Source organism: Streptomyces sp. HPF1205 (assembly GCF_020400825.1).
GTDB lineage: Bacteria > Actinomycetota > Actinomycetes > Streptomycetales > Streptomycetaceae > Actinacidiphila.
The window spans coordinates 1-56404 of record NZ_JAINVH010000040.1; the positions used below are offsets into that span (position 1 = coordinate 1).

A 56404-nucleotide genomic window follows, 5' to 3' on the forward strand; every position below is an offset into this window, starting at 1 on the left:
GCCGTGGGTCGGCGCCACGAGCATGAACGCCGCTGTGAGGAGGGTGGCCGCCGCGGCGGCGAACCGGCCGCGCTTGGGCGTCGCCTTCCTCGGACTTGCTGGACTCGCCGGACTTGCCGAACTCGTCGGACTGCTCGAATGCATCGAATCTCCTGGTGTCGGCGCCGTCGGCGTCGGCACCAGGCGGCGCCGGCGCAGAGGCGGTGCGATGCGGGCGGGGAGGTCCGCCGCCCGCCGGCGCGTCGGTGGGGGGAGCAGGTGAAGCGATGACGCCCCGTACGGTCCGCACGGGCGGGCACCGGACGGGACGGGCCCGCCCGGTGCGTTCCGCGGTGCCGTACCGGCAGACGTGCAGGGATGTGCGGGGAGGCACAGGTGCAAAGGACGTGCGGGAAACGCGGGCAGGGGCATTCGGTTGTCGAACCGATTCGCCAATGCCCGCCCCGGATCGTACGTTCTGCCGCGGCAGGCGTCAATGAATTCGGCACATACGCCTGCCCGCCCGCAGGTTGAGGAGCCGGAGGGGTGAGCAGCCTCAAGATCGAATCGATTCCGCACCGCGCGGGGGGCAGCCCGAGCCCGCCTCCCGGCCCGCTCCCGTCTCGGCTTCGCCCCCGGGCTCAGCCCCGCCCCGACGCGGCCCCGTTCCTGCGGCCGTGGTCGTCGGCCAGCAGCAGGTAGGCGCTCGCCGTCCAGGTGTACGCGCGGTCGCGCAGGCCCTCCCCGCTGAGCGCGTCGAAGTTCTCCGCGAAGCCGGATTTCTCGCACAGCGACCGGAAGCGGTGGCTGATCTCGTCGGCCAGGCCCGTGTGGCCGGCGCGGCGCAGGCCGTCCTCGACGAGCACGGTGGACGGGGCCCAGATGGGGCCCCGCCAGTAGCCGTCGGCCTCGTAGTGGGGCGAGTCGGGATGCTCGGTGGCCAGGCCGTACGGCGTGAGGTGGGAGGCGATGCGTTCGGCGAGGGCGTCGCCGATCTCGCGCGGCAGCCGCTCGCCGAGCACGATGGGCATCAGGTCCAGCAGGCTGCGGCCGGTGGCAGGCGCGCCGTCGTCCGGTGAGCCGCCGCGGAAGCGGGTACCGGACCACAACTGGTCGATGAGGGCCTCCTGCAGCGAGTCCGCGGCGCGCGCCCATTCCCCGGCCTCCTCGTGCTCGCCCAGCGACCGGGCGAGTTCGGCCAGTTCGGTGAGCTGGAGTACGAGGAAGGCGCTCAGGTCCGCGGTCACGGTGACGCGGTGGGCGTCGAAGGTGGTGGCGTTGTCCCAGCCGCTGTCGTTGCCGTGCTGGTAATGGGGCAGCCGTCGGCCGGGCGCGGTGCGGGCGGTCAGCCAGAAATCGGTCCACCGCCTCAACTGGTCGTAGCTTTGGCTCAGTTGGGCGTGCGTCGGCGGGTGCGCGAGGCGTTCGCGCATCCGCCGCAGAGCCCAGCCGTGCACCGGCGGCTTGACGAAGTTGTAGAGCACCTCGGAGTGGGTGACCGAGTCCGGCAGGGCCCCGGTCTCGTCCTGGTGGTCGAAGGGCAGCCGGAACTGGTGCCAGGCCAGTTCGGGCAGTGCCGGGGCCAGGGCGAGGGCGTTGAAGCAGTGGTCCCAGCTCCAGACCTTGTCCATCCAGTGCTTGGACATCAGGACGGCGGGGCGGCGTACGAGACCGGCGGGCCGTACGGTGGCCGACCACAGGACGTACGCGGCCAGTTCGGCGGCCGGTGCCATGCCGGCCGGCCCGGCGGCGACCGCGTCGGCGAAGCCGCGGAAGGCCTCCTGGCTCCGCGCGGTGACGGCGGCGAAGTCGTCGCCGGCCGCGTACGGCCGCCGGGCGCTGTCGATCTCCTCGACGGCGGCCTCCCACTCGTCGGACCCGTCGGCGCCGGACAGGGTGACGCTGCGGTCCGCGCCGCCCAGCGCCTCCGCACCCTCGGCCACCGCGTCGCCCCGCAGGGGGGTGACGCGGTAACGGCGGCCCGTCTCGTAGGAGGTGAACTGGTAGGAGCCGTCGACGGGGTCACGGTAGAAGTAGGTGCCGCTGAACGGCGTCAGCTCGGTCGCGGCGGCGGATATCCGCATGTCCAGTCCCCGGCCGCGCAGCCGTACGGTGTCGGCGCCCTCGTAGACCAGGTCGACCACCCCGCCGTCCGCCCGCCAGGTCAGGCAGGTGGGCGTGGCGTGCCAGGTGGCATGGGCGCGGGCGCCTGATCCCGGGTGGGCCGGCGTGAGGCGCAGCACCGGGTGCATGCCGTTCTGGTGCGAGACCAGATGCAGGTCGGGGGCCTGCGTGTGCTGGGCGATGACCGGTGAGATGCCGAACCAGGACCCGTAGTGGCTGAACGGGATCTCCTGGACGCTGAAGGCGGGGCCGTTGGGGGTGACGGTCATCGACGGGGACTCGATCCTTCGGAAGACGGTGAGGGGCGCGAGCCGCCCGGAGAGCGGCCGGCCCCCGCGGGGCGGGTGGTGCGGAAGGCGGCAGCGGGTGGCCGCGGTCGTGCGGTTCAGTCCTTGACCGCACCGGCCGCGACACCGGCCGCGACGTAGCGCTGGGCGAGGACGAGGATGGCGGCCGCGGGCAGCGAGGCCACGACGGCGGTGGCCATGATCGCGTTCCACTCCTGGTTGTTGTTGCCGATGTAGCGGTAGATGCCCAGCGTGATGGGCTCGTGCGCGCCCCCGCCGTCCAGGGTGCTGGCGAAGATGAAGTCCGACCAGGACCACAGGAAGGCGAACAGCGACACGGTCACCACGGCGTTGCGGCTCATCGGCAGGACGATCGACCAGAAGGTGCGCAGCGTCCCGGCGCCGTCCGTCCTGGCCGCCTGGAGGAGCTCGCCGGGGATGCCGGACATGAAGGCGGTGAAGATCAGGACGGCGAAGGGCACCGCCAGGGTCGAGTCGGCGACGATCAGGCCGGGCACGGACTGCAGGAAGCCCAGGCTGAGATAGATGGCGTAGAAGCCCATCGCCATGATGATCCCGGGGATCATCTGGGCCACCAGCATCAGGAAGCTGACCAGACCCGCGCCGCGCGGCCGCAGCTTGGCCAGGGCGAAGCCGGCCGGGGCGGCGAGCGCGACCGTGACCGCGACCGTGCCCAGGCCGATGACCAGGCTCGTTCCGAGGTAGGGGAGCTGCTGGTCGAGCACCTGCCGGTAGCCCTGGAGGGTGCCGTGCCGCGGGAAGAGGTACGGAGGGGACTTGCGCATGTCCTGGTCGCGGGTGAAGGAGACGTTCACCATCCAGTACACGGGGAAGAGCATCACGGCGGTGAACAGCAGCGCCAGCGCCGTCTTCCACCAGGTCCGGCGCCCCCGCCTTCGCGGTGCCGGGGGATACGGCCGGGCGGCCAGGTCGGCGGGAGCGCTCATGGGTTCGTCTGCTTTCGCTGGGTGCGGATGTACACCAGTCCGAAGACCAGGGCGATCACCACCAGCAGGTTGGCGACCGCCGCGCCCGGGCCGAACTCCGGCAGGAGGTTGCCGAAGCCGAGCCGGTAGGACCAGGTGGCCAGGGTCGTGGACGAAGTGCTGGGGCCGCCCCTGGTCATGATCCAGATGATGTCGAAGACCTTCAGCGTGTAGACCAGCCCCAGCAGCAGGGTGATCGCCGAGACCGGCCGCAGCAGCGGGAAGGTCACCCGCCAGAACCGCTGCCAGGCGTTGGCCCCGTCGAGCGCGGCCGCCTCGTACAGCGAGTCGGGGATCGTCTGCAGGCCGCTGTAGAGCACGACCAGGTTGAACGGGATCCCGATCCAGATGTTGGCGATGATCACCGAGGCCAGCGACCACGTGGGCGAGGTCAGCCAGTCCACCGGCCCGATGCCGAGCCCGCCGAGGGCGGTGTTGACGATGCCCGACTCGCTGTTGAGCATCCACGACCAGGTGGACGCCGACACGATCAGCGGCAGCAGCCACGGGATCAGGAACAGCGCCCGCAGCGTCGCCGACAGCCGGAAGTTCTGCGCGAAGAACACCGCCAGGGCCAGCCCGAGGGTGTACTGGAAGAACAGCGACACCGCCGTGAAGACCACGGTGTGCTCCAGCGCCGGCATGAAGGTCGGGTCGTCGAAGACCTGGCGGTAGTTCGCCAGGCCCGTGAACGGCGCCCCGCCCTGGACGAAGGAGCGGACCGTGTAGTGGCGCAGGGACAGGTCGATGTTGCGGTACAGCGGATAGGCGTAGAAGACGCCCAGGTAGATCACGACCGGGGCCAGGAAGCCCCAGGCGGCCCACGCCTGCGAGGACGGCCCGCGGCTGCGCCGCCCGGCGGTGGCGCCGGGCGGCGGGACGGCCCGGGCCGTCCCGGGCCGGCCGGGCGCCGCGGAGGCGTCCGGGGTCTGTGCGGTGGTGTTCATCGGTGCTCTGGTCCTTCGGTGGACGGGCCCCGCCGGCCCGGCGGCGGGGCCCGGCGGCGGCCTTGGTCGGGCGCGGGCGCTACTTGACGGCGGACTGCGCCGCGGACATGGCGTCCTGCGGCGACTTGGACCCGGTCAGCGCCGCCTGCACCGCGCCCCACAACTGCTCGGAGATCTTCGGGTACTTCGTACCGAGGTTGTCGCTGGTACGCCCCTTGGCCGCCTGCACGGCCTGCACCCACACCTTCAGCTCCGGGGTGGCGGCGACCTGCTGCTGCTGGACTTCTTGCGTCGGTGCGACGTACGACAGCGTCGTGTCGGTGTTCAGCAGGTTCGTGGGACTGGTCAGGCAGGACACGATCTTGTCCGAGACGGCGTAGCGGCCGGTGTCCTTCTGCACGGGTACGGTGACGAACTCGCCGCCGGTCGGGGCGGGCGCGGTGCCGCCGGAGGCGGCGGGGATGGCGATGGTGCCGTAGCCGAAGCCGGTCTTCTTGGCGTTGGCCAGTTGCCAGGTGCCGTTCTCGGCGAAGGCGTACTGGCCGGCGGCGAACTCCTGCCAGCTCGTGGTCTGGGTGTTGTTCAGCACCGAGTTGGGCGCGTAGCCCTTCTTCAGCCAGTCCTTCCACAGCGACACGGCCGCCACGGCCTTGTCCGAGCTCAGGTCGGTGAGCTGCGCTCCGGCCCCCCAGAACCAGGGCAGGAACTGGAAACTGCCCTCCTCCGTACCGATCGCGGAGAACGTGATGCCCTTCTTGCCCGCCGCCTTCACCTTGGCCAGGGCCGCGTTCAGCGACGCCCAGTCCTTGACCGAGGCCGGGTCGACGCCGGCGGCCTTCAGGACGTCCTTGTTGTAGTACAGCGCCAGGGTGTTCGCCCCGATCGGCGTCCCGTAGGTCTTGCCGCCGCTCTGGCCGGCGGCCAGCAGGTTCGGCTCCACCCGCGAGGTGTCGACCTTGTTCTCGTCGGTGGTGGTCAGGACGCCCGCGTCGGCGAGGGTGGAGACCACCGGGTTGTCGACGATCAGCACATCGGGGGTGTTCCCCTGCTGGGCGGCCAGCAGGGTCTTGTTGGTCAGGTCGCTCGTGTCGAATCCCGTGCGCTTGACCTTCACACCCGCCTGGGTCCCGCACGCGCTGAGCAGTTTCGCCCAGGCCGAACCGCCGTCGAACTGCGGGTACGGGTCCCATATGGTGTAGGTGCCCCCGGACGCCGACGAACCCGACGAACCCGACGACCCGCCCGACGACGACCCGCAGCCGGTTGCGGCGGCGGCCACCGCCACCACGGCCAGTGACGCGACGACGGCCCGCCGCCTTGCGGTTGTGTTCATGCCACCTGTCCCTTTCGCCACGTGCCTGCCCCGCGACAGGGAGCACCGGCACGACCGCCGCTTCGGCCGCGGCGGCCTCCCGCACCGACCACGCGAATCGGTTCGACCGTGAACGTAGGCCCACGGGCGCGGCCCGTCAAGACCTCGCGGCGCCCTCTTGTTCCATCGGCGGCGAACCGATTCGCCAGCGGTATCATTGCGCCCTGCAGGTGCTACTGAGGAGTCGCATGAACATCGGGGAGATCGCGCGGCGGGCGGGTGTGTCGCGCAGTACGGTGTCGTACGCCCTCAGCGGCAAGCGTCCCGTGGCGCCGGCCACGCGCAAGCGCATCCAGGATGTGATCGACGAGCTGGGCTACCGGCCGAACGCGACCGCCAGGGCGCTCAAGGAGGGCAGGACCCGCACCATCGGCCTGGTCATCCCGCCCGCGGGCAACCGGCTGACCCATATGCAACTGGACTTCGTCGGCAGCGTGGTCGACGCCGCCGCCCGCGCCGACCTGGACGTCCTGCTGTCCCCCTCCGGCGGCGACCACGACCGGTCCTTCGAACGCCTGGTCTCGGAAAGCCGGGTCGACGGGGTCATCCTGATGGAGATCCGGCTCCAGGACGCCCGCGTGGGCAGACTCCAGCAGGCCCGCCTGCCGTTCGTCGGCATCGGCCACACCGCGGGCGACCAGCAGATGTGCTGGATCGACATCGACTACGCCGGCCTGATCCAGCACACCGTCCGCCACCTGGCCGACCTCGGGCACCGCACGGTGGCCCTGGTCAACCGCTCGCCCGAGCTCGTCGCCGCCGGCTACGGCCCGGCCCACCGGGCCCGCGAAGGCTTCGACGCCGCCATCGCCGAGCGCTCGCTGCAGGGCGTCGAGGTCCCCTGCGGCGACGACGCCCGCTCCGGGCAGGAATGCCTGGAGACGCTCCTGCACGCCCACCCGGACCTGACCGCCGTCACCACGATCAACGAAGCCGCGCTGCCCGGCATCCAGCGCGCCCTGGACGACGCGGGCCTGGCCGTGCCCCACGACTTCTCCGTCACCGGCGTCGCCGCCCTGCCCTGGGCCGAGGACTTCCGGCCCCCGCTGACCGCCGCCGACGTCCCCGCCCTCGACATGGGTGACAAGGCCGTGTCCCTGCTGATCGAACGCATCGCCGCCCCCCACACCCCGCCCCGCCACATCCTTCTCGCCCCGCCCATCTCCCTGCGCTCCAGCACCGGCGCCGCATCCGCCCACCGCCAGGCCCGGACGGCCGTCCCGGCGCGCCGTACGGCGACCGCCTCCCGGGACTGACCCGCCCCGCCGCGCTCCCACCGACGTCGCGCAATCGATTCGACTGCGATGGCCGCGCACAGTGGCGGCCCGGGGCGGGCCACCGTCCACGCCTCCAGCGGTCCTCATGCCCACGGGGACCACGGGGACCACGGGCTGAGTCGACCCGGACCCACGTGACCGTGTACCGAACGTCGGTCGGTGACGGCCGTGCGGTCCGGGGCGGCGGCCGGGATCCGCACCGGATCCCGGCCGCCCTTCCCGTAACGTGTCCTCCATGGCGACCGCGACCGTCCGTGAGTGGCACGACGAGGAAGGCTGGGGCGTGCTCGACTGCGCGCAGACCCCGGGAGGCTGCTGGGCCGGGTTCGCGGCCGTCGAGATGGACGGCTACCGCGCGCTGGTGCCGGGCCGGCAGGTCACTCTGGCGGAGTGGGAAGGTCCAGGGGCCGATCAGGACGGCTACGACTACGTGGCGGTGCGCGTCATCCCCTGAGCCGTACCGCCGCCCCGGCCGCCCCGGGCCGCGGGGGCCGCGGGTTCAGGGTCCGGTGGTACGCGTCGTGAGGTCCTCGTCCGTGATGGGCCGCAGTACCCGGCACGGAGTCCCCACCGCGACCGTCATGGGGGGAATGTCGCGGCTGACGACGCTGCCTGCGCCGATGACCGACCCGTAGCCGATGCGGACGCCCGGCAGCACGACCGCGTTGCTGCCGATCCAGACCTTGTCCTCGATGACGATCGGTTCGGAGAACCGCCCGAAGTCCGCCCGCCGCGAGGGGTGCACCGGGTGTCCGGTGGTGGTCAGCGTCACGCTGGGGGCGATCATGACACCGTCGCCTATGCGGATCTCGACGTCGTCGACGAACGTGAGGTTCACGTTCCCGAAGAAGTCGTCACCGATGTGGACGTTGCTCCCGAACCCGGCGTGGAACGGCGGCAGGAGCACCGTGCGCTCCCCGACCGAGCCGAAGATCGCCAGGAGCAGCGCCCGGCGCCTGTCCGTGTCGCCCGGTGGCGTGTGGTTGTACGCGAAGATCTCCTCGGTGCGGCGCCGGGGAGCCTGGAAGGCCGCTTCGGACTCCGTGTAGACAAGTCCCCCGCGGATCCTGGCCAGGACTTCTTCCTCATCGGTCTGCGACACAGAACACCCCGTTCCTCGGTCCGACGCCTATGCCTACGCCTACGACGCCCACGACGCCTACGACGCCTACGACGCCCACGAGGCTACGTGCGAGGGGCGTGCGCTCACCGGCGGGGTCGGCCGGCGCACAGGGCGTGGTCGATGAGGGCGTTGGTGGCCCTGTTGAGGGTCGGCAGGTCCGCCGGCGCGGACGTGGTGGTGATGGAGACCGTCACGGCGCGCCGCCCGTCGGCGGTGACGGCGGGGCGGGTGTAGACGCCCACGCCGTCACCCTCGTGCGCGTAGTACGAACCCCCGCACGAGAGCGGTATCGCCCGCAGCCCGAGACCGTAGTCGCCCAGCGGCTGTTCCCTGACGTCCTCCGGGTCGTCGGTCCGCCGGACGGTCCGCCGCATCTCGTTCCACTGGGCGGCCGGCAGCAGCCTGCCCTCGGCCAGTGCCCGGAAGAAGGTGTCGAGGTCCGCGGTGGTGCTGACGACGCCCGAATCGGCGGTGTGCTGGAAGCTGTTGTCGGTGAGGTCCAGCCGTGAGCCGTCGGCGGTGGTGAGCGTCACCCGCGCGTGCGGTTCGGGGAGGAAGGGGTTCGCGCCCGGAATCGACGTGTGGCGCAGGCCGAGCGGCGCGATGACGCGGTGTTCGACCAGCTCGCGCCAGGTGGTCCCGCCGGCCTTCTCCGCGACCATCGCCGCCAGCAGGTAGTTGGTGTTGGAGTACGCCCAGCGCGGACCGCCGCCGGGGATCGGGGTGAACAGCGGCGGGTGCCTCATCGCGATCGCGACGAGGTCGGCGGGCGGGGTGTCGTTGTACCGGTTGGCGTCGGGGTCCCGCAGGAGTCCCTGGACGGACGGATCGTCGGTGTAGTTGTACAGCCCGCTGGTCTGCCGCAGCAGGTCCCGCACGGTGATCCGCCGTCCGTCGTTGCCGTGGCCCGCCACGACGCCGGGCAGCCAGTGCTCGACGGTGTCGTCCAGCGACAGCCGCTTCTCGGCGGCGAGTTGGAGCACGACGACGGCCACGAAGGTCTTGGTCGTACTGGCGATCCGGAACTCGGCGCCCCACGGCACCGGGGCCGCGGACCCCGCGCCCGCCGTACCCGCGCGGGCCTGGATTGGACCGTCCGGCGTGTCCACCCGGGCCACCACGCCGACGTCCCCGCCGCCCGCCAGCCGCACCCGGGCCACGTCCCGCCGCAAGGATGCGGCCGAGTAGCGGGAGTGCCCGGCCGTGTGGGGCCGGGGCGCCGCGCCGGGCACGCCGGCCACGGCCGCCGTCGGGCCCACGGCCAGCAGGGCCCCTGCCAGAACGGCCCCCTTCAGCGTCCTCGTCCGCACCGTCATGAAGCTCCCTCTCCCTCGTCGCCGCCACCGGGCACCAGTCAAGCGGGCCGGGGACGTACGCCGACATGGAGCAGGCCACCGGCCCCACCGGGGGCAAACCCCCGGCAGAGCCCACCGGCCGTCCCCTCGGCCCGAGCGGAGCCCCCGAACGGCTGCCCCCGCGCTCGGCGGGGCGGCCCCGGCCCGCCCCGGGCCGGGGCGGGAGCGGGTGCGGGGCGGCTCATGCGGAGGCGCCGGTCCGGGCTGTTTACACGCTGCTGAGGGACTGTTATGTTCGCAACAATATGGGAGCGCTCCCATGTTGATTGTTCCCCCCACCACGCCCCGGGGACCCGGCTTCGGTGGCCCATGGCCCCGGGACGCTGCCGGAAAGGTCACCCACCTTGAAGAGGCGAAGTACACTCTCGCTCCTCACCGGGCTCGCCACGCTGCTCGCGGCCATAGGCGTGGTCGTCCTCAGCCAGGGCTCCGCCCAGGCCCACGGCGTCGCGATGATGCCCGGTTCCCGTACGTACCTGTGCTACGAGGACGCTGTCACGTCCACGGGCGCGCTCAACCCCACCAACCCGGCCTGCGCCGCCGCGGTCGCGCAGAGCGGTACGACTCCGCTGTACAACTGGTTCGCCGTGCTCGACTCCAACGCGGGCGGCCGCGGCGAGGGTTACGTGCCCGACGGGACCATCTGCAGCGCGGGCAACAAGGCCCCGTACGACTTCTCCGCCTACAACGCGGCCCGCGACGACTGGCCGCGCACGCACCTGACGTCGGGTTCGACGATCCAGGTGTCGTACAGCGACTGGGCGCTGCACCCGGGCACCTTCCGGGTGTACGTCACCAAGCAGGGCTGGTCGCCGACCACTCCGCTGGCGTGGGCCGACCTGCAGCAGATCGGCAGCGTCACCGACCCGCCCCGCCAGGGCGGCCCGGGCACCATCGACGGCCACTACTACTGGGACCAGGCGCTTCCCTCCGGCCGCTCCGGTGACGCCATGCTCTTCATCCAGTGGGTCCGCTCGGACAGCAACGAGAACTTCTTCTCCTGCTCCGACATCGCCTTCGACGGCGGCAACGGCGAGGTCACCGGCATCCACCTCGGCGGCGGGACCACCACCGGCGGGACCACGTCCGGCACGACGTCCGGCACCACGAGCGGTTCGACGTCCGGGACCACGGCCGGCACCACGTCCGGTACGACGTCCGGTTCGACGTCCGGCACCACGTCCGGTACGACGTCCGGTTCGACGTCCGGTACGACGGCCGGGACCACGTCCGGTTCGACGTCCGGCAGCACGACCGGCGGCACCGGTGACGGCTCGTGCATGGCCATGTACACGGTGAACAGCGCCTGGAGCGGCGGTTTCCAGGGCCAGATCGAGGTCATGAACCACGGGACCTCGCCGTCGAGTCACTGGACGGTCAACTGGACGCTGAGCGACGGGACGAAGATCTCCCAACTGTGGAACGGCAACCTGACCACCAGTGGGAACTCCGTGACCGTGACCAACGCCGCCTACAACGGCACGATCGCGCCGGACGGCAACACCACGTTCGGCTTCACGGCCACCTCGGCAGGTGTCAACACGCCCAACGGGCCGATCACCTGCTCCTTCTCGTGACCGTCTGAACCGGCCCGGGTGGCGGGGCGCGACCGCGCCCCGCCACCCGGCCCCCGGGGAACGCCCCCCGTGGGACGGGCGGGACAATGCACGGCATGTCGCTGCGCGGAACGGACGCCTACCGGGACGGCGACGTCCTGCCCGCGCTGGTCCGGCGGGCCGTCGCGGTCTCGCGCGCGCACGGTTTCGCGTACTCCTGCAGGCCCGAACAGGGGCGCCTGCTCCAGGTCCTGGCCGCCGGAGCGGCCCACCGCATCGCCGAGACCGGGACGGGCTGCGGAGTCGGCCTCGCCTGGCTCGCCTCGGGCGCGCCTTCGGGCGCGCGGCTGATCAGCGTCGAGCGCGATCCGGAGCGGGCCCGCGCCGCGGCGGACATCTTCCGGGACGACGACCGCGTCGAGGTCGTCCAGGGCGACTGGCGGCGCATCGAGGAGCAAGGCCCGTACGACCTGCTCGTGCTCGACGGCGGTGGCCAGGGCAAGGGCGACGGCGCCGCGGACCCCGCCCGGCTGCTCGCCGCCGGCGGTACGGTCGTGATCGACGACTTCACCCCGGCCACCACCTGGCCGCCCCGCTTCGGCGGCGCCCCCGACCTGCCGCGGCTCCACTGGCTCGAACACCCCGCGCTCAAAGCCACGCAACTGCGCCTGGCACCCGACCTCGCCGTGATCGTCGGCACCCGGCTTCCCGCCGGCTGACACCCGGCAGCACCCGGCGCCACCCGGCGCCCACGCGAGAAACCCTCACCGTCGCCGGCCCCGCCGCGGCCGTCAACCGCCCTGTGCGGGCCACTGCCTGACGTCGCCCCGGACCGCGGGCGACCTGCCGCCGGGTCGTCGTCCGACCACCCCCGCCGATCCCCGGTCCCCCCGCGGGCTCCGGCGCGCCCCTCCTCGCGGTCCGACCCGCCGAGCGGACGGGTGAGCGACGTCACTCGAAGCGGCGCCGGCAAAGTGCCGCGCGTTACAGGCGCTTGGGGAATCCCGAAGTAAGGTGCATGAACGGCTAAATGGAACACATCCCGGTAATCACCCGCATGTGATCCATTTCGCAGCTCTCAGCGGGTCGGAGAAGGGAACGGGCCGTGGTCGCCTATGTGTGTCCGCCTGCCGTCGTGCAGGGGGAGCATGCCGTGCACACCGAGCAGATCCTGGCGCAGGTGCGGGACCGGCACCCGCGGGCGCCGTGGCTGCCGCGGATCGACGGCATCGCCGCGAGCATCGGGATCACCTCCCGCGGCTGGATGCTTCCGCTGGAAGCGGCCGTCGCGCCGGGCCGGGGCGGCCTCCTCGGCACTTCCGCGGCCGAGGCCCGGGCGGCGCTGGCGGGCGGCGGCCTCACCGACGAGGCCGTGGCGCGCGCCGTCGCCGCGCTGGAGGGGGTGCCGGCCCCGCAGACCGTCCAGGAGCGCACCGCCCCGGCGTGGGCGGCGGTCCAGGACTACGGCGAGCGCGCCGCACGCGAAGCCCTGGGCATCGCCGGTCTGGCGCCGGGCGACGTGGACTGCCTGATCACGAGCCACTCCACGACCCCCGCCCTGCCGGGCCTGGACGTGGCGCTGCTCAACCGGCTGCCGCTGCGCGACGACGTCCTGATGCTGCCGGCCACCCAGTGGGCCTGCATAGCCGGGACCCGCTCGCTGGCACTGGCCGCCGACCTGGTCGCCGCCGACCCGGACAGGGTCGTGCTGGTCGTCATATCGGAGGCGCTGAGCACCACGTACCACAGCGCGGACGACACGCTGGAGTCGCTGATCGTGCGGCTGCTGTTCGCCGACACCGCCGTGGCGGCCGTGGTCACCGGCCGCCGGCGCGCCGAGTCGGTGCTGCGGGTGGACGCGGCCTGGCACCACAGCCTGCCCGGCACCGCCGACCTGCACCGGCTGGAGACCCGCGCCGACGGCACGCACTTCGTGATGGACCGCCGGGGCCCGCGGGCCGTGCAGGAGACGGTCGCCGCGATGTGGCGGTGGCTGCGCGACCGGCACGGGGACGACCGGCCCGGATGGCACCCCGGCCTGCTGCTGGCGCATCCCGGCGGCACGCGCGTGCTGGAGTACATGGAGCAGACGATGCCCGCCGGGTGGCCCGCGGGACTGCTCGCCCACAGCCGGGACAGCTACACCGGCGGGAACCGCGGCGGGGCAGCGGTGCTGGACATCATGCGACGCGCCTGCGACGCCGGCCCCGAGCCCGGGGAGGCGACCGTCCTGTACGCGGCGGCGCCGGGGCTGACCGCCACGGCCCTGGACGGGGAGTGGCTCCGAGGCGGCACACCGGCCCGCCGGTCCTGACCGGCCGGCTCACGGCCCCCGGTCCGTGCGAGCCGGCCCCGGCCGGGCGAGGGCCGGGTCAGCGGTCCAGTTCGGCCCAGACCGTCTTGCCCGTCGCGGTCCACCGCACGCCCCAGCCGGTGGTGAGTTTGTGGACGACCAGGAGGCCGCGGCCGGTGTCGTCCAGGACGTCGCCGCGGTGCAGGCGGGGGCGGCCGTTCCCGCTGTCCGTGACCTCGCACAACAGGCGCCGTCCCGCCCGCACCAGCCGCAGCGCGACCGGCCCGGCGCCGAACCGTACGGCGTTGGTGACCAGTTCGCTGACCACCAGCAGCATGTCGTCGCGGGCCCGGGTCCCGATGTGCCAGCGCCTGAGCTGCGTCGACGCCAGGGCCCGGGCCCTGGCGGGGCTCCGGGGCGTGGGCGGCAGGTGCCAGGTGGCCGTGTCGCGCTCGCGACGGCCGGACACGCGGGCGAGCATCAAGGTCACGTCGTCGCGGCGGGGATCCCGCGGGGCCAGCGCGGTGACGATGCGGCGTGCGGCCTGCCGCAGGTCGTCCCAGGGATGGATGCCCCGCACCATGTCCGTCAGCCGCTCGATGCCCTCGTCGATCGACGTCGCGGGGTCCTCGACCAGGCCGTCGGTGTACAGGGCCAGCACGGACCCGGGCGGAGCCGCGGCCCGGTGGACGTCGAACGGCTCGCGCAGCGCGAACTGGGTGCCGAGACCCGGGTGCGGCGGGCCGGTGAGGATACGCGCGGTTCCGTCGGGCCGCACCAGGACCGGGGGCAGGTGCCCGGCGCTGGACATGACCAGGTCGTGTCCTACGGGGTCGTAGACGACGACGCAGCAGGTCGAGCCCAGCGCGCTGTAGCCGGCGGCGAGCCCCGCGTCGGTGTCGTCCAGGAGCGCGACGGTCTGGTCCAGGCAGGCCAGCGCCTCCGCGGGTCCGAGGCCGGCCGACAGCAGCGCGCGTGCTTCCGTGCTGAGCTGCCCCATCGTCGCCGCGGCGCCGAGACCGTGCCCGACGACGTCGCCGACGACGAGCGCGGTGCGCCCGGCCGGCAGCGGGAAGGTGTGCGCCCAGTCGCCGCCCACGCCCGCGCTGTCCGGGGTGGTGGGCTGGTAGACGCTGGCGACCTCGATGGTCTCGCTGTCGGGGCGGGGGAGCAGGCGGCGCTGCAGCGCCAGGACCTGGGCGTGCTCACGCTGGTGCTGGCGGGCGAGGTCGACGTGGTGCGCGGTCTTCTCGACGAGTTCTTGCAGGTCGAGCAGCTCGCTGTCGTGCCAGGGGCGGTCGGGGCGGCGCCAGACCTCGGTCAGGCCCAGCACGATCGGGTCGTCCGGGCCGTCGGGGCCCTCGACGACCAGCGGGATGCAGGCGACGCTCAGCGGGCCGTCGCCGGGCACCAGGGCCCGGATGAGCCGCGGGTCGCCGAGGACGTGCTCGATGGCGTCCCGGTCCGGCAGGACGACGGGCTCGGGCGTGTCGTTCCGCTCGACCGCGCCGGCCAGCAGCCGGCAGGCCTGTGGCGGCAGGTTGTCCCCCGGGGTCAGGAAGTCCTGCGGCCAGGCCCGGTCCGGGACCAGCGCGGCGCGTCGCAGCCGGATGCGCTCGTGGGCCTGTTCCGCGACGGCTTCGCCGGTCCACACCGCGTAGTCCAGGTCGACGGCGGCGACGTCCCCCCAGGACAGCAGCGAACGCGCGAGGGACTTGGCGGTCTCGCCGATGTCCAGCGAGGTCCCGATCGCGGTGGCCGAGGCGTACAGGTGCAGACGTTTGGCCATCGCGATCAGGGAGACGGTCAGCCCCCCGCCGGGCCCCGGCGCGGGCAGGATGCTCAACGACACCAGCAGGTCGGAGCCGTCCTCCCGGCGCAGCCGCTGCACCCGGGCCACGTGGGCCTCCCGCGTCTCGGCGACGTGCCGCAGCCGCTGGGTGACGGTCGGCACGTCCTGGGGAGGCAGCAGTCCGGTGAAGGGGGTGCCCGGCTCGGCACGCAGGCCCTCGAAGGGGACCGCGGGCAGGCTGCAGTCGACGATGCGCAGATCGCGGTCCAGGGTCACCGCCCCGAGGATCTGCTCCTGCCCGCTCGTCCCGGGCCGGGACGCGGCCTGCCCGCCCTCGGGCCGCGGCTCCTCGGCGGACTCCTCGGCGGGCCCGTCCGCGGGCTCCTCGGCAAGCTCGTCCGCCGGTTCCTCGGCGGCGCCCGGAGCAGCGCCCGGAGCGAAGTCGGCCAGGGCGCTGCTGACCAACTCGACGGGCGACGGGGACGGTCGTATCGGGTCCATGCGCTCTCACTCGCCGATCCGGTGTGTGCCGGACTGCTTCCCGAGTCAGTGCGGTCACACCCCGAGATACCGCTCCCTTCCTGCATAGCACATATGCCGTTTTCATCCCATAAAGGCGCCGTCGATCAGGGGTCGCGAGGGCCGGACACGGCGTCCGTGCGCAGTGCGCGCCGAATCGGTCACAGAGCGTACGGACCCGGTGTGCCCGGGCGCGGGGAGCGCCCGGGCGGGCGCCGCGCCGCGTCGATTGCCCTCGGATCCCGCGTGCGGTGGGTCGAGGCGCCGGGGACGCTCCCCTGTGATGTACGCGCTCCCGTACGGCCTTGGCCGTCGCGCCCCGGGTACGGCGGTCCGGATGTCGGTGCCGGCTGGCAAGCTGCCCGACATGGATGCCAGGTGGATGCAGCGGCGTGTGTACGGCGCCGATCACGACGATCCCGATCCGGGCCCCCGGCCGGGCCGCGACTACGTGGAACTCACGGGCGGCCCGCTCGACGGCCTCCTCCTGGACGTCACCGGATGGGGCGCCGCGGACAGGGCGGAAGGCGCAGCGCTCACGACCGAGATCGGTTCGTACGGAGCGGGCGGCAAGTGCTGGTACGGCCCCCGCCGCGCCGACCCCCTCCACTGGGACTGGCAGGCCGACTCGCCCTGACCGGGGCCCGCCCCGTGATCCCCGCGGGTGCGCGACGAGTCCACCGGGGACCACGGGACGGCCCGCACGGATGCGCCGCCGGGCTCGCCGCACGGCTCGATCCCCACGTATTCACACACGAGTCAACGCCGAATCCGACAAAAACCTTGACGGCCCATCAGGTCCTTCCTACGCTCGCAGCCGGTGCGATGGGAGCGTTCCCACGCCCCTTGAGCGGAGAACGTCCCCGCACCCTCCCCACCGTCTCCGTGCTTTCCCCCCACCGGAGGTCACCGTGACCGACCCGCACCGGAGCCTGCCCACCGCGCGCCGCCGCCGGCGCGACCGCCGCCCGCCGCGCCGCTGGACGATCGGCGCCGTCGCCGCCGCCCTGACGCTGTCCCTGTCCGCGCTCGCCGGAGGTTTCCAGACCGCCCACGCCTCGACCGCGCCACAGGCGGCGCCACAGGCGGCGGCTCCCGGCCGGGGAGCGGCGGTGGCCCGCGACGCGGGAGCGGCCGCGGCGCCCGCCGCCCAGCCGTCGGTGGCGTCCATCGCCACACCGCCGATGGGCTGGGCCTCGTGGAACACCTTCGCCGCCAAGATCGACGCCAATGTGATCAAGGGCCAGGTGGACGCCATGGTCTCCTCCGGCATGAAGGACGCCGGGTACAGTTACGTGAACATCGACGAGGGCTGGTGGCAGGGGACCCGCGACTCCGCGGGCAACATCACCGTCGACCCGGGCGACTGGCCCGGCGGCATGAAGGCCATCGCGGACTACATCCACAGCAAGGGCCTGAAGGCGGGGATCTACACCGACGCGGGCAGGAACGGCTGCGGCTACTACTACCCGACCGGCCGCCCGGCCGCCCCGAACAGCGGCAGCGAAGGGCACTACGACCAGGACTTCCTGCAGTTCTCGCAGTGGGGCTTCGACTACGTCAAGGTTGACTGGTGCGGCGGCAACGCCGAGGGCCTCGACCCGGCCGCCACGTACAAGTCCATCAGCGACGCGATCGGGCGGGCCACGGCCCAGACCGGCCGGCCGATGGTGCTCTCCGTGTGCGACTGGGGCAACGGATCCCCCTGGAACTGGGCGCCGGGCATCTCCAACCTGTGGCGGACCAGCCAGGACATCATCTACTACGGGCAGAGCCCGTCCATGAGCCGGGTGCTGGCCAACTTCGACGCGGCGCAGCACCCCTCAGCCCAGGGCCCCGGCCACTACAACGACCCGGACATGCTGATCGTGGGGATGCCGGGCTTCAGCGGCGCGCAGAACCGCACCCACCTCGCCCTGTGGGCGATCTCCGGGGCGCCGCTGCTGGCGGGCAACAACCTCGCCACGATGAGCGACGACACCAAGGCGGTCCTGACCGATCGTGAGGTCGTCGCGATCGACCAGGATCCCCTCGGACGCCAGGGCACCAAGGTCGCCGAGGACCACACCGGGCTGCAGGTGTACAGCAAGGTCCTCAGCGGCGACGGCCGCCGCGCCGTCGTGCTGCTCAACCGCACCGGCTCGGCCGCCGACATCACGGCCCGCTGGTCGGACCTGGGCCTGACCGGCTCCGCCGCCGTACGCGACCCGTGGACCGCCACCGACCTGGGCAGCTTCGCCACCGGCTACACGGCCAATGTCCCCGCGGGCCAGGCCGTCCTCCTCACCGTCACGGGCGTCGACGGGGGCGGCGGCCAGCCGCAGGCCCGGCAGATCGTCGGCGGCCAGTCCGGCCGCTGCGTGGACGTACCGAACTCCGCCACCGCCAACGGCACCCAGGTCCAGCTCTGGGACTGCAACGGCCGGTCCAACCAGTCCTGGACGTACACCGCCGGCAAGCGGCTCACCGTCTACGGGAACAAGTGCCTGGACGCCAACAACCAGGGCACCAGCGCCGGGACCGCGGTCATCATCTGGGACTGCAACGGCCAGCCCAACCAGGAGTGGAACGTCAACTCCGACGGGACCCTCACCGGCGTCCAGTCCAACCTGTGCCTCGACGCCAACGGGCAGGGCACGGCCAACGGCACGAAGCTCGTCCTGTGGACCTGCAACGGCCAGCCCAACCAGCAATGGAGCCTGCGCGCCGCCTCCTGACGACCCGCCGGCGGGACGGGGGCGGCCCGGACCGGAGACCCACGCGCGCCGGACGCCATCCCCGGCCGTCCGGCGCGCGTCACCCGGCGGCGTGCTGCGTTCGGCGTAATGAACGGGGCGGTTCCGCGGGCGCCGGCACCCTTGGACGTGTGTGGTCACGACGCTGTGAGGGGCCGGGCACGGCGCCGGCGGGGCAGGTCCCCGGGCGGACCGGGCGCGCTCGCCGGACGGTCCACCCCCGTGCCGCGGGACGGCGGCGATGACCGCGGGCGGACGCAGGCCGCAGCAGGAGGTGGCCAGGCTGCGGCTGGGCACCGAACTGGAGCGGATCGCGGAGCAGCTGAAGTCCCTGGCACGGGCGCAGGACGAACTGCACGACCTGTACGAGGCGGTGCTGAGCCGGCGGGTGCCGCTCACGGCCCTCCTGGAGCTGATCGTGTCGACGGCGATGGACCTGGTCGGCGCCCGCTACGGCGCGCTGGGCGTGCTGGACGAGGACGGCCGGAACCTGGCGCTGTTCGTCCCCATGGGCCTGTCGCAGCGGCAGAAGGACCGGCTGGCCGGTGTGGACCTGCCCCGCGGGCGGGGCCTGCTCGGGCATCTGATCACCCATCCGGAACCCCTGCGCGTCGACGCCATCGGCGCCCACCCGAGGAGGGTCTGGAACGCCTCGCACGCGTCGCCGCCGCGAACGCCGCCCGGTCCCTGGACGACCTCGTACGCGCACTGGCCGACCGGCACCCCAGCGACGGTCACGACGACATGGCCGTCCTCGCGGTGCGCACACCGGAGTGACCCGAGCGGACCGCCCGGCCGTCGCCGACGGTACGGGTGCCGACGGTACGGGTGCCGACGGTACGGGTCAGGAACCGCCCGGCTCCGGGAGGCGGTCCTCGTGCCCCGCCGCCGTGGCCGGCCCGCCGGCCGGGGGAGCGGTGAGGTAGCCGAGGACGTCGGTGAGGTCGAGCATGCGCCGCAGGACCTCCGGCCGGTTGTCCAGGTGCAGGGTGGCGCCGACGGCGCCGGTCCTGCGGTGGACCGTCAGGAGCGCGGACAGTCCCGAGGAGTCGATCCACGTCAGCCCGCTGAAGTCCAGGCGGACGTCGCGAGGCGGCGGGCCGGCCGCCAGTTGCTCGTCGACCGTTTCCGTGAGGTCGTCGCTGGTGCCGAAGTCGAGGTCGCCGTTCACGCGCACGGTGAGCGTGGCGCCCTCACGGCTGACGGCGAGGGTGAACGCGGTGGGCGGCTGCTCGGTCATGTGCGCGCGCCGGGAGCGGGGTCGGGGGCCGGGCCGGACGGCGCGGCGGGGGTGGGGCCGGGGTCGGGACCCGGGGCCGAGGCGGGGGGGGGACGGGGGGAGTGCTCGCGCAGGCTCACCGTGCCCCGCCGGATCAGGTCCGCGGTGCGGGGGAAGTCGCGGAGCTGCCCGGCCAGGATGTCAAGACCGGTGACCAGGGAGTGGGCGGGGACGTGCCGGGCCTGGAGTATGTCGGCGGTCCAGGTGAGGAACGTGGTGAACAGCTCGGGGTCGTCGACGTAGAGGGCGGCGGCCATGAAGTCGACGATGTGGGCGATGTCCTCCGCGGTGTGCTCGCGCTGGACGTCGCTGTAGCCGCGCATCGCCGGGAAGCGGTCCTCCAGGTCGGCGAGGGTCTGCCTGACGAGTCGGGGGCGGGACCGGACGACCAGCGTGTACTCATGGTCGGCCAGGTGGGGCAGGACGTCGACCGCCTGCCGGGCCGGGGGAGCGCCGTGCCTCGTCAGGCCTTCGTCGAGGACGGCCGCGGCGGCCGGCGCGGTGGGCGCCCACCGGTCCGCGCGCAGTTTCCTCGCGTAGCGGCCGTCGGGGCCGAAGGCGCGGCCGCCGGCCAGCACGGGGAAGCCGACGGCCTGGCAGGCGGTGATGGCCGCGTGGGCGGACGGCAGGCGGGTCGGGATCGACCCGGACAGCAGGACCGCGTCGGGGTTGGTGCGGTGCAGGTGGGCGACCAGGTGCGGGGTTGGGGTCTGGGCGCCGAGGTAGTCGACGCGCCAGCCGCGCAGGGACAGGACCTCGGCGACCAGCCGGGCGGGGAAGGCGTGCCATTCGCCGTCGACGCAGCTCACCGTCACCCGGCCGCGCGGGGGTGTGCCGCGCCGGCGGCGGTGGGCGAGGGAGGCGATGACGCGCTCGTTGATCGCGGTGGCGGCGTGCTCCTGCGCCACGGTGATGCGGGCCGCGGCCCATTCGGTGCCGACCTTCGCCTGGACCGGGGCGATCACCTCCAGGAGCAGGGTCTCCTCCGCCACCCCGTCGGCCAGCGCCGCGTGCACGGTCTCGGCGGCCCCGTCCTCGTCGCCGTCGACGACGGCGTCCCACAGCCGCTGCGCCAGGTCGGCCGTCGCGGCTGTCGCGGTGGCATGACTCACTGCTTCCTCCTGCTGTCGGTGCCGCTCGGGTGCCGGGCAGCGGCGGTCGGCGGGCCGGTCGCGAGCGTGCCGGGGGCGACGGCGGACGGGAGGGCGCCCGACGGGCGGGGAGAGCGGCCGGGGGAACCGGGGGAAACGGACACGATCACAGGCACGCAGTGCGCGTACCCCACCTCCTTCCCGTCATGAACAACAGATGCTTTTTGCAACCGTCGCTTATCGGCCCCCGCCTCGGCAACCCGTCCGCCCGGCCGAGCGGCGCGCCCTCGCCTCGCCCCGATGCGCATGGGCAACCAATGGTTGCGCGTTTCGGGTGGGCTCGGTACCGTTATACGCAACCGATGGTTGCGATATGAGGAGAAGCGCGATGGAGTACGGCAGCATCGAGCGGGAGATCCACATCGACGCCGCGCCCGAGGTGGTCTACGAGGTGGTCAGCACGCCCGAGCACCTGCGGGAGTGGTGGCCGGACGACGTGGAGCTCGAAGCGGTGCCGGGGGCGACCGGAGTCGTACGGTTCGGGGGCGAGGGCCCGGCGGCGGCGCACGTCGTCCCGGTCACGGTGGTCGAGGCCGACCCGCCCCGGCGGTTCGCCTTCCGGTGGGTGTACGAGGGGCGGGAGGCGACGCCGGCCAACTCGCTGCTGGTGACCTTCGACCTGGTCCCCTCCGGTACGGGCACGCTGCTGCGCTTCACCGAGACGGGCTTCCGGGAGAACGGCTGGGAGGCGGCGGTGCTCCAGGAGCGCTACCGGCAGCAGGTCACCGGGTGGGACCACTTCCTGCCGCGCCTGGCCCCGTACGTCGCACGTCTGGTGGCGGCGCGGTGAGCCCCGTCGTCGACGACGAGCTGTGGTCCGCCGTCGGGGATCCGACCCGGCGGCGGATGCTCGACCTGCTGCTGACCGACGGCGGCGGCACGGCGACCACACTGAGCGAGCGGCTGCCGGTCACGCGGCAGGCGGTCGCCAAACACCTCGGCGTGCTGCACCGCGCGGGGCTGGTCCACGTCACACCGTCCGGCCGCGAGCGCCGGTACGAGGTGGACGCGGCGCAGTTCGCGCGCGCGGTCGCGCAGTTGGCCGCGGTCGGGGCCGCATGGGACGCCCGGCTGCAGCGCGTCAAGCGGATCGCCGAGGCGATCCAGCGCGGCGAACGGGGCTGAGCCCGGCCGAACGCGGGCCGCCGCCGCGGCCGCGCGCGCGACCGCGTACGGATCCACGAATCACCTACACAACACGTACCAACGCCGTCGCATCGGTGGCGGCGCCGACGAGCCGCGCCCGAACGCGGGCGCCCGGCAGGGGAAAGAGGCAGCGAGATGGTGGACATCCTGCACAGGATCGGGGTCGTGTCGGCTCCCGAGGACGTGTACCGGGCCCTGACGACGGTCGACGGGCTGGCGGGCTGGTGGACGCGGGACACCGATGGCAACGGCGGGGCCGGGGGAGTGCTCCGGTTCCGCTTCGAGCCCGGCGGGTTCGACATGAAGGTCCTGGAGGCGCGGCCCGCCCGCCACGTGCTGTGGGAGGTCGTCGACGGCCCCGAGGAGTGGGTGGGCACACGGGTCGGCTTCGAGCTCAGGCAGGAGGGCGACTTCACGATCGTGATGTTCCGGCACGAGGGGTGGCGGGAGCCGGTGGAGTTCATGCACCACTGCAGCACCAAGTGGGCGACCTTCCTGATGAGCCTGAAGCGGTTGGTCGAGACCGGCAAGGGCGAGCCCGCGCCGCACGACGTCAGGATCAGCGACTGGCACTGATGCCCGTGTCCCGTGCCGCCGGCCGGGAAGGCGGCCGGCCCGGGGCCGACGGGGGCCGGCCACCCGGCCGGCCGGGAGTGTTCGGCGAGGCGGTCCGCCGGCCGCTCGGCGAGGAGTCACGTGCTCAGGCCGTGACGGGGGCGTCCCAGGCGATGCGGTGGTCGTACTGCCACGCCATCTTCTCGGGGGTGGCCAGGCGTGCGACCAGCGGCAGGACGGCGTCGCGCACGAGGCGGCCCACGGGGCCCGCGGCCTTCTTGCTGTTGGTGCGGGCACCCTCGGCGATGACCCGCTCCACCCTGGCCCGGCGGGCGCGCTCGTAGGCCACGAAGGCCTGGTCGTACGGGAGGTCGCGCAGCGCGCGGGCGAGTTCGACGGCGCTCTCCGCGGCGAGCGAGGCGCCCTGGCCGGAGCTGGGCGACGTGGCGTGCGCGGAGTCGCCGACCAGCACCATCCGGCCGCGGTGCCAGTGCGGCACGTGCGGCAGGTCCTCCATGGGCCCGGCGGTGACCAGGTCCTCCGGCGGGGTGCGCCGCAGCAGTTCCAGCGCGGGTACGGCGTCGCCGTCGAAGACCTCGGCGAGCCGGCGCAGCCACTGCTCGTTCGGCGTCTGCCGTACCTGCCGCCACGTCAGATAGGGGTGCGGGAGGTTGGCGAACCACACCCCCGTGCCGTCGTCGAAGGACTGGTACCCGAAGAAGGCGCGGCGGCCGAAGGCCATGTACATGCGGTCGCCGGTGGGCGGCAGCCCGGCGCCGTCGACCCGGGCGCCGAAACCGAGCAGGCCCGAGTAGCGCGGTTTCGGCGCCTCGGGATCGATCAGGCGCCGGACGGTGGAGTTCAGGCCGTCGGCGCCGACCAGGACGTCGGCCTCCTCGCTCGTGGTGCCGTCGGCGAAGACGGCCCGTATCCCGGTGGCGGTCTCCTGGACGCCGACCACCTCGTGGCCGTGCCGGACGTCGACCCCCTCGCTCAGGGCGAGGTCGTACAGCCGCCGGTAGAGGTCGGCGCGCCAGGTGAACTGCATGGGCTGGCGGAACTCCGCGATGGTCCGGCCCCGGTGGTTCTGCAGCACGATCGCGTTCATCGGGGCGCCGACCCGGTCCAGGCCCACGAAGTCGAGGGCGGCCCGGCCGTTGGGCGCGACGCTCAGCGCGCCGCCGACGCCGTCGGCCGTTCCGGTGTGGGACTCGTGCACGGTGGCCTCGATCCCGGCCCGGCGCAGCGCGAGAGCCGCCACGGGGCCGGCGATGCCGCCGCCCACCACGATCGCGGTGCGGGTGGAGGTCATGTCGGTACGTCCTTTCGGGAGGGGGCCGGCGGTGTGCTCGACCGCCTTGATAGTTGCAATGAAACTAGTCCCACGTCAACTAGTTACGCCGGGATCAGCTCCGGTAGGCTCTCCGGCATGCGCGGCTCCCCTCTCGGCCTCACCGTCCTGTCGCTGCTGCACATGCGGCCGCTGCACCCGTACGGCATCCAGCGGCTCATCAAGCAGTGGGGGAAGGACGAGGTCGTCAACGTCAGCCAGCGGGCGAGCCTGTACCGGACCATCGAGCGGCTGCTGGACGCCGGGCTGATCGCGGTCCTCGGAACCGGCCGCGACCAGCAGTACCCGGAGCGCACGACGTACGAGGTCACCGACGCCGGACGGGCGGCGACACGCGAGTGGCTGCGGCAGATGCTGGCCGCGCCCAGGGCGGAGTACCCGGAGTTTCCCGCGGCGCTGTCGTTCTCGATGATGCTGCTGCCGCGGGAGGTCGAGGCCGACCTGACCGCGCGCGCCGGTCAGGTCCGCGACCGCCTGGCCGAGTTGGGGGCCGCCGAGGAGCAGTCGCGGCGGCTCGGCCTGCCGCGCGTCACCACCCTGGAGGACGAGTACCGCCGCGCCGTCCTCACCGCGGAACTCGACTGGCTCGACGCGGTCACGGCCGACCTCCGCTCGGGCGCGCTCACGTGGGACTTCGAGACGCTGGCGGCTCTGGCGGCGGCGTCCTCCTGAGCGGCCGGCGGCCCGCGGGGAACCGGCCCCGAACCCGCTCCCGTAACCCATGGGCGCCCTCGGCCGGGGCGCGCCTCGGCACCCGACGCCGTTCCGGGCCCGCGCTCCCGTCCGGTTGTCAGTTTCGCTTGACATGAGGCCTCGCGTCAAACGAAACTGACGTCATGGACGTGGAAGAACTCGCCGAACGCATCCGCTCGACCGACCCGAGCGTGGGACTGCGTGCTGTCGGCGCGCTGCACCGGCTGGCCGAGCAGGTGGAGGCCGCCGCCGTCGCGCGCGCCCGTGACCAGGGCTGGACCTGGGAGCAGATCGGTGACGCCCTCGGCGTCACGCGCCAGTCGGTCCACACCAAATACGGAAAGTGAGACGACCGTGTGGGAACGCTTCACCAAGACCAGCCCCCTCGGCGCGGTGGTGACCGCCGCACTGGACGAAGCCAGGCGGCGCGGCGACCGGAAGGTCGGCACCGACCACCTTCTGCTCGGCCTGCTGCACGACCCGGAGCAGGCCGGCGCCCTCGGCGTCACGGTCGAGGAGGCGCGCGCCGCCCTCACCGATCTCGACCAGGCCGCGCTGGCCTGCATCGGCCTCGACGTACGAGGGCTCGAACCGGCCGGCCTCCCGCGGCCGAAGCGGTCCGCGCTCTCGCGCAACACCCTGACCGCGGGCGCCCGGACAGTCCTGACCCGCGCCGTGGAGTCCAACGGCGGGAAGACCAAGGGGCTGGAACCCGAGGACCTGATGCGCTCGGTGCTCACCTGCGCCCCTCCCGAGCCGGCGGCCGCGCTGCTCGCCCGACTCGGCGTCGACCCCTCCGCCGCACGCAACGGCCTCGACCGGCCCGGCACATGACCCGCACACGGCGCAGCCCGCCCGCCCCGCGCGTACCCCCGCGGGGCAGTGTGGCGCGGCGCACATCCGCCCACCGATGACTCCCGCCACCTCGGACGGTCCTATGAGCGACGACACCGCCCGCGCGACCTCACGGACGTGCGGGCGGCCGGAGACCGGGAACACCGGCACACACGAACGGGACACACCGACATGACCGACGGCGTCAAGGGCCCTGCCAGCTACTTCCCCTCCATCGAGAAGAAGTACGGCCGCCCGGTCTCGGAGTGGAAGGACCTCATCCGCTCCTCGCCGCTGACCAAGCACATGGAACTCGTCACCTGGCTCAAGACGGAGTACGGGATGGGCCACGGCCACGCCAACGCCCTTGTCGCGCACACCCTCGTGGAGGGCGATGCCAAGTAAGCCACGCAAGCGGGGGAGCGGGCCCGCCGCGCGGGCGACGTGGCCCGGGCCCGCGACGGGGGCGGGCCGCGGCCCGCCCCCGCGGCCACGTCGCGTCCGCCGTCCGCGGCAGCGTCCTCGTGTCGCCGCGCGGCCTTCGCGCGGCCTTCGCGCGGCGGCCGACGGTTCCGGTTCCGGTTCGGCGGCGGGCTGTGGTGACGACCGCGAACGACGACGACGCGGGGGACTCCGAGAAATCACGAACGGCCCTTCCCCGAAGGCTGTTTCCCGGGAATTCACCCGTTGTGGCGACGTAACAGGGGCGCGGGGCCCGCATGCGGGTCCCGGTCACGCCGTCCTCCGCTTCACCTCCCGGGTTTGCACAACCCGGCGCGCGCACCCGCCCCCCGCGCGCCGTACCGGGCCGGGACCCGCGGCTGTTTGGCTGGTTCCCGCGCAGTGGACGCCTCGCCGTCGAGGGGTGTCGAGGGACGCTGCGCCGCCCGGTCGCGTACGCCCTCCCGGAGGCAATGTGCCCGCTTCGGACAGCAGCACCACCGGCCCCCTGGCCGACGAGCCGGTAAGCGCCTTGCCGCCCCCGGCGCTCGCCGGCGGGGCGGGCCTCCGGCTGCCCGCGACCCGGCCGCGCAGTGCGGCGGCGCCGCGCCGCGCGCTCCGTGGGCGCCTCGGCCGCGCGACCGCGACGTCCCCCGGTCACCGGCTGCCGCCCGGGGCCGTCGCCGCCCGGAGGCGGCCGGTGTCCTGGAGAACGTCCGACCCGGCCGGACGGCCGGGCGACCGAGTGGAGAGTACGCAATGAACGTTCCCGCGAGCACCCCCGCCGGCGCCGCCCGTCCGCTGCCCGGCCCGCCGAGCCTTCCGGCGTCCTTGCGCGCCCGGCGTACCGGGGTGATCCCCGGCCTGAAGTACCGTCCCGTCGCCCCCGCCGACCCGGCGAAGGCCGAGGAGGTCGACCGCAGGCTGGAGGCGTGGGCGCGCGAGCTCGACCTCTTCCCGCCCGCCTGGAAAGGTGACTTCGCCGGCTTCCAGTTCGGGCGGGCCGTCGTACTCCAGCACCCGCGGGCCCTCGACCTGGACCGCCTCACCGTCGCCGGTGAGCTGCTGCTCGCCGAGAACCTCGTCGACTCCTGCTACTGCGAGGTCGAGGAGGGCAGGGGCGGATCGCGCCGGGACCTGGGCGCCCGGCTGCTCATGGCGCAGTCGGCGATCGACCCGCACCACGGCACGGCACGGTCGCAGGAGCAGTGGCGGCTGGGCATGCGGGCCGACGGACCGCTGCGCTCGTACCACTGGGCCATGAAGGACTACGCCGAGTTCGCCACCCCCAGCCAGACCGGCAGGTTCGTGCACGACATCGCCCGCCTCCACATGGGCTACCTCGCCGAGGCCGCCTGGGCCGAGACCGGCTACCGGCCCGAGGTCTGGGAGTACCTGGTGATGCGGCAGTTCAACAACTTCCGCCCCTGCCTGTCGATCGTCGACGCCGTCGACGGCTACGAACTGCCCGAGGCGGTTCACGCCCGGCCGGAGATCCAGCGGATCACCGCGCTGGCCTGCAACGCGACGACCCTCGTCAACGACCTGTACTCCTTCACCAAGGAACTGGCCGACGACCCCGCTCACCTCAACCTGCCGCAGGTCGTCGCGGCCAACGAGGGACGCGGGCTGAAGGCGGCCTACCTGGAGAGCATCGAGATCCACAACCGGATCATGGAGTCCTTCGAAGAGGAGGCCGCCCTGCTGTCGGCCACCTCGCCGCTGGTCGAGCGGTACGCCCAGGGGCTGTCGGACTGGGTGGCCGGCAACCACGAATGGCACGCGACCAACACCCACCGCTACCACCTGCCCGACTACTGGTAACCCAAGGCCACCACTGGTAACCCAAGGCTCCACCACCTCACCGCTCGTGACGCACTGCCGGCATCACCGCACCAAGAGGAGAGTCACCGTTGACCGTCCAGAATCCCGGAACCACGACGGCTGTGCCGATCCCGGCCCAGTCCACGTACCAGGCCCGCATCGCGGACTACTGGAACCGCGAGCACAACCCGGTCAACCTCGAACTCGGCAAGATCGACGACCTGTACCACCACCATTACGGCATCGGGGACGCCGACTGGTCGGTGCTCGACGAGACCGACGCCGAACGGCGCCGAGAGCTCGTCACCGCCGAGCTGCACCGGCTGGAGCACGCCCAGGCCGAGCTGCTCGCCACGCACCTGGGTCCGCTCACGCCCGCCGACCGCGTCTTCGACGCCGGCTGCGGGCGCGGCGGCGGCAGCGTCACGGCCCACCTGCGCTACGGGTGCCACGCCGACGGTGTGACCATCTCCGCCAAGCAGGCCGAGTTCGCAGCCGAACAGGCCCGCGCCCGCGGCATCGACGACAAGGTGCGCTACCACCACCGCAACATGCTCGACACCGGCCTGGCCACCGGCGCGTACGCGGCCTCGTGGAACAACGAGTCCACCATGTACGTGGAGCTGGACCTGCTGTTCGCCGAGCACGCCCGGCTGCTGCGCCGCGGCGGCCGCTACGTGGTGATCACCGGCTGCTACAACGACACCTACGGGCAGGCGTCCCGCGAGGTGTCGCTCATCAACGCCCACTACATCTGCGACATCCACCCGCGCTCGGAGTACTTCCGGGCCATGGCCCGCCACCGCCTGGTCCCCGCGCACGTCGAGGACCTCACCGCGGCCACGATCCCGTACTGGGAACTGCGCAAGCAGGCGGACCACCTGGTCACCGGCATCGAGGACACCTTCCTGACCGCCTACAAGAACGGCAGCTTCCAGTACCTCCTCATCGTCGCCGACCGGGTCTGACCACCCGGTCGCCCTTGCGGTGACCTTCCCCGACGCGCCCCGGCAGCAGCCTGCCGGGCGTCTTCCGGCCGCGGCCGGTGGTGCTCTCACCACCGGCCGCGGTTCTTTGTGTGCGCCCGCTGTCACCGCGAGAGAGCGCGCAATCCGCCATCCCTAAACCCAGATGAAAATCATCTGAACACTCCGATAGCATATTCGACTCGTGGTGATCACCCTTGTCACCAACCCGTCAACCGAATAAAGCATGCCATTCGGCATGAAAGTGAACTTTCCCGGCATTACCGAACAAATCGACCAGGCAATTGATATCTATGGCATCGCGGGTGTTTTCCCGAATAAACAGCGGAATCAGGTTCGCCGCATTGCGTGGGCCGCGGGCGGTGCTGTGGCTCACGGCGGGCGTGGTGACCCTCGGATTCCTCGTCGCGCTGGAGATCGCCGCACGTCATTACGGCCTGCCTGGACCGATCACCACCCAGGCGCGGGAAGTGGTGTTCGCCCCCAAGTCGGGGTTCCTGCTGTACGCCAGCCTGGGTCTGACGATGGTGGTCCTCACCTGGCGGCAGCGGTTCGCCGCGCTCGGCGCGGCGGTCGCGATCGACGCCGCCTTCCTGCTGGTGCGGTGGGGTTTTCACGCCAAGTTGGCGTTCGGCAACGGTGCGTTGTGGGTGATCCTGGGGTGCGCCGTCATCGCCGTCACGCGCCGCACCGGCCGGGAGCGCGCGCTGCTGCTGAAGGGCGTCGGGCTGGGCCTGCTGCTGGTGACCGGACGCAAGACGGGTGACACCTGGCTGCTCATCACGTCCAAGAGCCGCCCGAACGTGCTCGATCCGTACGCGGCGACCGCCGACCACGCGCTGGGCGACCCGTCATGGCTGGTCGGCCGGATCGTCCGGGCCGGCGGCCCGGTCGGCGCCCACGTCCTCGACTACGTCTACATACAGCTCGCGGTGGCCGCGGTCGTCGTCGCGATGTACCAACTGCGCAATGTGGCGGACGAGCGCCGCTTCCCCCGCCACCACCTCGTGCGCACCTTCCTGGTGATCGGTCTCATCGGGCCGGCCGTCTACATGATCTTCCCCACGGTCGGACCGGTCTTCGCCTACGGCGCCGACGGCGGGCACTGGGCGATGGCGAACCTGTGGCCGGACACGCCGCCGCCGATCGGCGCCCCGCACTCCATGCCGTTCGACGACATCACCCCGCGCAACTGCATGCCGAGCCTGCACACGGCGTGGGCCACGGCGATCTTCATCCATTCCCGCAAAGGCCCGCGAATCCTGCGATTCGCGGGCGCGTTCTGGCTCGTCGCCACGCTCACCGCGACGCTGGGATTCGGCTACCACTACGGCGTGGACCTCGTCGCCGGCGCGGTGTTCGCGCTCACGATCGAGACGGCGCTGCGCTCTTTCGACCGCGGCTGGGACCCGCGGGGAATCCGACTGACCGCCTATGGCGCGACCGTCTTCGTCGCGCTCCTGGTGTCCTATCGCTTCCTGCCGGAGCAGATGGCGGACCACCCGTGGCTGTTCGGGCCGCTGCTGCTCGCGGCGATGGGCTCGGTGATCTACGGCTACGTACGCCTCACCGCCCAGTGGGAGCCGCAAGTCCCACCCGTGCAGCAGCCGCGGCCCCAACCCGAACTGGTGTGAGCCGCAAAGGACCGGACGCCCGGCCCGCGATCGCCGCGGGCCGGGCGTCCGGTCAGGCGGCCGTGCCGGTTCAGCCGAAGACCCGGCGCCGGATCTCCCGCCGGTAGTCCTCGAGCGTGTTGTCCAGATGCGCGGTGACCGCCAGTGCGGCCGCCTCCTGGTCGCCGTCCCGGATGGCGCGGTAGATGGCCGCGTGCTCCGCCACGGCCTCCTCGGCGTGTCCGCCGACGGTGCCGTGCAGTCCGATCGTGCTCGACTGGCGCTGCAGCCTGCGGGCCTCGCGTACCGCGTCGACGAGGAACGGGTTGTGCGAGGCCGCGGCGACGCTGATGTGGAAGTCGTCGTCGCCGCGGTCGAACAGCTCGCGCCGTCCCGTCTCATGGCCCTCGCGGCAGGTCTGCGCCGCGGCCGCGATGGCCCGCAGTTGCGCCGGCGTCGCCCGGGCCGCGGCCAGCCGGCCGGCCGCCACCTCCTGGATGCGCCGGAACTCGAAGAGCCGGTAGACGTGTTCCAGGTCGGTGGGGAGGAAGAACCGCCCCCACCGCGACGAACCCGGCATCCCCTCGTCGTCCGCGACGTACAGACCGCGGCCCTTCTGGACGCTCACCCGGCCCAGGGCCGAGAGGATCTTCACCGCCTCACGTACGACGGTCCTGCTGGTGCCGAGCTGCGCGGCCAGGTCGTTCTCGGTGGGCAGGCGGTCGCCGGGCCGCAGCCGCGACTCGGCGATGAGCTGAAGGATCCGTTCGGCGACGAGTTCGTAACCGGGCCGGTAGGCTCGTGCGGCTTCGCCGCCGTTCCCGTCCGGGGGCGCGGTGGGCCCCGCGGGTACGGGACCTGCCACCGGTACGGGCCCTGCCGCGGGTACGGGATTGCCGTCCAACGGCCAGCCTCCTCGATCGTGGACCGCACCGGCGCGCGACCGTGCCGACAGTACCGGAAGCATACTACCGACTGCTTCCGATGCACAGGATGAGTCGTACTTATTACACCTGTTGATGTTGCCTGAGTCGTCGCATTGCACCCGTATTGCGCCGCTATGTGCGGTCGTATCGCGGAAAGATCTTGAAAATATGCGTGCTCATCGTGTTGACGGCGGGACCCCGTACGGCTTCTTATGTGTGACCAAGACACGGCAGCCGCCTCTCGCCGGGCGAGGCCGGGGCGGTCTCTGCGCCCGTGTCCCCCTGGTTGACGGGCCCACGACGTAGTGGAGTTGTTCATGAGAGGGAAGGTCCGCGCGGACGGCGCGAAGGCATCGAGGAGGGCCCGCAGACGCGTCGGGCTCCTGGCGGCAGGCGGTGCGCTCGTCCTGGCGGCCACCGCGGCCTGCGGCGGCGGCAGCGGTTCGGGCGGCTCCGGCGGCTCCCGGGGATTCCATCCCGTCAAGCAGACCGGGGGCACGCTCACGGTGTGGGTGGACTCCACCCGGCTGGCGGCGGCGAAGCTGTACCAGCAGCAGCACCCCGAGGTGAAGATGGACATCGTCACCTACGACGGGGACGCCAACGGCTCCAACTACCTGCGCACGAAGGTCAGCCTGTTCAACCGCACCCGCAAGGGCTGGCCGGACGTGGTCTTCAGCAGCCAGAACAACGAGGCGACGTGGGCCGTGCAGGACGGTTTCACCGCCCCGCTCGACAAGGGCCTGATCCCCGCCGCGACACTGGCCGGGTGGGCGCAGGGCGCCAACGCCCCCTGCACCGTGGACGGCACGCTGTACTGCCTGCGCAACGACCTGTCCCAGGCAGTGCTGTGGTACAACGCGTCGCTGATGAAGCAGTGGCACTACCAGGTGCCCAAGACCTGGGAGGAGTACCAGGCGCTCGGGCAGAAGGTCGCCACCGAGCACCCGGGCTACCTGGTCGGCTCGGCCGGTGACACGTGGACCCCCGAGGTCTACATGTGGGCGAGCAAGTGCGGGGCCAACCAGGTCACCGGCCCCAAGGCGGTGAAGGTCGACACCACCGGCCCGAACTGCACGCGGATGGCCTCGCTGCTCGACACCCTGATCAAGAACAAGACGATGTCGCTGAGCAGCGTCTTCAGCTCCGACTTCGACAAGAACGAGGCGGACAAGGTCCTCATGCTGCCCGGTCCGTCCTGGTTCGGCGGCTCGGTCTTCCAGGGAACCTTCAAGACGCCCAAGAACCAGGTGGCGGTCGCGCCGATGCCCCAGTGGTCCGGCGACACGCAGCCGTCCACCGGCAACGTCGGCGGCGGGACCTGGCTGCTGTCCGCGCACAGCGCCAACCTCAAGGCCGCCACCGCCTTCATGACGTGGGTGACGACCTCCGACGACTACCAGGGCAAGCTCGCCCCCGGCTACCCCGCCTACAACGCCGCGGCCAAGACCTGGCTCGCCCAGCAGGCGTCCTCGGGCTACTACTCGGGCGACATCACCGGCACCCTGCAGGCCGCCGCGAACCAGGTGTGGCCGGGCTGGGGATACGGGCAGTTCAGCCAGGAGGCCGTCTGGGCGGCCACGGTGACCCCGAAGCTGACGGCCGGCAAGACCGTCACCTCGCTCCTGCCCGCCTGGAAGAGCGCGATCGTCAACTACGCCCGCGCCGACGGCTACAAGGTGGCGCAGTGACATCGCCGCCCACCGACGCCGGCCGGGCCACGGCGGTGCGCCGATCGCGCACCCCGTGGCCCGGCCGGGCCGGCCACGTCTTCGTGGCCGCGTACACGGTGCTGCTGATCGCCTTCGGCGTGGTCCCCACCGGGTACGCGATCTACTACGCCTTCACCGACGGCGGCGGCACCTTCGCCGGCCTGTCCAACTTCACCACCGCCATCGACGACTTCCGGTTCGGCCCCGCGGTCGGGCACGTCGCCCTCTACCTGATGTGGTGGCTGGTGTCCCTGGTCGTCTTCGTCGTCGGGCTCGCCCTGCTGCTGCACCGCATGGCGCTGAAGGGCGTGAGCAAGGCCCTGCGCTTCCTGTACTACGTGCCGGGCGCGCTGGCCGGGGCGGCCGGCGTGATGGTGTGGCTGTTCGTACTGGACCCCACGGTCAGCCCCGTCGGCTTCCTGCTGCGGGCCCTGGGCTACCACTCCTTCGGCGAGGTCATCGCCCCCGGGCACCTGCCGATCCTGTTCACCCTCATCGCCTTCTGGACCGGTGCGGGCGGCTGGATCGTGGTGATGTACGGGGCGCTGAACAACATATCCGCCGACATCCTGGAGGCCGCCCGGATCGACGGCGCCGGAGCGTGGGCGACCGCCTGGCGGATCCAGATCCCGATGCTGCGCAAGTGGATCGTCTACATGGTCATCCTCGCCTTCGCCGGCGGGACCCAGCTCTTCGTCGAACCGCAACTGCTGTCCCAGGCCAGCAACGGTGTCGCCGGCCGGGACTACTCCCTGAACCAGCTCGCCTACGACTTCGCGTTCCAGAACAACGACGTCAACACCGCGGCCGCCGTGTCGGTCGAACTGCTGTGCGTCGGCCTGGTCGTGGCGGGTATCTTCGTCGCCAGATCGGGGTTCTTCGATGCGGACTGACACAGCGCGACCCGCGATCGCCCTCGCGTCCGGCGGCGGCCGGGGCGTGCAAGGGCGGGGGCACGCCAGGACCGGCCGCCGCGCGCGGCGCCGCGTCAACCCGCTCCCGGCGCTCGTCCTCCTGCTGTTCGCTGCGTTCTTCGTCCTGCCGGTGCTGTGGCTGCTGCTGGCCGCCACCAAGACCGACGACCAGCTCGTGCACAACAACCCGCTGTCCTTCGGGTCCCTGCACGCGCTGCGCGCCAACTGGCACGCCCTCACCGGCTACCAGGACGACGCGATCTTCACGTGGCTGCGCAACTCGGCCGTCTACTCCTTCTTCGCGCTGCTCATCACCGTGTGCGTGGCGGTACCGGCCGGCTACGCGCTGGCGATGACCGAGTTCCGGGGCCGGCGCACCCTGCTGATCGCCACGCTCGTGGTGATGCTGATGCCGAACGCCACCCTGGTGGTCCCGCTGTTCCTCGAGGTCAACGCGGTCCACCTGATCGGCTCGATGTGGTCGATCGTCCTGCCGTACTCGTTCTACCCGTTCGGGGTGTACCTGACGTACATCTACTTCAGCACCGCCCTGCCCCGGGAACTGCTGGACGCGGCGCGGCTGGACGGCTGCTCGGAGTTCGGCGTCTTCCGCCTGGTGGCGCTGCCGCTGGCGGCCCCCGTCATCGCCCTGGTCGGCTTCTTCGGCTTCGTGGCGAACTGGACGAACTATTACCTGCCGTACGTCATGCTGCCGCAGAGCAACCAGTTCCCCGTCCAGGTGGGCCTGGGCACACTGCTGGACTCCGTACCGCAGTTCAACCCCACGGCCGGGTCCCTGGAGGTCCAGCGCCCCGAACTGGCCCTGGCCACCCTGCTGGCGATCACCCCCGTCCTGATCGTCTTCCTGTTCGCTCAGCGCTTCCTGGTCGCCGGAATGCTCGCCGGCGCCACCAAGGACTGATCCGCACACCCCGCCGCGCGGTACGCGGACGCGGCGACCGCCCTCGCCCCGAGCCGGGCGCGGGGCGCGCCGCCATGCCTGGATTGGAGAACCTCTGATGCTTCCCGTCATCACGGCTTCCGTGCCGCTGCTGGAGCCGCCCGGCTGGGCGACGGCGCAACGCGCGCTGTTCGATCTGCTCGACCGGGCCTGGCGCGGCTTCGCCCGCGACTTCACCGGCCCGGACGGACGCCTGCGCTACACCGGCGGCCTGACCACCCGCGACGGCGTCGACGACTTCTACGAGGTCTTCTTCAACTGGCCCCAGCTGTACCTGCTCGGCGGCGCCGACGACCTGCTGGAGCAGGCCGAGCGCCACTGGGAGGGCGTCACCCGCCAGCTCACCGAGATGGGCATGCTCCACGACGAGTACGAGCGCGGCTACGACTGGTTCCACCAGGGCGAGAGCCTGCTGCTGCTGTACTTCCTGTGCATGGCCGCCCCCGACCGGTGGCGGCGGCGCGCCGTGCGCTTCGCCGAGCTGTACGTCGACCCCGCCCACGGCAACTACGACCCCGAGCACCGCGTCATCCGCCGCCCCCACAACGGCAGCGACCCGTCCCGCGAGGGCCTGTTCGACGGCGACGCGTACCCGTGGCTGCCCAAGGAAGCGGACATGTACGGCTTCCCGCTCGACTGGATCCTGCCGCCCGGCACACCGGAACCCCCGCTGGACGCCGACCCCCGGCTCGGCGAGGAGATGCGCCGCCGCATGGGCACGGGGGACACCGCCGTGAACCTCTCGGCCACCGGCCTGGTCCTCAACGCCTGGATCCTCACCGGCGAGCAGCGCTACGCCGACTGGATCACCCGGTACGTGGACGCCTGGCGCGAACGCGCGGCCGCCAACGGCGGCGTCCTGCCCGACAACGTCGCTCCCGACGGCACCGTGGGCGGCCTGCTGGAAGGCCGCTGGTACGGCGGCCACTACGGCTGGTCCTGGCCGCACGGCTGGTACAGCGTCGGGCACGCCGCGATCGTGGCCGCGCTGGCGGGCGCCGGCGTCACCGGCGACGACTCGTACCTGGACCTGGTGCGCCCCGCGCTGGACGAGATGATCTCGCGCGGCAAGGTGATGGCGTTCACCGAGGCCGACTCCAGCATCCGCTCCAAGTGGATTCCCCAGCTCGCCGAGGACGTGCACACCCCCACCTTCCACGTGCCCTTCCGGTACAAGGACGAGGGCTGGTTCGACCACAACCCGATGCTGATGGCGGTCCCCACCGCCCTGTGGCACCACACGGCCTCGGCCGCCGACCGCGCGCGCATCGACCACCTGCGGACGGCGGCCGGCCACGACTGGCGCACCGTCCGGTCCTTCCGCAGCAAGGAGGAGGCCGGGCACGAGGAGCCCTGGCTGGCCTACCTGGCCGGCGACAACCCGGACTACCCGGAGCGGATCCTGGCCGCCGCGCAGGCCCAGGTCCGCCACCGCCTGGCCCGCATGGAACGCTACCGCGGCACCGACGTGCCCGAGGCGGACATCCACCTGTGGCAGCAGTCCAACCCCGTGGTCACCGAGGCGCTGGTCCAGCTCACCTGGGGCGGCCCCCAAGTGGTCTACAACGGCGGCCTGCAGCAGGCACGCGTGCGCTACTACGACGCGGCGGCCCGGCGTCCCGGCCTGCCCCCGTCCGTCGCCGCCCTCGTCTCCAGCGTCGACCCGGAGGCGACCGTCGTGGAGCTGATCAACCTCGACCCCGAGCAGGCGCGCAGCCTGATCGTCCAGGCCGGTGCCTTCGCCGAGCACACCATCCGCTCAGCCGACCACACCGTGTGCGACGACCCCTCCTGGATCGGCGACATGTACGACTACGGCCACCGCGCGCCCGTCGTGACGTCGGCGTCGGTGGACGTCGACGGGCCGTGGCTGCGGGTGGACCTGCCGCGCTCCTCCCGTGTCCGCCTCACCCTGAGGCTCGGCCTGCGCACCCGGACCCCGTCCTACCGGGGCCCCTTCGACGACGGCGTCAGCTAGGATGGAGGCGCACCCGCGACGGGTGCACACAGGCTGAACCACCGGGCCGATCCGCGGGTGATCGCCGGTGACCCCACGGCGGGTCGCCGGCGGTCGACGGCAGTCACGGTCAACGGCGGCCCGCGACAAAGGGGGAGAGCGCAGATGGGCGATGCCGACGTGTCGCCGTCCTCCCTGGCGGAGAAGATCGACGCCCTGTTCCGGATCGTGCGGCGGCCGAACCGCGAGCCCTTCAGCAACGAAGAGGTCGCCCAGGCCTGCCGGGAGAGCACCGGGGAGAGCTTCTCGGCGACGTACCTGTGGCAGTTGCGCACGGGACGGCGGGACAACCCCACCAAGCGCCACCTGGAAGCACTCGCCCACTTCTTCGAGGTACCGGTCGCGTACTTCTTCGACGACGAGCAGGGGAAGGCCGTCGCCCGGGAGCTCGAACTGCTGGGCGCGCTGCGGGACGCCGGGGTGCGCAACGTGGCCCTGCGCGCGGTCAACCTGTCGCCGGCGGGCGTGAGCACGCTCAGCGACATGATCGACGTCCTCGCGCGGCACGAGCGCGCGCTGGGCGGCGGAAGGGAAACGGGCGGAGCGGGCGACGGCGCCGCCGGCTGATCCGCTACGACCTCCAGACGACGACCACGGCGAAGAGGAACGGCGCGTGCGGACGGGGAGGGGCGACAGGCGCCTGTGGCACAGGTGCCGGAACCTGGTGGACGGGCTGCCGCTGCCGAACCCGTTCGACACCGCGACGTTCGTCGGCGTCCTGGCGATGACCCGGGGACGCCCCATCCGGCTGGTGCCGGTGACCGCCCGCCCGCACCTGCCGTGCGGGCTGCTGGTCAGCACCGACGACACCGACTGCATCCTCTATCCGGCCGACACCACGCCATTGCACCAGCAGCACATCCAGCTGCACGAGGCCGCCCACATCCTGTGCGGCCACCAGGAGGCGTCCGCCGTGGCCGCCTCCGCGGCCGAGGTCCTGCTGCCGCACCTGCCCGCCTCCCTCGTCGCGCGGGTCCTCGGGCGTACCGTCTACACCGAACCGCAGGAGGAGGAAGCCGAGTTGGTCGCCTCCCTGATCCTCCACCGGGCGGCCAGGCTCGCCCGGGCCGACGCAGCCGCGCCGCCGCCCGCGGGCCCGGAGGAGGCCCGGCTGCGCTCCTTGTTCGTGCCCGGCTCCCGGGCGCCGCGGGAATGACGGCGCAACTGGCCGCACGGCTCACCGATCTGACCGTGTTCCCCGCGGCGGTGGCGTTCCTCGGCTTCGCCGTGCACCGGCTGGCGATCATCCGGGGCGGGAGGGCCGATTCCGCGCAGCGCGACGTGGCCGGCTTCGCGCTGTGCACGGGCGCCGCGCTGCTGCTCGACGCCCCTTCGGTGCTGGCGCTGCTGGACCGCTGGTTACCACCGCCCGAGGGCGGGCTGCTGATCGACTGCCAGCTCAGGGAGGCGGCGGTGGCCTTCCTCGCGCTGATGGCGCCGGCGCTGGAGCGGCCGGCGGGCGGGCCGCTGCCGGCGCGGCGCCGCCGCCGGGTCCGGCTCGCCGCGGCGGTCCAGGCGACCGGGCTGGCGCTCTTCCTCGCCTCGGGCGTCACGGTCCGCGGGCCGTACGTGGTGGCGGCGGCCGGCCGGGGCTGGGTCCTGGCCTCGTACAACGCGCTGTTCACCGGCTACGCCTGCTGGTGCCTGGCCGTCCTGGTCCGGGCGCTGGCCGGCCATACGCACCGGCTCCCGCCCAGCGCGCTGCGCACGGGACTGCGGCTGACGACGCTGGCCGCCGCGGTCGCGGCGGTGTGGACGCTGTGGACCCTGGACGACGTGGCCGCCAACCTCGCCCACGGCCGCCAGCGCCTCGACGAGGACCTGGTCTCCGCGACGCTGAGCGCGGTGACCGCCGTGCTCTTCACCTGCGGCGCGACCGCGACGCTGTGGGGTGAGCGGATCGTCGCGCCGCTGCGCGCCGCTCGCCGGTTCCGGGCCCTGACGCCGCTGTGGTCGGCCCTGCACAGCCAACTGCCCGAGATCGCGCTGGACCCCGGGGCCGCCGTGCGCCGGCCCCGGCTGCGGGAGGCCGAGTTCGCCCTGTACCGCAGGGTCATCGAGATCCGTGACGGCTCGCTGGCGCTGCGCTCCTACCAGCAGCCGGAGGCGGTCGCCTGGGCCGGCGAGGCGCTCGCCCGCTCGCCCGCGGCCGACGCCGAGGCGGTGCTCGAAGCCGCGGTCATCGCCGCGGCGCTGGCGAACCGGCGGGCCGGCCGCGTGCCGGGGCCGGGGCCGGAAGGCCCGCGCCCGCCCGCGCCGGCGGAGCGGCCCGGGCAGGCCCTGGAGACCGTCGAGGACGAGGCCGCGTGGCTGATCCGGGTGGCGCGCGCCTTCACCGGCTCCCCGGCGGTCGGCGCCGTCCGCCGGCGCATGCGGGAGCGGACCGGCGAGGAACAGCTCACGTGAATGCGAACGACGTAAATATTCATCTGAGTTGACACCCGCGATCGCGGCCCGCCATCGTGTGAGGCGTCAGCCGGTGCCGGGGGGCACGGACCGTGCGAAGCCCCCCGCACGGGACGACCCGACGAGGGGGGAACGGTGCAGAACGGCTTCGCGCGTCAGGCCGGCAGGACTTTCCACACCTCCGGCACGAGCTGGGCGCTGGAGGTCTTCGCCGCCTGGCTGTCGGCCGAGGGTGAACCCAGGGCGCTCGCCGTGACCGGCCCGCCCGGCATCGGCAAAACCACGCTGCTGGCCGCGATCGGCGCCTTCCTGTCGTCCGCGGACGGCGTCGTCGTGGTGCCGGGCGCGGTCACGGACGCGAGGTCGGCGCGCCACGTCGCCGACCGGGTCCGGACGGTGGCCGGCCGGTCCGCCGCGGGGACGCGGGTCGTGCTGCTGCTGGACGGCACGGACCGGCTGGACGAGGCCGGGGTGCGGGAGATCGCCGCCCTGCGCGCCGAGCGGCCGGACGTCCGGGCGGTGATGACCGCCGGGTACGAGGGGCAGCTGGCCGACACGGTCGCGCTCCACGTACCGCCGCTCGCCACGACGGCCGAGAAAGCGGCGCGGGCAGCGGGGGGAGTGGGGGCCGCGGGGGGAGCGGACGCGGTGCGCGGGAGCGAGGTGGCGCGGTTCTTCCTGCACAGCCTGCGGCGCCTGGCTCCCCTCACCGCACTGGGCGAGGCCGGCGCCGGCCTCCTCGGGCGGGTGTGCGCGAGCTCCCTCGGCATCCCCGCCGACGTCGAGGCGCTGGCCGAACTCGTCGCCGTCCACGGGCCGGCGGCCGTGGACGCCGCGATGAAGGACGACGCCTCGTGGTACGAAGCGGTCGGCCTCCTGAGCGCGGGCGATGCCGACCGCCCCGCGCTGTCCGCCGACGAGATGGCGGTCCTCGCGGCCGTCGTGGCCGCCCCCGGGGGGGCCGCCGTCGGCATGCTCCGGGAAGTGCTGCCGGGCCGTGACATCGGAGCGCTGACCCGCTCCCTGGTCGCCGGCGGCCTGATCCACGGCCACACCGCGCCGGTCGGCGACGCTCCGGCCGGCCGGGCGCCGGGCGGCGGGTCCGGCCGATTCCACGTGCGGGTGACCGGCCTGCCGGCGGCTGACTGGTGCGCCAACCGGCCCGAGGTCCCGTCAGCGGCTATCCGGCGGGCCCGGAACGACTACCTGGCGTCCCGGGTCGCGCGGATGGTGTCCGCCCTGGGCACGCCGGGGCAGCGGGCGGCCCTGGCGGAATTCCGGTACGAGCGGCGGAATCTGCTGCGCGCCGCGGCGGAACTGCTGCGGGAGGGCGGCCACGAGGCGGCGGTCGCACTGATGCTGGACGCCCTGCCGCTGCTGCAAAGGACGTGGGCCGAACTCGACCTCCTGCCGCTGGTGCTGACCGCGATCCGCCACTACGCCCCCGCGACACCGGCCGCCGACGTCGCGCTGCGGACGCTGGCGGTCCGTGTGCTGCTGGCCGCGGGGGAGCAGGAGAGCGCCGGGGTGTGCTTCGAGGCGCTGGAGGCTTCCCTCGCGGCACTCGGGCGGCCGTCCCTCGACCCCGGCTCGGCGCTGCTGGGAGTGCTGGTGGCCGAGCGGCAGGAGACCGCCGACGCGCTCACCGTCCTCGCCCGGTGCGTGCGGGCGGACGCCGAGGCCGGCGACATGACGCGGCTGCCGCAGTCCGCGTCGGCCTGGTTCGCCTGCCTGCTGCGGGCCGGGGAGCCCGAGCGCGTGCGGTCCGAGTCGCGTTCGCTGCTCTACGAGGCCATCCGCGGCGGCGACGACTACACCGCCGGGGTGCTCCTGCTGTGGCGCGCCGCCGCGGACGCCGCCGGCGGTGCGGGGGAGCGGTCCGCGCACGTGCGGTCCCCTGTGGAGCGGGCGCTGGCCAAGTTGCGGCCGCTCGGCCCCGAGGCGGTGGTCTCGGCGGTGTCCCTCACCGCCGGCGCCCCCCACCCGGCCGCCTTCCGGCAGGAACGGTCCTGGACGGCCATGGTCCTCGGCGCTCTCGCCGGGACCGACCGGTCCTGGACGGCCGCTCCCGCCGGATGCCCGCCCGTACTTCCCCGACTCGCGCAGCGGCTGGCGGCGCACATGGAGCCGGACGCCTTCGACCGCTGGTGGAAGGCGGGTGAGGGCTGGGACCTCGTCGACCTGCTGTGCCACGTGCTGTGCGAACCCGGGCCCGAGGCCGGCGCACCCGTGGCGGGGACCGCCCCGGGTGCCGGGCGCGGCGGCACGCCCGCGGCCCACAGGCCCGGGCAACTGCCGGGGCTGACGCCTCGTGAGGCCGAGGTGGCGGGCCTGGTCGCCGCCGCGCTGTCCAACAAGCAGATCGCCCACCGGCTGAACATCTCCGAGTGGACGGTGATCAACCACCTGCGCCAGGTGATGCGCAAACTCGACTGCGCCTCCCGGGTCCAGGTCGCCAACCTGGTACGGGCCGCCGCGCACGGGCCCGCGCCGGCCGCGGGCCCGCAGGCGCCACCGGCGGTCGGCTCCTGAGACCGCCGGCCCGGTGGCGGCCGAACCCGGCCGCCACCCGCCCCGTGTCAACGCGGTAGGCCGGCGCCCACGGCTGCTGCGCCGACGGCCGTTGTGCCTACGGCTGCTGCGCCGGCGGCCGGGTCCGGCGCGCCGCCGCCCGTTCCTTCCGGCGTGGCCAAGCGGCCCTGCTCGCGCAGCGCCGCGAACACCTCGGTGAGGTCCTCGGCCGCCGCCCGCAGACCGTACATGTTGCTCACCGAGCTGGGGTTGATGACGACCTCGTCGACGCCGACGGCGTGGTACCTGCCGATCTCCCGCGCGATGTGCTCGGGGCTGCCGTAGAGGTAGACACCCGCCTGGACCAGCTCCCGCGCCCCGGACACCGGGTCGGAGGCGTCCACGTCGAGCCCGGCCTTGCGGAGCATGTCGGTGTAGTGCGGGGCCTGGAGGTGGCTGATGCTGCCGTACTGCGCCAGCAGCATCGGATTGCGGCCGGGGCGGCGCACTCCCGCGTGGACGACGCAGACGATACGGGGCGGCCGCTGCACGCCGCGGGCCCCCTCGGCCACGGCGGGCATGATCACGTCGGTGAGGTAGTTCAGCGGCGTCAGCCAGGTCATCGCCAGGTCGCAGGTCCGGCCGGCGGTCCTGGCCATGCCGGGCCGCAGCACCCCGGCGCCGATCTCCACGGCGGCGGTGCTCATCGGCGGCAGCCTGGTGTGCACCGAGAACATCTCGCCGTCGTGCGACACCGCCTGGTTGTTGGCCAGCCGCCGCGCGATGTCGACGAACTCGCCCACTGCGGCGGCCGGCCTCGCGTAGGGCTCGCCGCGGACGCCGCGCACGAAGGACGGGTAGGCGGCGCCGTATCCGATGGCCACGGGCTCGCGCATCAGCGCGGCCAGCGAACGGGCCTGCAGGGCGGCGTCGTACGGGTGGCGGAGCACCATCAGCCCGACCGCCATGCCCACCGAGATCCGGCAGCCGGTCCCGGCGAGATAGGCGATCGCCGGGTGCGACTCGATGCGCAGCGACTGCCCGAGCCACAGGCGGGCGGCCCCGGTCTCCTGGACCAGCCTGCCGAACGGCACGATCGCGTCCGGGTCGGTCGGCTGCTGCGGGAACATGAACGACACGCGGCCGGGCATCAGCCGGCCTCCCCGGACACGGTGGGGGCCCAGCGCGGGCCGCCGGCGTTGCGGTGCGGTGCCAGCGGGTCGGCGCCGCCCTCGACCAGGCAGTCGGCGACCGCCTGGTGGAGGTCCGCCCCGTCGAAGACGTGCGCGCTCACGCCTGCCGCTACCAGCGCCGTGCGGTGCTGTCCGAAACTCATCCGCTTCCAGCCCGGGCGCACGTCCCTCGGTTCCCAGGCGTAGGACACGCCGTCGGCCACCGGCTCGGCCAGCAGCGGGCGCTCGCGGTTCAGCCCGGGCAGCCCGCGGACGGCGGCGACCGCCGCGGGCGCCGCGTCCCAGGACTCCTTGCCCAGGTACAGCACGATCGCGTCGCGGCGGGGATAGCTGCGGGCCTTGGCGAGGACCTTCGCGCGGTAGGGCACGGCGCGCGCCTCCAAGGCGGTCAGCACCGCGTGCCACAGGGCCGGAGCCGACGGCGCCTCGTCGACGTGGACGTACACCCGCAGGATGTCGCCGTCCGCGCCGGGACCACCGGCCGAGCCGTTGACCAGGAAGAATCCCGGCGACAGCGCCGGCCTGACGGCGGGCAGGTCGAGATGGGTGCCGCTTCCCGTGCCCGGCAGCGGCCGCGGAGCCTCGGCCACGGGTATCCGCAGCCTCATCCGGCCGACGTCGATCAGCACGTGCCGGCCGAACGGACCGTCCAGCGGGCCCGAGCGCACGACGGCCGCCGTCCTGCTGGTGCGGTGCGGGGTCGCCGCGCGCAGCACGTCCTCGAAGGCGGTGTCGCGGCGCACGTCGCGCGGGAGGTCGGCGCGGTTGCCCGGCGTGCCGGCGTGCCAGTGCCGGTAGAGCGCCGCGGCCAGGTCCCGCCGCAGCTGGGACGGGCCGTCGTAGGAGATCGTCTCGTCCCCGACGGTCACGGCGCACTCCGCGCGGTCGATGCGCAGGGCGTCGATGGCGCGGACGAGCCGCTCGGGCAAGTGGAGCGAAGTGGTCGTCATGGCGTCAGTCCCGGTGCAGTCCGATGATGGAGGCGAACCGTTCAGGCTCGGTGAGGGCGTTGCGGCCGATCCCGGCCATACCGCGTTCGGCCGCCGTGAGCATGGCGCCGTGCGCCGCGCCCGCCAGCAGCCGGTCGAAGAAGTGCCAGCCGGCGTAACCGGTGGCCCGGACCGGCAGCCCGGGGTCGGGGTCGGCGACCTCCCGGTACCCCGCCCAGAACTCGCCGATGTACCCGCGGGCCGCCGCCAGCTCCCGCTCGCCCGCGGCGACGATCACCTCGTGCGCCTCGCCCGGCGCCAGACCCTCCGCCACGTCCAGCGTCGCGAAGGCCCGCAGCGCGGCGTGGTGCAGGAACTCCCCGGCGAACCCCCCGACGTCCCGGGCCGGATCGGAGTAGCGGAACTCCTCCCAGTCGATGACGTGCACGGCCGGGCCGTCGATCAGGAACTGGTCGAGCCGCAGGTCGCAGTGGGCCGCGGTGACCGGAGCCGCGGCGGACATGCCGCGCAGCCGCTCCAGCGCCTCGATCAGCACCCGGTCGTGCTGGAGCATCACCCACGCCTCGGCCTCGCCGCCGCTGCAGTCGGCGTACTGCTCCACGGTCAGCGCGTAGAAGGCCGCGGCCGCCTTCTCGCCGCCGGAGTCCGCCACGTCCACCGGGACACGGGGCAGCCGGTGGATCTCGCCGACGACGCGGCCGAGCCGGCGGGCGAGCTCAGGCTCGAACTCGTCGTCGGCCAGCAGCTCCGACCCGGTACGGGTGCCGTCCAGGTGGTCGTACACCACCAAGGACCGCTCGCGGTCCGCGCCGTGGAAGCGCACCGTGCGCAGCTCCCCGGGCGAGCCGCCGCCGATGGCCTCCTGGAAGGCCAGCAGACGGCTCATCCGCGCGTCGACCTGGGCGGCGTCCCCGCGCAGCCTCTTCACGAAGAGGTCGCCCGCTGCGGTCGTCGGCACCCGCCAGTTGTCGTTGCGTCCCACGTAGCCCTGTACGTCCTCGACGACCGGTACGGCGCCGCTGAGCGCGGCGACCGCTCGCGCGAACTCGTCCGGGCGGTCCAATGGCGCCGCCAGGACGACACGGCTCCTGGGCCGTGTCGCCGGGGCGGCCTGCTTCGTCGCATCCATGGGCGGAACGCTAGGAAGGCGCGGCGGGCCCGGGACACCGCAGGTTCCAGCGGGCCGCCGCCGGTGTGGCGGCGGTACGGCAGGATCCTGCCGGCAGGGCCCGGACCGGCGGCGGCAGTACGGCCAGGCCCTGCCGGCGGCCGCGGGTCCCTGCCGGGTCCTGCCGGAACGGTGCCGTGGCAGGCGGGCATGTCCTGGTCAGGCAGGTTCCCGTCATGGCGGGCGGCGCGCGCCCGCTGGTTCAGTGACCCCTGTCCGGGCCCCGGCGGCGTGCCGGGCGCCCATGCCGACATCACGAGAGGACCACCGCCATGAACGAACTGTTCGCCGGCTACGCCAACTACGCCTCCACCGAGGCGATCCTCCAGGAGCGGGCGACCACCGCGGCGCAGCCCGCCGAGGAGTCGTCGATCACCGTGACCATCTCCTGGACCTTCTCCTGGACCGTCACCTGGACCGCCTGACCGGCCGGGAGCGGCCCGCGTGAACGACCTGTTCGCCGGCTACGCCCACTACGCCTCGACCCACGCGATCCTCCAGGAGCGCGCGACCGGGGCCGGGGCTACCGCCGAGGAGCAGATCTCCTGGAGCATCACCTACACCGTCAGCTGGACCTGGTCCAACTGACACCGGCAGGAGGCCGACCGCCATGAACGAACTGTTCGCGGGCTACACCAACTACGCCTCCACGGAGGCGATCGTGCGGGAGCGGTTGCGGGGTGCCACGACGGCGGTGGAGGGCGAGTCGCCCATCACCGTCACCATCGACACCACCTTCACCGTCACCTGGACCGTCACTGTCAGCTTCTGACCCACCGGAGGCGGATTGCGACGAACCCACCGGCCGCGGGGTATACCGGCCACGCCTCCGCGGAGGCGATCGTGCGGGAGCGGGCACACGGTGCCACGACCGCCGTGGCGGGCGCCGCGCCCGGGGTGAGCACCATCGGCGTCAGCACCTGCGTGACCCGCGCCTGATCCAGTGGGGCGGATCACCGGCACCCGGCCGCGTCGCGGCCCGGCCTTCGCCGTGACGCACGCGTCGTGCGGGCGCGGGACGCCCGTGCCCGCACGACGCACCCGGCGGCGGTGACCGCGGCGCGGGCCGCGGCGGGTGGCCATCGGCACGGCCGCGGCGATCGTCACCGCGCCGGCGCGCCCGACACCGCGTTCACGCAGAACAGCGCGCCCCGCGCCGCCCCGGCGTCGGGCGCCGGCCAGCCCGTGACGGCGTACGTGACCTGCTCGCCGGCCAGCAGGGTGACCCGGCCCCGGTCGGTACGGGCGGCGGGATCGAGCCGGTCCGCCTGCAGCAGCAGGTCCCGCACGAGAGTGCGCGCCGTCACCGTGATCCGCGCGGTGTCACCGGCGACGCCGACCTCGACGTCGTAGTCGGCGGCGCGATGGGCGAAGTCCTTGTCGGCCGCCGCGAAGTGCACCGCCCGCGACCCCTCGCAGTCCGCGATCCAGAACTCCTTGCCCGGATCGGCGTCCCGGAGCAGGCCGGCGGGCACGGCGATCCGCGCCACCGCGCGGGCCGCCGCCACCACGCGCACCCGGGCCCGCGCCGCGACCGTGCCGTCGGCGCGCACCCGCAGCAGTTCCACGGACGCCGACCAGGCTGCCGCGCACTGGTTGACGACCGCGAGTTCCAGGCCGTCCGCGCCCGGCTGGAAGCTCAGCAGGCGGTCGGCGTACAGCCGCTGGAGTTCGAAGTACAACGGTTTGGGGCGCCCGTCGCCGTCGATCGCGGCCCATGAGGTGACCGGCCAGCAGTCGTTGAGCTGCCAGACCACGCTGCCCGCGCACAGCGGCCAGTTCGCCCGCCAGTGCTCGATGCCGGTGGCGACGGCGCGGGCCTGGTTCAGCTGGGTCAGGTAGTGCCAGGTGTCGAAGTCCCGCGGCACGCCGAAGTGGGGGGCCAGACCGCGGGCCAGCTTGCCGTTGCCGTCCGCCGCCTTCTGGTGGTGCAGCATGCCGGGGGAGTCGGGGGTCAGCGGCCGGTCACCGACCGAGCGGACGATCGTGGCCATCGCGGGCGGCGCCTGCCAGCCGAACTCGGCCACGAAGCGCGGCACGACCTCGCGGTAGCCCTCGTAGGGGCGCCTGTTCCACTCCTCCCACAGGTGGGTGGTGCCGTGGCGGGGGTCGTTGGGGTGGATGTCCTCGCTGCCCGACCAGGGGCTGCCGGCCCAGTACGGGCGGGTGGGGTCGAGTTCGGCGACGACGCGGGGGAGCAGGTCCAGGTAGTAGCCGCGGCCCCAGGTGGCCCCGGCCAGCGGCTCCTTCCAGCCCCAGTCCTCGTGGCCCCACAGGTTCTCGTTGTTGCCGTTCCACAGCACGAGCGAGGGGTGCGGCATGAGGCGCACGACGTTCTCGCGGGCCTCGGCCTCGATCTCGGCCGGCAGCGGCCCCTCCTCGGGGTAGGCGGCGCAGGCGAACAGGAAGTCCTGCCACACCATCAGGCCCAGTTCGTCGCAGGCGCGGTAGAAGGCGTGGTCCTCGTAGATCCCGCCGCCCCAGACGCGGACCAGGTCCACGTTGGCGGCCCTGGCCTGTTCCAGGCGGGCACGGTAGCGGGCGGGCGTGACGCGGGAGGGCAGGGCGTCGTCGGGGATCCAGTTCACACCGCGGGCGAAGACCGGCACGCCGTTGACCTTGAGGGTGAAGGCGCTGCCGTTCGCGTCGGCGCGGGTGTCGAGTTCGACCGTGCGGAAGCCCAGCCGGCGCTGCCACCGGTCGAGGACCTCACCGGTGCCGGCGTCGCGCAGGGTCACGGTCGCCTCGTACAGGTTCGGGGCGCCGAGGGTGTGGGGCCACCACAGGTCGGGCGACGGCACCAGCACACGGACCGCGGCGGTGTCCTGTCCGGCGGCCACGACCGTCTCGGCCCGGACACCCGCGACCTCCAGGACCACGCGAAGGTCGCGGCCGGCGCCGGAGGGCGCGCGCTCGACGGCGACGTCCACCATGACGGCCCCGTCCCCGCCCCGTCCCGCCGCCCCGTCCCCGTGCCGGTCCGCGTCGAGGACGGTGACGTGCGGGGCCACGGACGCGAGCCGGGCGGTGCTCCACCGCTCGATCCGCACCGGCCGCCAGATGCCGGCGGTGACGAGGGTCGGCCCCCAGTCCCAGCCGAAGCTCGACGCCATCTTCCGTACGTAGTTGAACGGTTCGGGGTAGGCGTTGGGCCGCGGGCCGAGTTCCTCGCGCAGCGCCTCGGCCACGGTGCGGGCGGAGGTGAAGGCCACGCGCAGTTCCGTGTCGTCGGTGGTGACGAGGCCGGTGACGTCGAAGCGGTAGCCGCGGTGCATGTTCGCGGTGGAGCCGACCGGGCGGCCGCCGACCGAGATCTCGGCGAAGGTGTCCAGCCCGTCGAAGACGAGGTCGGTCCGCTCGTGGGCGTCGTCGGCGGGGGAGAGGAGGGTCGTGTACGCCCAGTCGGTGTGCCCCACCCACGACACACGCTTCTCGTTGGCGTCGAGGTAGGGGTCGGGAATGGCGTGCGCGGCGAGCAGGTCGCTGTGGACGCACCCCGGAACCCGCGCGGCGAAGACGGTCCCCGCCACTTCCGCCGGCACCTGCTCCGGGCGGCCCGGTGAGGCAAGCGCGCGCAGCGTCCACGGATGCGGCAGGGCGGAGGCGACCAGCATGAGGACTCCAAGACGAACTGATGGCACGGACGCGAGCCGCGGCCCCGCCCGCCGCCCTTGCCGGCCGACCGCCGGCCGAGCCGCGCACCCGGCGTGCGGGCCCGCGGGAGTCACCGTTCGGGCCCGCGGGGCGGCGCCCGACGGATTGGCCCGGGCCAATCTACGACGTCCCGGGCCCCGTTGTCCATTAACCGGTCTAGTCGTACTGCCGCTGCCGCCGCTCGCGCCGCCCTCCCGGCGGGGCCGATGCGCCGCCGCGAGCCCGGTGGTCATCCCGCACGACGAGGATATCCGCTGCTCCCGGCCCTCGGGTGGCACGGTTGGCCGCCGCCGGCAGGTGAAGCGGTACATGTGACGGCGTCCCCGGACGGGAGGGGGTTCACGGTCCGGGATTCCGGTGGGGGTGGTTGCTCGACTCAATCGGTTAAGTGACGAATGAGGCCGCCGGACGCGGTACGGCCGGGATCCGGTGGGGATCCCGGCCGCTGGTTCGGTCCGCTGGTTCGGTCCGCTGGTCCGGTCCGGTGGTCCGGCCGCTGGTGCGGCTGGGGTCGGCCGGGGTCAGCCGGTGGTGCAGGCGGTGCCGTTGAGGGTGAACTGGGCCGGCTGGGTGTAGGTGCTGCCGGTGTAGGTGCCCTGGAAGCCGAAGGACTGGCTGCCGCCGGCGGGTATCTGGGCGTTGTAGTCGACGTTGGTGGCGGTCACCGAGCCGGAGGCGGGGCTGATGGTGGCGCTCCAGGCGCTGGTGACGGCCTGTCCCGAGGGCAGGGTGAAGCCGACCTTCCAGCCGTTGACGTCGGTCGAACCGGTGTTGGCGACGGTCACGTTGGCGGTGAACCCGCCGGGCCAGGTGCTCGGGGTGTACGTGACCTTGCAGCCGGACCCGCCGGTGCCGCCGGTCGTCGTACCGCCGGTGGTCGTGCCGCCGGTCGTGGTGGTCCCGCCGGTGGTCGTGCCGCCGGTGGTCGTGGTCCCGCCCGTCGTCGTGCCACCCGTGGTCGTGCCACCCGTGGTCGTGGTCCCGCCGGTGGTGGACCCGCCGGTCACCTGCGTGCCGCCGAAGGTCACGACGAGGCTGCCGTCGGAGGCGAAGTGCCAGCCCAGCGCGCCGTTGTAGGTCGAGCACCGGGAACCGTTGCTGCCGGTCCAGAACTGGTTGGAGCTGTCGGCGTCCCCGACGACCTTGTCGTTGGTACCGCTCACGCCGAACCGGCAGGAGGTGTTCGTGCGGAACACCGAGTTGCCGCTCTCCCAGTGGAAGTTCCGCTCGCCGTTGTTGACGCTGACGTTGTTGCTGACGGACATGTTCCCCGGGTTGCTGTTGTACGTGAACCCGTCGTGGCCGTTGCCGTAGGCGATGTCGTTGCGCACGATGTGGTTGACGGCGATCTTGTCGCCGCCGAGCTTGAAGCCGTTCCTGTCGCCGTTCGCCGCCTGGGTGCCGTCGCTGAGGGTCCCCTGGGAGTAGGAGAGCGAGTTCTCGATGGTGACGGGCCCGATGGGACCGGTGTCGGTCTTGGTGTAGAGGTCCCAGCCGTCGTCGATGTTGTTGTGCGAGACGTCGTAGCGGAACACGTTGCCGGTGCCGACGGTGAGTTTGGCGGCGAAGCCGTCGGCGTTCTCACCGGCGGAGTCGCGGTTGTCGTGCGACTCGGAGCTGACGATCAGGTTGTTGGCCGGCCACTGGCTCTGCGGTGTGTCGGACGCGGCCCGGGAGATCTGCAGGCCGGTGTCGCGGTTGTAGGCGGTCACCACGCGCTCGACGATGTTGTTGCTGCCGCCGACGAAGATGCCGTTGTCGCCCGCGTGCTCGACCGTGATGCCGTACAGGTGCCAGTAGTTGCCGTTGAGCTGCAGGCCGCGGTTGGAACTGCTCTCGCTCTGGGCGGAGAAGTCCAGTACCGGTGTCTCGCCGGGGTAGGCCGATATCTCCTTCAGGGCGCCGGAGGACCCGTTGTTGCCGGTGGCGACGGTGACCGTGGACGAGAGGTTGTACGTCCCGCCGCGCATGTAGATCGTGCCACCCGCGGTGATCTTGGTGATCGCGGCGGCGAGTGTCGTCGGGGAGGACTCCGTGCCCGGCGCGCTCGCGCTTCCGCCGGGTGCCACGTACAGCGCGTTGCCGTTCAGCGCCGGGGTCGCGGCCTGCGAGACGGAGCCGGTCATCGCGACCAGAGTGCCCGCCGACGCGAGCGCGGCCACCGCGAGCGCGGCGAAGGCCTTCCTTCTCGTGGCTCTGCCGGCTTTTTCCGGCCGCGACGGGGCGGCCTGAGTTTGCGTGATCATGCTGGACCTCTCTCCGGAGGTGTTGTGGGGGGTGACTGCCGTGGGGGGCAGTGTCAGGCGTGACCGTGATTGTGCTCGAACGTTCACGCCCGTGTTATACGCCGGATCGGCAATTCTGATTGCCCATCAGATACGCGATACATCATATCTTAGGAAGGGATTGCCGGAGGCGTCAACGCTTTCGTCACGAGGAGCACCGAGGAGTACCGAGGAGACGGGCGGGAGCCGTACGGACCGGTCCCGGCTCACCGGGAGCGGGGTGTCGTACGCCGCCGGACGTCGGTCATGAGTTTGTCCAGCAGCGCGGTGAGGGCGGCCCGTTCACCCTCCGACAGGGAGCTGACGAGGGCGGCCTCCCGGCCCAGTACGCGGTCCACCGACCGCTCGATCAGCGCGTGGCCCTCGGGCGTGAGCTCCACCAGAACGGTTCTGCGGCCCGTGGCTCCCGGTGCGCGCCGGACGAGGCCGTCGCGTTCGGCCCGGGCGACGCGCTGCGACACCGCCCCGGCGGTCACCAGGGCGCGCCGCGCGATCTCGCGGGTGCTGAGGGTGTACGGCGGGCCTGAACGGCGGATGACGGACAGCAGGTCGAGCGTCGCGGCATCGATTCCCGCCGCCCGCAGCACCCGGCTCCGGTCGTCGGCGAGGAGCTTGGCCAGCCGCCACAGGGGGGTGACGATCTCAATCGACTCGGTCGGTGTGCCCGGCCGTTCACGCCGCCAGGCGGCCGCGATCCCGGCGGGGGAGTGGGCGGGGTCGAGCTCCTCGTCCGCGTCGGCCTCATCCATGGCGGTGCGGTCCCCTGTCCTGCTCGCTGCTATGTTCAGACCTAAACGTAGCAGCGAGCAGGAGGAACCGTGACCCGCACCGTCCTCGTCACCGGAGGCTCCAGCGGCATCGGCCGCGCCATCGCCGGCAGGTTCGCCGCCGACGGCGCGGAGGTCGTCGTCACCGGCCGCCGCGCCGACGCCGTCGACCGCGCCGCGCGGGAACTGGGGGTGCGCGGCGTCGTCTGCGATGCCGCGGACCCCGGACAGGTCGCCGAACTGGCCGGGCAGGTCGGCTCGTTGGACGTCCTGGTCAACGCGGCCGGCGGTCTGCCGGAGGCGGGAGCCGGCGACGGGCCGGATCTCGAAGCGCTGCTCGCGCACTGGCACTCCAGCCTCGCGCAGAACCTGCTCACCGCGGTGCTGACCACCGCCGCCCTCCAGGACGGGCTGGCCGACGGCGGCGGTCGCGTCATCAGCGTCGGCTCCATCGGGGCCGAGCGCCGCGGCGGCTCCTACGGCGCGGCCAAGGCCGCCCTTGCCGCGTGGAACGCCTCGCTGTCGGCCCGGCTCGGCCCCGAGGGCGTCACCTGCAACGTCATCTCCGCGGGCTACATCGCCGGCACCGGCTTCTTCCGCGGCGGGATGTCGGAGGAACGCCACCGCGCGCTCGTTGAGGAGACCCACGACAAGCGTGCGGGCACGGTCGACGACATCGCCCAGGCCGCCTTCTTCCTCGCGTCCGAAGGCGCCCGCCACATCACCGGCCAGACCGTCCACGTCAACGGCGGCGCCTTCACCACCCGTTGACGTCCCGTCACATGGCCGGCGGACGGGTGGATCGGCCGCGCCGGCTCAGCCCAGCGCCCGCACGCGGGCGGCGCTCTCGGCGAGGTTCTGGCGGCAGAACGCGAGGTGCTCCTGGCCGTAGCCACGGGGGCCGCACTCGACGACGAGTATGAGCGCGAGATAGAGCTGGTAGAGGGCGAGCCGGTGGTCGAAGGCGGGGCCGGAGCCGAGAGTGCCGCCGGCCCGCGTGTAGCCGGCGGCGAAGTCGCTGTCCGGGCCGGTGTCGCCGCCGAAGGCGAGGGAGACCAGTTCGGCTGCCGGATCGCCCCAGAAGGCGCGTTCGTGGTCGATGAGGCCGGTGATACGGGCGGGCCCGCCGTCGTCGGCCGCGGTGACGAAGACGTTGCCCGGCCACAGGTCGAAGTGGACCAGCCGGGGTTCGGTGACCTGGTCGAGGGCGTAGCCGCCTTCGGCGACCCATGTGCGGACGGCGTCGGGAGCCAGGCCGAGAGGGGATTGCCGGCGTTCGGCGTCCTCCAGGAGCGCGTCCACCATGGCGGCGAAGGCCGTCCGCCAGCCGGCGGCGGACAGCCCGGCCTCCGGGGCCGGGTAACCGAACACGCCGTCGTGCGGGGTGATCGTGTGCAGGCGTGCGGTGACCGCTCCGAGTTCGCGGCGCAGCGCCTTCTGGGTCGCGGGCGGCAGGTGGTCCGCCGCCTTGTCCCACGGCGTGCCGTCCAGCAGGGAGACGACGAGGAACTCCCGGTCCGCGTGGATCAGGGCGGGCGACGGCACGCCGCCGCCCGGGAGGTCGGCCACGCGCCGGTAGACCATGGCCTCGGTGGCCATGATGCCCCGTTCGTAGCGCAGGACGTCGACCCCGGCCGGCGGGGCGATCTTGACGACGGCGGGCCGCCCGTCGTCCAGCAGGACGCGGTAGGCGGTGTTGAACCACCCGTCCGCCAGCTCGGCCTCCACCCGGCACCCGGCGCCGGTCCTGGCGCGCAGCAGGGCGTCGAGTTCGGCGGGGGACAGGCTGCGCTTGGTCTGGCTCTGCACGCTCGCACACTTTCGGACACGGGGGGCTCGGACGTGCTCCCAGGGGCTTGGAAGCGCTCCCATGGTCCCGTCCCGGCCGGGGCCCGTCCAGGCCCGGTGTGGTTCCGCGCCTGCCGCCGGGACCACGGGTCGCCGAGCGCCTGGCGCCGGAGGTTTTCCTTGCGGTAACCGAATAGTTCTGTATCCGATGTATTCTGGGGGTGTACGCGCGCGGCGGCGCGGACCGTCGCCGTCGCGCCGAGGCGGGCCGAGGAGAAACGGCCGAAGGAGGGATGGGAGTCCGTGAGCGTGCGCGCCACTGGTGGCAGGACAGGTGGAGCGGTGGCGGGATGGCCGGCGCTGCTGGTGCGGGAACGCCCGCGCCCCGATGCCGTGCGCAACCGCCCCGACGCCTGGTGGCTCGCGGTCGCCACGGTGTGCTTCGGCGCGTTCATGGGGCAGCTCGACGCCAGCATCGTCACCCTTACGTACGGCAGCCTGCGCGCGAGGTTCCACGCCCCGCTGGCCGGTGTGGAGTGGGTGTCGCTGGCGTACCTGATCACGCTGGTGGCGCTGCTGGTGCCCGTCGGGCGGCTGGCGGACGCGCGGGGGCGCAAGCTCTTCTACCTCTACGGATTCGTCGTGTTCACCGCCGCGTCCGCGGCGTGCGGCCTGGCGCCGTCCCTGGGCGCCCTGATCGCCTTCCGGGTGGTGCAGGCGGCCGGGGCGGCGATGCTGCAGGCGAACAGCGTGGCGCTGGTGGCCACCAGTGCGCCGCGCGAGAGGATGCGCACCGCGCTGGGGGTGCAGGCCGCGGCCCAGGCGCTGGGGCTGGCACTGGGGCCCACGGTGGGCGCCGCGCTCGTGGCGACGGCGGGCTGGCGCTGGGTGTTCGGCATCAACGTGCCGATAGGGGTGGTCGCGCTGGTGGGCGGGCATTTCCTGCTGCCGCGCACCCGCAGCCGCAATCCCGTCCCCGCGTTCGACTGGCAGGGCCTGGGGTGGCTGTCGGTGGCGACGACGTCCCTGCTGCTGGGCGTGTCGGCCGCCTCCGGGCTCCGGCTCCCGCCGCCGGCGGTGGCGGCGCTGTTCGCCGTGGCGGTCGCCTCGGCGGTGGCGTTCGTACTGCGGCAGCGCCGGGCGCCGGTTCCGCTGCTGGACCTGGGGCTGCTGCGCCTTCCCTCGGTCGCCCCCGGACTGCTGGGCGCGCTGAGCGGCTACCTGGTGCTGTTCGGCCCGCTGGTGCTGGTGCCGGTCGTGCTGGAGCGCGCGGGTGGCTCGGAGCTGCTGACCGGCCTGGTGGTCAGCGCACTGCCGGCCGGATTCGCCGCGGCCGCCACCGGGGCGGAACGCATACTCCCGCGTTCGGTCGCCGACCGCGGCAGATGCCTGCTGGGCGCGCTGGCCGCCGCCGGCGCCCTGGCGGGCATGCTGCTCGCGCCCGTGACGCCGGGATGGACCGCGGCGCTGCTCGGCCTGCTCGGCCTGGGCCTCGGCGTCTTCACCCCCGCGAACAACACACTCATCATGCGTGCCTTCCCGGTGGCCGCGTCCGGAACCGGCGGCGGCCTGGTGAACATGACCCGCGGTCTGGGCACCGCGCTGGGGGTCGCGCTGGTGACCCTGGCCCTGCATCTCGCGCCGGCCACCGCCGCCGGCCCCTCGGCCCACCACGCGGTGACGGTGCTGCTGGCCGCCGCCGCGGTGATGGTCCTCGCGGCCTGGCTCAGTCCCCGCGGTACCAGCCGTCCGCGCCGTCCCCCTCGGGCGGCCCCGGGCGGTGGCCGGACGGCCGCGTAGCCCGCGCGGCCACCGTGGCGTACCGGCCGGCGGCCGCGTCGTCCCGTCCGGTGGGCGTGCCTCCCGGCCCGGCGCCCGAGACCGGCGCTCCGGGAGTGCTCGTACGCGGACGCGTACGCGGTCGCGCGCTCGTACCGGAGCCCGCGCTCGTACCGGAGCCCGCGACCGGTCCGCCCGCTGCCCGCGGGACGGGCCGGTCGACGCCGCCGCGGTCGTAGGCGGGCCGGCCGGTGAGCAGGCGCTGGACGAGGAACCCGGCGGCCAGGGTCAAGGCGCCGCCCGCGGCGTCCGCGAGGAAGTGGTTGGCGGTGGCGACGATCACCGTGAGCGTGGCGAGCGGGTAGCAGGCGCCCAGCACCCGCACCCAGGTACGGCGGGCCAGGGCGGCCAGCGTCAGGCCGCTCCACGTGGCCCACACGATGTGGACCGACGGCATGGCCGCGTACTGGTTCGACACGGACGAGACATGGCTCGAACCCGAGCCCCACGAACCCCAGGTGTCGTGCACCACCACGGTGTCGACGAAGCCCTGACCGGTCAGGAACCGCGGTGGCGCCAGCGCGAAGAACTCGAAGCCGACGAGCGCCAGGAGCGTCGCCGCGTACAGGGCGGTGCGGGCACCGCGGTACGAGGCGGGGCGGCACGCGTACAGCCAGACCAGCACGCCGAGCGTCACGACGAAGTGCAGCGTGGCGTAGTAGTAGTTCATGCCGACGATGAGCCAGGTCACGTGGTTCACCGCGTGGTTGACCGCCAGTTCGGGGTCGAGGTGCAGCGTCCGCTCGGCGTGCCATATCGCGTCCGCCCGGTGCATGGCCGCCGTCCGGTGGTCGGGCGCGAACCTGCGGATGCGGCTGTAGGCCAGGTACAGGGCGACGGAGAAGGCGAGTTCGACCCGGAACCGGGGCCGGCCGCGTGGGCGCAGCCGGGCGGGCAGCAGACCACCGGCGCGAGGACGCGTCGAGGGGACGGAGGTGCCGGCGGCGGTCACGCCGCGGGAGACGGATGTCGTCATCGCGTCCTTCCTGGCCGGCGTCCGACGCCCGTCCGGCCCACGTCCGGGGGGCAGGGCGCGGCTGACGCGCCGGGCCGTTCTTCGCGCTTTTTCCTCCG

50 protein-coding genes are annotated in these 56404 nt (G+C 73.2%); 30 read left to right on the forward strand and 20 right to left on the reverse strand.

Features of this window, described 5'->3' with window-relative positions:
* Window positions 1-620: 620 nt before the first annotated feature.
* The 4 genes from K7G61_RS31060 to K7G61_RS31075 all read right to left on the reverse strand — a co-directional run bounded on the left by K7G61_RS31060 (window position 621) and on the right by K7G61_RS31075 (window position 5677).
* Window positions 621-2372 carry an amylo-alpha-1,6-glucosidase gene (locus K7G61_RS31060; RefSeq protein WP_225850394.1) on the reverse strand — a complete coding sequence of 584 codons (1752 nt, stop codon included), beginning with the start codon at window positions 2370-2372 and terminating at the stop codon, window positions 621-623.
* A 116-nt stretch (window positions 2373-2488) separates the two neighbouring features.
* Complete coding sequence (locus K7G61_RS31065) at window positions 2489-3358, reverse strand: carbohydrate ABC transporter permease (protein WP_225850395.1); 870 nt, start codon at window positions 3356-3358, stop codon at window positions 2489-2491.
* On the reverse strand, window positions 3355-4344 hold the full coding sequence (locus tag K7G61_RS31070) for a carbohydrate ABC transporter permease (protein ID WP_225850396.1): 990 nt from the start codon (window positions 4342-4344) through the stop codon (window positions 3355-3357). Before K7G61_RS31070 ends, K7G61_RS31065 begins: the two co-directional genes overlap by 4 nt.
* A gap of 79 nt (window positions 4345-4423) precedes the next feature.
* Window positions 4424-5677, reverse strand: coding sequence for an extracellular solute-binding protein (locus K7G61_RS31075; protein WP_225850397.1), 1254 nt, complete (start codon window positions 5675-5677; stop codon window positions 4424-4426).
* Between the two features lie 227 nt (window positions 5678-5904).
* Here K7G61_RS31075 and K7G61_RS31080 point away from each other — a divergent pair, with 227 nt between their 5' ends.
* Together K7G61_RS31080 and K7G61_RS31085 are read left to right on the forward strand one after the other, a co-directional pair.
* Window positions 5905-6972, forward strand: a complete 1068-nt coding sequence (locus tag K7G61_RS31080) for a LacI family DNA-binding transcriptional regulator (RefSeq protein WP_225850398.1) — start codon at window positions 5905-5907, stop codon at window positions 6970-6972.
* 256 nt (window positions 6973-7228) lie between these two features.
* A complete protein-coding gene (locus K7G61_RS31085) occupies window positions 7229-7447 on the forward strand; it encodes a cold shock domain-containing protein (RefSeq protein WP_225850399.1) in 219 nt (72 codons plus the stop codon).
* A 45-nt stretch (window positions 7448-7492) separates the two neighbouring features.
* On the opposite strand, the gene K7G61_RS31090 is transcribed toward K7G61_RS31085, so the two are convergent.
* On the reverse strand, window positions 7493-8095 hold the full coding sequence (locus tag K7G61_RS31090) for a sugar O-acetyltransferase (RefSeq protein WP_225850400.1): 603 nt from the start codon (window positions 8093-8095) through the stop codon (window positions 7493-7495).
* Between the two features lie 104 nt (window positions 8096-8199).
* On the reverse strand, window positions 8200-9432 hold the full coding sequence (locus K7G61_RS31095; RefSeq protein ID WP_225850401.1) for a serine hydrolase: 1233 nt from the start codon (window positions 9430-9432) through the stop codon (window positions 8200-8202).
* Between the two features lie 383 nt (window positions 9433-9815).
* Between K7G61_RS31095 and K7G61_RS31100 the strand changes: the two genes are divergently transcribed.
* From K7G61_RS31100 to K7G61_RS31110, 3 genes are all read left to right on the forward strand, one after another.
* Entirely contained in the window at window positions 9816-11048 is a 1233-nt protein-coding gene (locus K7G61_RS31100) for a lytic polysaccharide monooxygenase (protein ID WP_225850402.1), read from the forward strand.
* A 95-nt stretch (window positions 11049-11143) separates the two neighbouring features.
* On the forward strand, window positions 11144-11746 hold the full coding sequence (locus tag K7G61_RS31105) for an O-methyltransferase (protein ID WP_225850403.1): 603 nt from the start codon (window positions 11144-11146) through the stop codon (window positions 11744-11746).
* Window positions 11747-12132: 386 nt separating this feature from the next.
* Window positions 12133-13341 (forward strand): type III polyketide synthase, encoded by a 1209-nt coding sequence (locus tag K7G61_RS31110; RefSeq protein ID WP_225850404.1) that lies wholly within the window; start codon window positions 12133-12135, stop codon window positions 13339-13341.
* Window positions 13342-13399: 58 nt separating this feature from the next.
* Here the strand turns inward: K7G61_RS31110 and K7G61_RS31115 are convergent, their stop codons facing one another.
* Window positions 13400-15613 (reverse strand): SpoIIE family protein phosphatase, encoded by a 2214-nt coding sequence (locus tag K7G61_RS31115; protein ID WP_225850405.1) that lies wholly within the window; start codon window positions 15611-15613, stop codon window positions 13400-13402.
* Window positions 15614-15998: 385 nt separating this feature from the next.
* On the opposite strand from K7G61_RS31115, the gene K7G61_RS31120 reads away from it, so the two are divergent.
* Entirely contained in the window at window positions 15999-16268 is a 270-nt protein-coding gene (locus K7G61_RS31120; protein ID WP_374204307.1) for a hypothetical protein, read from the forward strand.
* 475 nt (window positions 16269-16743) lie between these two features.
* The gene (locus tag K7G61_RS31125) at window positions 16744-18348 is read left to right on the forward strand and encodes a ricin-type beta-trefoil lectin domain protein (protein WP_374204308.1); all 1605 of its coding nucleotides are present in this window, start codon (window positions 16744-16746) and stop codon (window positions 18346-18348) included.
* A gap of 862 nt (window positions 18349-19210) precedes the next feature.
* Here the strand turns inward: K7G61_RS31125 and K7G61_RS31135 are convergent.
* Window positions 19211-19606 carry an STAS domain-containing protein gene (locus K7G61_RS31135; RefSeq protein ID WP_225850408.1) on the reverse strand — a complete coding sequence of 132 codons (396 nt, stop codon included), beginning with the start codon at window positions 19604-19606 and terminating at the stop codon, window positions 19211-19213.
* A complete protein-coding gene (locus K7G61_RS31140) occupies window positions 19603-20757 on the reverse strand; it encodes a B12-binding domain-containing protein (RefSeq protein ID WP_225850409.1) in 1155 nt (384 codons plus the stop codon). The genes K7G61_RS31135 and K7G61_RS31140 overlap by 4 nt, the downstream gene beginning before the upstream one ends.
* 367 nt (window positions 20758-21124) lie before the next feature.
* Between K7G61_RS31140 and K7G61_RS31145 the strand changes: the two genes are divergently transcribed.
* The 3 genes from K7G61_RS31145 (at window position 21125) to K7G61_RS31155 (ending at window position 22518) form a co-directional block, all read left to right on the forward strand.
* A complete protein-coding gene (locus K7G61_RS31145; RefSeq protein WP_225850410.1) occupies window positions 21125-21586 on the forward strand; it encodes an SRPBCC domain-containing protein in 462 nt (153 codons plus the stop codon).
* Window positions 21583-21921 carry a metalloregulator ArsR/SmtB family transcription factor gene (locus K7G61_RS31150; protein WP_225850411.1) on the forward strand — a complete coding sequence of 113 codons (339 nt, stop codon included), beginning with the start codon at window positions 21583-21585 and terminating at the stop codon, window positions 21919-21921. Before K7G61_RS31145 ends, K7G61_RS31150 begins: the two co-directional genes overlap by 4 nt.
* A 156-nt stretch (window positions 21922-22077) precedes the next feature.
* Window positions 22078-22518: an SRPBCC domain-containing protein gene (locus tag K7G61_RS31155; protein WP_225850412.1), complete on the forward strand. Its 441-nt coding sequence runs from the start codon at window positions 22078-22080 to the stop codon at window positions 22516-22518.
* Between the two features lie 124 nt (window positions 22519-22642).
* On the opposite strand, the gene K7G61_RS31160 is transcribed toward K7G61_RS31155, so the two are convergent.
* Window positions 22643-23809, reverse strand: coding sequence for an NAD(P)/FAD-dependent oxidoreductase (locus K7G61_RS31160; RefSeq protein ID WP_225850413.1), 1167 nt, complete (start codon window positions 23807-23809; stop codon window positions 22643-22645).
* 117 nt (window positions 23810-23926) lie between these two features.
* Between K7G61_RS31160 and K7G61_RS31165 the strand changes: the two genes are divergently transcribed.
* From K7G61_RS31165 to K7G61_RS31190, 6 genes are all read left to right on the forward strand, one after another.
* Window positions 23927-24520, forward strand: a complete 594-nt coding sequence (locus K7G61_RS31165) for a PadR family transcriptional regulator (protein ID WP_225850414.1) — start codon at window positions 23927-23929, stop codon at window positions 24518-24520.
* Window positions 24521-24684: 164 nt separating this feature from the next.
* Window positions 24685-24888, forward strand: coding sequence for a helix-turn-helix domain-containing protein (locus tag K7G61_RS31170; RefSeq protein ID WP_225850415.1), 204 nt, complete (start codon window positions 24685-24687; stop codon window positions 24886-24888).
* 7 nt (window positions 24889-24895) lie between these two features.
* The gene (locus K7G61_RS31175; RefSeq protein ID WP_225850416.1) at window positions 24896-25375 is read left to right on the forward strand and encodes a Clp protease N-terminal domain-containing protein; all 480 of its coding nucleotides are present in this window, start codon (window positions 24896-24898) and stop codon (window positions 25373-25375) included.
* A gap of 192 nt (window positions 25376-25567) precedes the next feature.
* Window positions 25568-25780, forward strand: coding sequence for a DUF4287 domain-containing protein (locus K7G61_RS31180; protein ID WP_225850417.1), 213 nt, complete (start codon window positions 25568-25570; stop codon window positions 25778-25780).
* Between the two features lie 795 nt (window positions 25781-26575).
* Entirely contained in the window at window positions 26576-27640 is a 1065-nt protein-coding gene (locus tag K7G61_RS31185) for a family 2 encapsulin nanocompartment cargo protein terpene cyclase (RefSeq protein ID WP_225850418.1), read from the forward strand.
* A gap of 89 nt (window positions 27641-27729) precedes the next feature.
* Complete coding sequence (locus K7G61_RS31190; RefSeq protein ID WP_225850419.1) at window positions 27730-28608, forward strand: geranyl diphosphate 2-C-methyltransferase; 879 nt, start codon at window positions 27730-27732, stop codon at window positions 28606-28608.
* Window positions 28609-28837: 229 nt separating this feature from the next.
* Here K7G61_RS31190 and K7G61_RS37110 read toward each other — a convergent pair whose 3' ends face one another.
* Complete coding sequence (locus tag K7G61_RS37110; protein WP_225850420.1) at window positions 28838-29002, reverse strand: hypothetical protein; 165 nt, start codon at window positions 29000-29002, stop codon at window positions 28838-28840.
* Between the two features lie 7 nt (window positions 29003-29009).
* On the opposite strand from K7G61_RS37110, the gene K7G61_RS31200 reads away from it, so the two are divergent.
* Window positions 29010-30260, forward strand: coding sequence for a phosphatase PAP2 family protein (locus K7G61_RS31200; RefSeq protein WP_308190760.1), 1251 nt, complete (start codon window positions 29010-29012; stop codon window positions 30258-30260).
* Window positions 30261-30330: 70 nt separating this feature from the next.
* Here the strand turns inward: K7G61_RS31200 and K7G61_RS31205 are convergent, their stop codons facing one another.
* Window positions 30331-31143: a FadR/GntR family transcriptional regulator gene (locus tag K7G61_RS31205; protein ID WP_225850422.1), complete on the reverse strand. Its 813-nt coding sequence runs from the start codon at window positions 31141-31143 to the stop codon at window positions 30331-30333.
* Window positions 31144-31482: 339 nt separating this feature from the next.
* Here K7G61_RS31205 and K7G61_RS31210 point away from each other — a divergent pair, with 339 nt between their 5' ends.
* The 8 genes from K7G61_RS31210 to K7G61_RS37115 all read left to right on the forward strand — a co-directional run bounded on the left by K7G61_RS31210 (window position 31483) and on the right by K7G61_RS37115 (window position 41707).
* Window positions 31483-32856 carry an ABC transporter substrate-binding protein gene (locus K7G61_RS31210; RefSeq protein ID WP_225850423.1) on the forward strand — a complete coding sequence of 458 codons (1374 nt, stop codon included), beginning with the start codon at window positions 31483-31485 and terminating at the stop codon, window positions 32854-32856.
* 35 nt (window positions 32857-32891) lie between these two features.
* Entirely contained in the window at window positions 32892-33770 is an 879-nt protein-coding gene (locus tag K7G61_RS31215) for a carbohydrate ABC transporter permease (protein ID WP_225850458.1), read from the forward strand.
* On the forward strand, window positions 33760-34713 hold the full coding sequence (locus tag K7G61_RS31220; RefSeq protein WP_225850424.1) for a carbohydrate ABC transporter permease: 954 nt from the start codon (window positions 33760-33762) through the stop codon (window positions 34711-34713). The genes K7G61_RS31215 and K7G61_RS31220 overlap by 11 nt, the downstream gene beginning before the upstream one ends.
* Window positions 34714-34810: 97 nt before the next feature.
* A complete protein-coding gene (locus tag K7G61_RS31225; RefSeq protein ID WP_225850425.1) occupies window positions 34811-36730 on the forward strand; it encodes a hypothetical protein in 1920 nt (639 codons plus the stop codon).
* A 144-nt stretch (window positions 36731-36874) separates the two neighbouring features.
* The gene (locus tag K7G61_RS31230; protein WP_225850426.1) at window positions 36875-37336 is read left to right on the forward strand and encodes an XRE family transcriptional regulator; all 462 of its coding nucleotides are present in this window, start codon (window positions 36875-36877) and stop codon (window positions 37334-37336) included.
* A 46-nt stretch (window positions 37337-37382) separates the two neighbouring features.
* The gene (locus tag K7G61_RS31235) at window positions 37383-37925 is read left to right on the forward strand and encodes a ParH-like protein (protein WP_225850427.1); all 543 of its coding nucleotides are present in this window, start codon (window positions 37383-37385) and stop codon (window positions 37923-37925) included.
* Window positions 37922-39175 (forward strand): MAB_1171c family putative transporter, encoded by a 1254-nt coding sequence (locus K7G61_RS31240; protein WP_225850428.1) that lies wholly within the window; start codon window positions 37922-37924, stop codon window positions 39173-39175. Before K7G61_RS31235 ends, K7G61_RS31240 begins: the two co-directional genes overlap by 4 nt.
* Before the next feature lie 135 nt (window positions 39176-39310).
* Window positions 39311-41707: a LuxR C-terminal-related transcriptional regulator gene (locus K7G61_RS37115; RefSeq protein ID WP_225850429.1), complete on the forward strand. Its 2397-nt coding sequence runs from the start codon at window positions 39311-39313 to the stop codon at window positions 41705-41707.
* A 47-nt stretch (window positions 41708-41754) separates the two neighbouring features.
* Here the strand turns inward: K7G61_RS37115 and K7G61_RS31250 are convergent, their stop codons facing one another.
* Genes K7G61_RS31250 through lxmK form a run of 3 tightly spaced genes read right to left on the reverse strand, consistent with a single transcriptional unit; the run spans window position 41755 to window position 44958 of the window.
* The gene (locus tag K7G61_RS31250; protein WP_225850430.1) at window positions 41755-42837 is read right to left on the reverse strand and encodes an LLM class flavin-dependent oxidoreductase; all 1083 of its coding nucleotides are present in this window, start codon (window positions 42835-42837) and stop codon (window positions 41755-41757) included.
* On the reverse strand, window positions 42837-43829 hold the full coding sequence (locus tag K7G61_RS31255; RefSeq protein WP_225850431.1) for a T3SS effector HopA1 family protein: 993 nt from the start codon (window positions 43827-43829) through the stop codon (window positions 42837-42839). Before K7G61_RS31255 ends, K7G61_RS31250 begins: the two co-directional genes overlap by 1 nt.
* A 4-nt stretch (window positions 43830-43833) precedes the next feature.
* Window positions 43834-44958 carry a class V lanthionine synthetase subunit LxmK gene (lxmK, locus tag K7G61_RS31260; RefSeq protein WP_225850432.1) on the reverse strand — a complete coding sequence of 375 codons (1125 nt, stop codon included), beginning with the start codon at window positions 44956-44958 and terminating at the stop codon, window positions 43834-43836.
* Between the two features lie 311 nt (window positions 44959-45269).
* On the opposite strand from lxmK, the gene K7G61_RS31265 reads away from it, so the two are divergent.
* Genes K7G61_RS31265 through K7G61_RS31275 form a run of 3 tightly spaced genes read left to right on the forward strand, consistent with a single transcriptional unit; the run spans window position 45270 to window position 45769 of the window.
* On the forward strand, window positions 45270-45422 hold the full coding sequence (locus tag K7G61_RS31265; RefSeq protein WP_225850433.1) for a hypothetical protein: 153 nt from the start codon (window positions 45270-45272) through the stop codon (window positions 45420-45422).
* Window positions 45423-45441: 19 nt separating this feature from the next.
* A complete protein-coding gene (locus K7G61_RS31270) occupies window positions 45442-45585 on the forward strand; it encodes a hypothetical protein (RefSeq protein WP_225850434.1) in 144 nt (47 codons plus the stop codon).
* Window positions 45586-45607: 22 nt separating this feature from the next.
* Window positions 45608-45769, forward strand: coding sequence for a hypothetical protein (locus K7G61_RS31275; protein ID WP_225850435.1), 162 nt, complete (start codon window positions 45608-45610; stop codon window positions 45767-45769).
* Window positions 45770-46100: 331 nt separating this feature from the next.
* Here K7G61_RS31275 and K7G61_RS31280 read toward each other — a convergent pair whose 3' ends face one another.
* The 3 genes from K7G61_RS31280 to K7G61_RS31295 form a co-directional block, all read right to left on the reverse strand.
* On the reverse strand, window positions 46101-48611 hold the full coding sequence (locus K7G61_RS31280) for a glycoside hydrolase family 2 protein (protein ID WP_225850436.1): 2511 nt from the start codon (window positions 48609-48611) through the stop codon (window positions 46101-46103).
* Between the two features lie 561 nt (window positions 48612-49172).
* Window positions 49173-50897 carry a cellulose-binding domain-containing protein gene (locus K7G61_RS37120; RefSeq protein WP_308190757.1) on the reverse strand — a complete coding sequence of 575 codons (1725 nt, stop codon included), beginning with the start codon at window positions 50895-50897 and terminating at the stop codon, window positions 49173-49175.
* 245 nt (window positions 50898-51142) lie between these two features.
* Window positions 51143-51685 carry a MarR family winged helix-turn-helix transcriptional regulator gene (locus tag K7G61_RS31295; protein ID WP_225850437.1) on the reverse strand — a complete coding sequence of 181 codons (543 nt, stop codon included), beginning with the start codon at window positions 51683-51685 and terminating at the stop codon, window positions 51143-51145.
* A 69-nt stretch (window positions 51686-51754) separates the two neighbouring features.
* Here K7G61_RS31295 and K7G61_RS31300 point away from each other — a divergent pair, with 69 nt between their 5' ends.
* The gene (locus K7G61_RS31300; RefSeq protein ID WP_225850438.1) at window positions 51755-52474 is read left to right on the forward strand and encodes an SDR family NAD(P)-dependent oxidoreductase; all 720 of its coding nucleotides are present in this window, start codon (window positions 51755-51757) and stop codon (window positions 52472-52474) included.
* A 45-nt stretch (window positions 52475-52519) separates the two neighbouring features.
* On the opposite strand, the gene K7G61_RS31305 is transcribed toward K7G61_RS31300, so the two are convergent.
* Entirely contained in the window at window positions 52520-53512 is a 993-nt protein-coding gene (locus K7G61_RS31305) for a phosphotransferase family protein (RefSeq protein WP_225850439.1), read from the reverse strand.
* 321 nt (window positions 53513-53833) lie between these two features.
* On the opposite strand from K7G61_RS31305, the gene K7G61_RS31310 reads away from it, so the two are divergent.
* Window positions 53834-55291 carry an MFS transporter gene (locus K7G61_RS31310; RefSeq protein ID WP_308190758.1) on the forward strand — a complete coding sequence of 486 codons (1458 nt, stop codon included), beginning with the start codon at window positions 53834-53836 and terminating at the stop codon, window positions 55289-55291.
* Here K7G61_RS31310 and K7G61_RS31315 read toward each other — a convergent pair.
* Window positions 55218-56306 carry a phosphatase PAP2 family protein gene (locus tag K7G61_RS31315; RefSeq protein WP_225850440.1) on the reverse strand — a complete coding sequence of 363 codons (1089 nt, stop codon included), beginning with the start codon at window positions 56304-56306 and terminating at the stop codon, window positions 55218-55220. The genes K7G61_RS31310 and K7G61_RS31315 overlap by 74 nt on opposite strands.
* Window positions 56307-56404: the final 98 nt, after the last annotated feature.

What these genes read in the sequence shown, in the direction of transcription:
- K7G61_RS31145 (WP_225850410.1), top strand. Translation starts at nt 21,125, where the DNA reads ATGGAGTACGGCAGCATCGAGCGGGAGATCCACATCGACGCCGCGCCC.
- K7G61_RS31255 (WP_225850431.1), bottom strand. Translation starts at nt 43,829, where the DNA reads ATGACGACCACTTCGCTCCACTTGCCCGAGCGGCTCGTCCGCGCCATC.
- K7G61_RS31185 (WP_225850418.1), top strand. Translation starts at nt 26,576, where the DNA reads ATGAACGTTCCCGCGAGCACCCCCGCCGGCGCCGCCCGTCCGCTGCCC.
- K7G61_RS31085 (WP_225850399.1), top strand. Translation starts at nt 7,229, where the DNA reads ATGGCGACCGCGACCGTCCGTGAGTGGCACGACGAGGAAGGCTGGGGC.
- K7G61_RS31295 (WP_225850437.1), bottom strand. Translation starts at nt 51,685, where the DNA reads ATGGATGAGGCCGACGCGGACGAGGAGCTCGACCCCGCCCACTCCCCC.
- K7G61_RS31210 (WP_225850423.1), top strand. Translation starts at nt 31,483, where the DNA reads ATGAGAGGGAAGGTCCGCGCGGACGGCGCGAAGGCATCGAGGAGGGCC.
- K7G61_RS31135 (WP_225850408.1), bottom strand. Translation starts at nt 19,606, where the DNA reads ATGACCGAGCAGCCGCCCACCGCGTTCACCCTCGCCGTCAGCCGTGAG.
- K7G61_RS31060 (WP_225850394.1), bottom strand. Translation starts at nt 2,372, where the DNA reads ATGACCGTCACCCCCAACGGCCCCGCCTTCAGCGTCCAGGAGATCCCG.
- K7G61_RS31070 (WP_225850396.1), bottom strand. Translation starts at nt 4,344, where the DNA reads ATGAACACCACCGCACAGACCCCGGACGCCTCCGCGGCGCCCGGCCGG.
- K7G61_RS31250 (WP_225850430.1), bottom strand. Translation starts at nt 42,837, where the DNA reads ATGCCCGGCCGCGTGTCGTTCATGTTCCCGCAGCAGCCGACCGACCCG.
- K7G61_RS31220 (WP_225850424.1), top strand. Translation starts at nt 33,760, where the DNA reads ATGCGGACTGACACAGCGCGACCCGCGATCGCCCTCGCGTCCGGCGGC.
- K7G61_RS31225 (WP_225850425.1), top strand. Translation starts at nt 34,811, where the DNA reads ATGCTTCCCGTCATCACGGCTTCCGTGCCGCTGCTGGAGCCGCCCGGC.
- K7G61_RS31155 (WP_225850412.1), top strand. Translation starts at nt 22,078, where the DNA reads ATGGTGGACATCCTGCACAGGATCGGGGTCGTGTCGGCTCCCGAGGAC.
- K7G61_RS31080 (WP_225850398.1), top strand. Translation starts at nt 5,905, where the DNA reads ATGAACATCGGGGAGATCGCGCGGCGGGCGGGTGTGTCGCGCAGTACG.
- K7G61_RS37120 (WP_308190757.1), bottom strand. Translation starts at nt 50,897, where the DNA reads ATGATCACGCAAACTCAGGCCGCCCCGTCGCGGCCGGAAAAAGCCGGC.
- K7G61_RS31265 (WP_225850433.1), top strand. Translation starts at nt 45,270, where the DNA reads ATGAACGAACTGTTCGCCGGCTACGCCAACTACGCCTCCACCGAGGCG.
- K7G61_RS31075 (WP_225850397.1), bottom strand. Translation starts at nt 5,677, where the DNA reads ATGAACACAACCGCAAGGCGGCGGGCCGTCGTCGCGTCACTGGCCGTG.
- K7G61_RS31240 (WP_225850428.1), top strand. Translation starts at nt 37,922, where the DNA reads ATGACGGCGCAACTGGCCGCACGGCTCACCGATCTGACCGTGTTCCCC.
- K7G61_RS31275 (WP_225850435.1), top strand. Translation starts at nt 45,608, where the DNA reads ATGAACGAACTGTTCGCGGGCTACACCAACTACGCCTCCACGGAGGCG.
- K7G61_RS31165 (WP_225850414.1), top strand. Translation starts at nt 23,927, where the DNA reads ATGCGCGGCTCCCCTCTCGGCCTCACCGTCCTGTCGCTGCTGCACATG.
- K7G61_RS31065 (WP_225850395.1), bottom strand. Translation starts at nt 3,358, where the DNA reads ATGAGCGCTCCCGCCGACCTGGCCGCCCGGCCGTATCCCCCGGCACCG.
- K7G61_RS31115 (WP_225850405.1), bottom strand. Translation starts at nt 15,613, where the DNA reads ATGGACCCGATACGACCGTCCCCGTCGCCCGTCGAGTTGGTCAGCAGC.
- K7G61_RS31120 (WP_374204307.1), top strand. Translation starts at nt 15,999, where the DNA reads ATGGATGCCAGGTGGATGCAGCGGCGTGTGTACGGCGCCGATCACGAC.
- K7G61_RS31230 (WP_225850426.1), top strand. Translation starts at nt 36,875, where the DNA reads ATGGGCGATGCCGACGTGTCGCCGTCCTCCCTGGCGGAGAAGATCGAC.
- K7G61_RS31180 (WP_225850417.1), top strand. Translation starts at nt 25,568, where the DNA reads ATGACCGACGGCGTCAAGGGCCCTGCCAGCTACTTCCCCTCCATCGAG.
- K7G61_RS31105 (WP_225850403.1), top strand. Translation starts at nt 11,144, where the DNA reads ATGTCGCTGCGCGGAACGGACGCCTACCGGGACGGCGACGTCCTGCCC.
- K7G61_RS31095 (WP_225850401.1), bottom strand. Translation starts at nt 9,432, where the DNA reads ATGACGGTGCGGACGAGGACGCTGAAGGGGGCCGTTCTGGCAGGGGCC.
- lxmK (WP_225850432.1), bottom strand. Translation starts at nt 44,958, where the DNA reads ATGGATGCGACGAAGCAGGCCGCCCCGGCGACACGGCCCAGGAGCCGT.
- K7G61_RS31315 (WP_225850440.1), bottom strand. Translation starts at nt 56,306, where the DNA reads ATGACGACATCCGTCTCCCGCGGCGTGACCGCCGCCGGCACCTCCGTC.
- K7G61_RS31280 (WP_225850436.1), bottom strand. Translation starts at nt 48,611, where the DNA reads ATGCTGGTCGCCTCCGCCCTGCCGCATCCGTGGACGCTGCGCGCGCTT.
- K7G61_RS31170 (WP_225850415.1), top strand. Translation starts at nt 24,685, where the DNA reads ATGGACGTGGAAGAACTCGCCGAACGCATCCGCTCGACCGACCCGAGC.
- K7G61_RS31160 (WP_225850413.1), bottom strand. Translation starts at nt 23,809, where the DNA reads ATGACCTCCACCCGCACCGCGATCGTGGTGGGCGGCGGCATCGCCGGC.